We start from the raw sequence: 57671 nt of genomic DNA on the forward strand, positions 1-57671 counted from the left end.
GCTTATGAACCACGTGAACCATAATGCGCCTTTTCTGCTGTCAAGAATTATTGTTAATAATATTGCAGGATATACGTAATAAACCCGTAATACCAGCGTTTTGTGCATTTAAACTCGGATAAATATAGGCTAGAATCGGTCGATTACAAGTTATAGCTGTTGGAGTGAGAATTGTGGATTTAGAAACTGCATTTGCAGAGATTAGCCGTGGTGCAGAAGAAATTCTGCTACAAGATGAATTAAAGGAAAAGTTGAAGTCAGGTAAAAAACTGCGTATCAAAGCAGGTTTCGATCCAACGGCACCTGATTTGCACTTGGGTCACACAGTGCTAATTAATAAAATGAAAACCTTTCAAGACTTAGGTCATGAGGTTATTTTCTTGATTGGTGATTTTACGGGGATGATTGGCGACCCAACTGGCAAAAATGTCACTCGAAAACCACTAACACGCGAAGATGTATTGGCTAATGCAGAAACTTACAAAGAGCAGGTATTCAAGATCCTTGACCCTGCGAAAACCACAGTAGCATTCAACTCTGAATGGATGGAGAAGTTGGGTACCGCGGGTATGATCAAACTAGCTGCGCGTCAAACAGTTGCTCGTATGCTTGAACGTGATGACTTCAAAAAGCGTTATGCAAATGGTCAAGCAATCGCAATTCATGAGTTTTTGTATCCACTGGTACAAGGTTGGGATTCTGTTGCGCTAGAAGCAGATGTTGAGCTTGGCGGCACTGATCAGCGCTTCAATCTACTTATGGGTCGTGAGTTACAAAAAGATGAAGGTCAAAAGCCACAAACAGTACTCATGATGCCGTTATTGGAAGGGACTGATGGCGTTCAGAAAATGTCGAAGTCATTGGGTAATTACATCGGTATTACGGATGCGCCAAATGATATGTTTGGTAAGGTAATGTCGATTTCTGATGACTTGATGTGGCGTTACTACGAATTGCTAAGTGCGAAAACATTGGATGATATCGCTGCACTTAAAGAAGAAGTGATGGGCGGCCGTAACCCTCGTGACATTAAAATTGAATTTGCAAAAGAAATGATTGCTCGATTCCACAGTGAAGCTGACGCTGAAGCGGCACATCAAGATTTTATCAAGCGTTTCCAAAAAAATGCCTTACCTGATGAGATCCCTGAGGTCACAATTACCATTGAAGGTGAAAGCACGTTTATCACTAACTTACTGAAAGAGGCTGGGTTAGTCGCAAGCACGTCAGAGGCGATGCGTATGATTAAGCAAGGCGCGGTGAAGTTAAACGGTGAAGACAAAATAACGGATACGAAATTAGAAGTTGCTAAAGGTTCTTGCGAGATCTACCAAGTTGGTAAGCGTAAGTTTGCTAAAGTAACTGTGAACTAAAATAGTTTATCCATTTGCGAAGAGAAAAGGTCAGTATATTACTGGCCTTTTTTGTATTTGTTTTTAGCTCTACAGCATCAAGCTGGCAAAGTTAGTCATTACGTATAGCAGTGTCGTCGTCGCAATAAATAGCCAGCGCATTTGATTGAGCAGTCCGAGTAGGTGCTGAATATGATCAGCTGTCGGTTGCGATTTGGCACCTATGCGCATTACCTCAACGCGAGCACCAAAATAAAAGCGTGGCCCCGCAAGCTGAGTTTGTAAATTTGCCGCAAAAAAGCTCAGTGCCCAACCTGAATTTGTTTGATTAAAGTGGCGACCATAGTATTTAATATAGTGCCAAGTTTGTTTTGGCCTGAGCAACAACGAAAAGCAGACAACTAATAATCGGATAGGCACAAATTCAATCAGCCATATTGCGCGGCTAAGATTTGCCATAAAGCGGTTTGTCGGCTGCATGATTTGACGCCAAGCATGATCACATAGCAAAAGCAGCTTATAAAAAAGTGTGACGTATGGGCCTGCAATTAGATAAAGCAGTGCAACAACAAAAAAATGGCGCAGGGTATTTAATGCGGTGCTATCTATGGCGGCTTTACAAATACCAAGCTCTGTTAGTTTCTCGACATCTCTTGCTACCATTCCTTGCAACACCGCTCTTGCGGTTACTTTTTGCTTTGATTTTATCAGCGCGGAAATACGCTTAGCACGGCTTTCATGGCTAATATCTAAGCATAAAAACAACACCAGCCCACCGAGCCAATTAGGATAAAAAGCAAAGCTAATAATCGCATAAGTTAATACGGTGATGGTTAATATAGGGAGGAAGAATCCCAGTGTGCCTGATAATAGTTGATAACTAGAAGCCGCTTTGGGGCGATAAACTCTTTCGGCAATGGCTTTAAAAATAAGGCTGAGAATAAGGTTTGGATGATGAACGGTGGATAGCCTGATCCCGAGGCTGGCAAAAACAGCAACTAAAAAAATGATCAGGCCCTCATGGACCTGAAGCAAGTTCTCTAGCACTAAAGCGTAACCTTATCTAGCTTGGTAAGTAGTGCCATCACCATTTTTGAAGAGTTCACAGAAGCGACTTCTAAATATTCTTCGAATGACTGCGGTGATTCTTTGCCGGCTATATCCGATAACGAGCGGATCACTACAAATGGTGTATCTAAAGAATGACAAGCCTGTGCAATAGCTGCCCCTTCCATTTCTACAGCAAGCATCGTTGGGAAGTCTGCACGAGCTTTATCAATACGAACAGGATCGCACATAAATGAGTCACCAGTACAGATAAGGCCAACCATAGTTTGAATACCTTCAAGTTCACTAACGCTCTGCTTCGCAGCTTCAACTAGCTTAGCATGTGAAGTGAAAGCAGCAGGCATTTGTGGTACTTGGCCTATTTCGTAACCGAATGCCGTTACGTCAACGTCATGGTGGCGAACTTCGCTTGAAATGACGACATCCCCTACGTTGAGTGAGGGTTCAAAGCCCCCAGCAGATCCCGTATTAATTACGCAATCTGGTGTAAAGTTATCGATAAGCAGAGTTGTTGCAACCGTTGCTGCTACTTTACCAATACCTGACTGTACCAGCGTCACATCGTGTCCTGCCAGTTTACCGGTATAAAAAGTAAAGCCACCTTTGGTCAATGTTTGCGGGTTTTCCATAGTGTTACGCAAAATGGTAACTTCTTGCTCCATTGCGCCAATAATGCCTACTTTCATGAAAAGATTCCTAATTTGTAGTGGGGAAACCCCAATTTCAACGTTATTTTTATTATACGAAAGGGGGGAAGATAGGTAAAACAAAAAACGGGCTAGTGCCCGTTTTGCTAAATTTCAGCCAATTGTGTGGATTGTGCCTTTGCTTGTGAAGGAGATAATACCGCGGGTTTGTATGTGCGGTTCCTGGTTTTCTTCGGCATTTCCACTTTTTGTCCTAACTTGAACAAGATAGCAGCTCTGACTTCTGCGCTTTGGTAGCCGCTTTTGATCTTCATACGAATGTGCGGAATACCAGCTGACTCTAACGCGCCACTGACAAACCAATCCTTTTGCGCTTTATGGCCGTTTTTATTGGCGTTATTAACCAAGTCAACAGCGGCAACAATTTTCAGTGTTTCTTTATCTACAAGCACGTAATCAAGCTGCTTGTTTTTTGCTTTAGTCACCGCGGCACGGCGTGCTTTTTGTGAAATACCAGGTTTACATTCAATTACATCAATTAGCTTTATCCGACTTACAATTTTATACTTGTCGCCAACAGCACGTTCTAGTAAATGCAGAAACGACGCTTCGACAGTAGTAAAAACAGATTCTTTGCGGTTGAACGGATAAGGATTGCCACCCACATCGGTGTACTTAGAAGCGACAATGGAAGCAACGACCACTAGAGCCAAGATAGCAAGTAACGCAAATTCCATAAAAAACTCCAAATCAAAAAAATGACATCTGTGTTTTTATAAGCAATAGCTGTGCCAGAAAAGATCTGAAATTCGTAGGTGATAAATATTTGGGCGGTGAGCAAGTCACTGAGGATAAGCAGGTATGGTGTCTTTCTGCTGATTTATGTGGCATAACATACACTGTATTAGCGCTATGTCGCTCAAATACATGATAAATTACTGTAAAACCAACCCGACTTTTAAAAATTAACGTACCTTAATAAGGTATTTTTTATTAAGTTTCTGTATATCGCTAAGTCATGTAGGGTTGTCGTTTTTTCAGTTATGTTTTGAGAATATTATTTGGCGACAAAGTTACTTTTCAAGAAGTTCGATTCAACACACATACAATTATCAAAAAGTAAATAAAGTGTACGATAATAAGAAAGGATATTTATATGATAAAGCGTAAAGCAGTCGCTAAAATAGGGTTATTGATTTCCGCAATTTCTGTGCATTGGTCAGTACAAGCTGATGACAAGTTAGCTATGATTTTAAACAACCTAGAGCCAAGTTTATTTGCGCCAAACATCGTATCGACGAATCAATTTGAGTACGGCTCTAGTTTGTCTCCAGATGGTAAAAAGTTTGCGTTTGTTAGAGCGTTAGCCCAATTTTCACACAGTGCTCTAGTCATTTCTCATAAACAAGGGGATGCTTGGCAAACCCCAACATTACTTCCTTTTAGTGGCGAATTTCACGATACTAATCCGTACTTCTCCAAAGACAGTAACACATTTTATTTTACTTCCAGAAGGCCGGTAGATAATGTGGAAAATGGCACCTTTCAGATGTGGCAAGTCAGCTATGATGGTGATAAATTTGGCCAACCCGAGTTAGTGCCTGGCAAAATTAACGGAGATCATACTGTGATCTACCCAACTGTACACACTAATAAAGATATCTACTTCTCATCTATTATAAAAGGAACAACGGGCAGCGTAGACCTTTTCCTTTCTAAGTACCACCCCGATGGATATCAAGCGCCAGTTGAGATTTCAGAGCTCAATTCCACAGCAAGTGATGCTGACCCTGAGGTTTCAACGGACGGAAAACTACTATTTTTCACGTCAATGAGACCGGGGGGCTTTGGTCACTACGATTTACATGTATCGGTTAAACAAAAAGAGGGTAAGTGGGGAAAACCGATAAATCTAGGCGATAAAATCAACTCGCGCCGTATGGACTCAGATCCGATTCTATCAGCTGATGGTAATACTTTGTTTTTCTCAAGTGATAAAAACCCAGATGTGAAAGCTGTAAACAATTATGATGAATTGCTTCAGCGACAGGGAAGGATCCATAATGGCCTAATGAATATTTATAGCGTTGATATAACTGAGTTAAACCAATACCTTCGCGAGAAAGGCTAATTTGCTAGCGCAATTGCAGGAAAACGCTAAGCGCTAGTCTGCCAAAGGCTGCCTAGCGCCATTATACCAACTAGCCTCGATACTTGCTCAATTTGAAGGAGCAAATCTGACGCTAACAGCGTTAAAAATTTCTTATTTAGAACAACTAAATAAGAAATTTTTGACTTGCCTACGTGGATTTAGGGACTTCAGCGACAGCAGGACGCGGTAGCGGTATTAGCTCGCGTTATTTGTCTTCTTTAAGTACGTAGATCTCACCATCAAAACTGCCTTGAATGGTTAACCCTTGCCCCGCAAGCTCTTTTAAATATTCGATATGGTCTTGGGTGATATGTTGACCTGGTACTAAAAGTGGAATTCCGGGAGGGTAGGGCGTGACTAACCCAGCACAAATGCGATTATTGCTTTTGCTTATGGGCACCGACTCACGCTCACCGTAGAAGGCATCACTTGGAATGCAAGCTAAGTCTATAGCTGGTAAGTTTTCAGGTAAGCGGGCGCGTCGAGTTGATTTAGACAATTTTACCTTACCACCGTCTAGTTTCTTCAAAGCATTATAAAGTCGAATGATCTTCGAGCGTGTGCCTCCCAAGGTGAGTAACACTAAAATGGTACTGTGGGTGTATTTCTCAATCTCCAGCCCAATTTCATCTAACAAAAATTTATGAATATCTTTTAGAGAGTAAGGAAGCTCACTGATATCAATGAGAATTTTTAGTGGATCATGGCCCATATTATCACCACTAAAATGTGGGAATATATTCATAAAATCTGCTTTATCGAGTACTTTGATGTGCTTAAGAGAGGCCATCTGCTGCTTGAATTCTGCAACATGGTTTAATAGTGCATTGAGTAACTTGTAGCCTTCCATTTCTAATTGCTTTTGGCATACATCAAGCGATGCAATAAGCTGATATTTGGGTGAGGTACTTGCGTAAATACTGTAAATCTCGCGGAAAAAGTCAGCATCAAAATCAGGATCGTTAATATGAATATAAGACGCCTGAGAAAATGCAGACACCACTTTATGTGCTGAATGAGTGACATAGTCAGCCCCAGCATGAATGGCGGAATACTGACGCAAGCTCGGATGAAACAAAGAGTAAGCGAACCAAGCTTCATCAATAAATACTTTAATATCATGTTGATGCGCAAATTCTACGACTTGTTTTAAATCACTGAGCAAACCATCGTAGGTACAGCCAGTGAGCACCAATAGTTTTGCATCGGTATTGTGTTCAATTGCCTGTTTAATATCGGTCAGTGAGGGAGGGGCAAATATGCCGTATTTTGGGTTTAAAATACTTGATAAATAAATAGGGTAACTAGCAGATTGCAAAATGCCATAATGCACTGACTTATGGCAGTTGCGATCTATTATTACTTTATCGCCTTTGCGAAGCAGGGTTTGTAAGATAATTTTATTTGAAGTAGAAGAACCATTGGTCACAAAATACGTGCGTTTGACTTCGAACGTTGCAGCAGCCGACTCTTGAGCACGGCCAATGGTGTTGGTGCTATCAGATAATGAACCTAATGAATCTACCGATACTGATAAATCACCAACAAATACATTACGGCCATAAAATTGATAAAAATCTTTGATATATGGGGAGTTTCTAAAGCTGGAACCACCGCTATGTCCCGGGGTGTGCCATGAGTCGTTTGCTTCGCCGACATAACTTCGATACGCCGTCCAGAATGGGGTCTCAGCTCTGTCGTCAAAGTCGTTGATCATGTAGCCTAGAATGGCTTCTGGATCTGAGATAACCTCATCTTTGAAAAAGAAAGATTCTATATCTTCAGTTCCGTTTACTATCTCTAATCCTTTGGTGTCATCGCCAATAACGTATACCGGTAGCTCGAGTCTAATGCTTTTCAGTTGCTCGATAAAATGACTATAAACTTGTTTGCCATTTTTATTGTTGGCATCCCAACTGAGCACCACGGCCTGAATATCTCCATCTTCCGTCACGTGTTCTAAGGCTTTTGTAAGCTCGAGGCATTCAATAATATCAATATGTACATCCTCACGCTCAAAGTTAGGGATAATTTTTGATAGATTAGTTGAAAGCGCTTGCAATACAGCAGGCTCATGCTCTATCAATAAGATACGAAGGACAGGTAACATAGTGAGATCCACATTAAAGTTTAGAAGTTGCCATTAAGCATAAAGAAAGCGCAAAGATTTGTGAAATTAATACTTTGCAAATGTTTTAGAAATTGTAAAACGGATATAGGAGCGATTTTACATCATGATGTTACATCGCGATTTAGTAAAACCGCTGCGTAAAGCAGATCCCACTAGAGGGTATGTATCGCGCCTAGGAGATGCTTTACGCAGCGAGCTGTGTTTTCTGATCCCTTGGATAGTTTTACGAAACAACAAATTCATGGTAATCACCATAAATAAAAGTTGTGCTTATGCTAAAACGAAGATTAGCTATCAATCTTTTCTTTAAACTCACATAAGTCTTCAATAATACAGCTGCCACACTTGGGTTTGCGGGCGGTACATACGTATCGACCGTGAAGAATCAACCAGTGATGGACATCGACTTTAAATTCTTTTGGTACAACCTTCTCTAGCTTTTGCTCTACTGCAACGACATCTTTACCCATCGCGAATTTAGTGCGGTTGGAGACGCGGAAGATATGGGTGTCTACGGCAATAGTTGGCCAGCCAAAAGCGCAGTTTAATACTACGTTTGCGGTTTTTCGGCCCACCCCTGGCAATGCCTCTAAGGCTTCTCGATTTTCAGGGACTTCGGAACCGTGTTTGTCGACAAGAATTTGACACATCTTATAGACGTTATTGGCTTTTGAATTAAATAAACCAATGGTTTTGATATAGTCTCGTAAGCCCTCAAGGCCCAGTTCCAAGATTTGTTCAGGCGTGTTGGCAACAGGAAAAAGCTTGCGAGTGGCTTTATTTACCCCAACATCTGTAGCCTGCGCTGAGAGGGTAACGGCCACGAGTAGCTCAAATGGTGATGAGTACTCTAACTCAGTTTCAGGATGCGGGTTCTCGTCCCGTAGTCGCGTGAGTATTTCTATGCGTTTTTGTTTATTCATAAGATTTACTTGCTAAGCTCAATAACGGTTTTGCTAACAGCGACAGTGACGGTGTCGCTGCGAACCTAGGGCTAATTTAGGTTTGTAACTCGTGCTCTCGGCCCTTTAACTTGCTCAGGAGCTGGCACCGCGTTTTTGGTTTTGATTTGGTGGTCGATGACATTTTTAGCGGCGATAAGCAACCCCAGACCTAAGAAGGCGCCTGGTGGTAAAATTGCAACCAAAAACTGGTGATCAAAAGAGAATACTTCGATACGTAGCACACTTGCCCAGTCACCAAGCAAAAGCTCTGCACCGTCAAATAAGGTACCTTGGCCTAAAAGTTCACGCATGGCGCCGAGCACAAACAATACCAATGCAAAGCCTAAGCCCATCATTAAACCATCCCATACTGACAATAGCGGTGTATTTTTTGAAGCAAAAGCTTCCGCTCGGCCAATGATTGCACAGTTAGTAACAATTAAGGGAATAAATATCCCAAGGGACTGATACAGACCAAAGGTATAAGCATTCATCAGGAGTTGGATCACGGTGACAAACGCTGCGATTATCATAACAAAAACTGGGATCCGAATGTCTTTGGGTACCCAGTTTCTGACAACAGAAACCGTTAAGTTAGAACCGACTAGAACCAACAATGTGGCAATACCAAGCCCCAGTGCGTTAGTCACAGTTGAAGTGACGGCAAGCAGCGGACATAGCCCTAATAGCTGCACTAATGCAGGGTTATTTTTCCATGTACCTTCCAGGTACAGTGATTTGAATTGGCTCACTGTGATACCTCACAAGTATTTTTCGCATCAAATAGGGCGTCAAAGTGTGTTTTGGCGAACCAAGCCGCTTGATTTACTGACGTAACCACAGCTCGAGGGGTAATGGTTGCGCCAGTGAAGGCATCAAACTGACCACCATCTTTTTTCACATTCAAGTGTGGATCAGCTTCACTGGTAACGTTGACACCATTAAAAGTTGTTACCCAGGCAGATTTTGCCAGCTCAACCTTATCACCTAGACCCGGGGTTTCCTCATGACGTGTTATACGCACACCTGAGATCACACCTGCTCTGTTAACAGCGGTTAGAATATCGATATTACCACTATAGCCTCTTGGCGTGATATGTCGTACCAGCAACGCTGAAGGCGCACCATCAAGTCTAGCGCGATAAATTGTATGCGGCCCTTGCGGCCCTAATTCTGGAGCGTTGCTGGTGGTGCAATCAAGATAAAGCGTATTGTCATATTGATCTTTGTCAATCACTTGCGAAAGTAACTGCATAAGGTGTTGCTGTTCTTGATTTGCTATTTTATCTTTGGTGATGTCGTTGATCAGTGCTACTGCGCCTGTGGTTGCCAACGCAAATGCAGCTAAGATCAAACCGTTTTTCTGCATCGATTGAATTATCATGAATTTGCTCCGTGGCCATAGGTGCGTGGTTGAGTATAATGATCAATCAGTGGCACAGCCATATTCATTATCACGACGGCAAAAGCAACTGCGTCTGGATAACCACCAAATTGACGGATCACATAAACAGTTAAGCCAATCGCTGCGCCATAAATTAAGCGCCCAAGGTTAGTTGTTGAGGCTGAAACAGGATCGGTTGCAATAAAAAATGCGCCTAGCATAGTTGCACCGCTAAACAGGTGGAAGAGAGTACCGGGTTCTGATTGTGGTGCAATAATATAGCCAACCCCGCTGGCAAGGCCAAGGCTAACGATAAAAGATACTGGGATGTGCCAATTGATCACTTTGGCCTTTAAAAGATAAAGCCCACCAAGTAAAAAGGCGAAGTTAACATATTGCCAGCCCAACCCAGCGATTTCACCAAAGCCGATATAGCTCATTGCTTCTGTTACCGTATACCCTTGCGACACAGAAGTTTTGACCGAATCTAGCGGTGTGGCACTAGTCGCGCCATCAATGACGTTTGTGCTCCACTTATCTAAAGTCACACCTTGAGAGGTTGCTTCAGTGAATATCATCGCAAACTGATCAGTCAAGCTTAGTGTTTGGGTTGCTATCTCTTGGATCGGAGACCAAGAGGTCATTTGTACAGGAAAAGAAATTAGCAATAGTACATAGGCAGCCATGGCTGGGTTAAATAGGTTAAACCCGAGTCCACCGTATAATTGTTTTACGATGGCGATAGCAAAGAAAGCACCTATTACTGTTACCCACCAAGGTGCCAGAGGTGGCACGCTGATGGCAAGTAGTAGTGCTGTTAGCCAAGCGCTACCATCACTCAAACTTGGCCATATTGCACGGCCTCTTAGTTTCAGTACGGCAGCCTCGGTAAGACTCACAGTAATTAGGGCTAACGCTAGCTGGATTAATACGCCAAAACCAAAAAAGTAGGTTTGCACTAGGATCCCAGGAATACAGGCAGCCATAACTGTCATCATAATTTTGCTGACTGACTTGTGGCTATGGTTATGCGGGGATGAAGCCATGGTTAATTTCATGACGGTTCATTTCCTTCTTGTTCTTTGGCTTGCTTTTTCGCTTTTGCTTTTGCAATTGCGGCTTTAACTGCGGCTTTTTTAAGGGCCTCGGGAGTTTGGGTATCAAGCTGCGACTGCTCTGTGTCCGTGCTTTGTTGCTCCTCTAACGGTTCAACCGTGCTGTCGTTTGCTTCTTCAGCTTGTTTAGCTGCTTTTTTCGCTTTAGCACGGGCAATGGCAGCGGCCACAGCGGCTTTACGAGGGTCAGCTACGTCATCAGTACTTTGCACAGCCTCGCTCTGCTCAGTTGTGTCGTCGTTTGCTTCTTCAGCTTGTTTAGCTGCTTTTTTCGCTTTAGCACGGGCAATGGCGGCGGCCACAGCGGCTTTACGAGGGTCAGCTACGTCATCAGTACTTTGCACAGCCTCGCTCGGCTCAACTGTGTTGTCGTTTGCGTCTTCAGCTTGTTTAGCTGCTTTTTTCGCTTTAGCACGGGCAATGGCGGCGGCCACAGCGGCTTTACGAGGGTCAGCTACGTCATCAGTACTTTGCACAGCCTCGCTCGGTTCAAGCGTCTTATAGTTTGTGTCTTCTGCTTGTTTGGCAGCTTTTTTCGCTTTAGCACGGGCAATGGCGGCGGCCACAGCGGCTTTACGAGGGTCAGCTACGTCATCAGTACTTTGCACAGCCTCGCTCGGTTCAGCTGTGTTGTCGTTTGTGTCTTCTGCCTGTTTAGCAGCTTTTTTCGCTTTAGCACGGGCAATGGCGGCGGCCACAGCGGTCTTTTTGTCTTCAGGTGCTTGATCAGAAGAACCCTGTTCTTGAGCTGCAGCTTTTTTCGCTTTGGCACGAGCGATAGCGGCGGCTACAGCATCCTTTTGGTCAACACTACTTACTTGCTCGGTTTTCGCTTCTTTATATTTACGTGCCTGTGCTTTACGTTTCTCTCGCTCCTGCATGATAGCGCTGTTATCAGGCTCAAGTTCACCGTTTTCCCCACGTTTGGCTTTAGCACGTGCTATGGCAGCTTGTACTGCGGACTTGTCTGATTGTTTATCTTTTACACGAGCCAGTGCTTCTTGCACTTTCTCTTGCTCTGCTGCTTTTGCTGGTGAGCTGGGTGAGCGGCGTTTGTGTTTATTCTGTCGCTCTTCTTGTTCTCGCTCTAGTCGCGCTTTTCTAGCTTCAAAGCGCTCTTTAGCACGCTCAGCTTTAACCTGCTCAAGTTTTTGTTCGCGAATATCAGCTTTCGCTACTCGGTAATATTGCACCAAGGGGATTTCGCTTGGACAAACGTAAGAGCAAGCTCCGCATTCAATACAATCAAACAGGTTATACTCTTCTAACTTTTCATATTCTTTACCTTTGGCAAACCATTGTAGTTGCTGAGGTAGCAGGCTCTGTGGGCAGGCATCGGCACAAGCACTGCAACGAATACAAGCTTTTTCTTCCCCAGGAATGGCCAACTCTTTATTGTCTGGTGCAAGAATACAGTTTGTTGTTTTTACGACAGGGATCCTAACCGAGGGGAGGGTAAAGCCCATCATGGGACCACCCATAACTACACGTTGTGCGTCAACAGGAGAGAAGCCTTGTGAGTCTAGAAGATGTTTTATTTCTGTTCCGAGTAAAGCCCAGACATTATTTGGCTGGTTGATAGTATTGCCTGTGACAGTAACAACACGCTCAATTAAAGGTTTCCCTTCAAAAACGGCTTGCCAAATAGCAAATAGTGTCCCTACATTCTGCACCAGTACCCCTATATCAGCTGGGATCCCTGTACTTGGCACTTCTTTTGATGTGAGTAGTTTTACCAGCTGTTTTTCACCGCCAGATGGATACTTTGTTGGAATGCTACGAACTAAAATATCTTGATTGTGTTTCGCTGCGGCTGATACGGCTGCAATGGCTTCAGGTTTATTATCTTCAATACCAAATAATATTTTTTGAGGCTTTAGGATCTGTTGTAAAACCTCTATCCCTGACACAATTTGTTGCGCATGATCACGCATCAGGCGATCGTCAGCGGTAATATAAGGCTCACACTCAACACCATTAATAACCAAAAACTCGATTGGCTTGGGGCTATCGGCTTTTACATAGGTTGGAAAGCCAGCACCGCCCATTCCTGCAATACCGGCTTGGTGAATTATTTCAATAAGCTGGGCGTTATCGAGAGAGGAAATATCACGGATAGGTGTTAATTCTATCCATTTATCCGCACCGTCTGGACGTAAAATAATACTTAATTCAGGTATAGCTGAAGGGTGCGCAGATGGCATCGGCGTAATGGCTTCAACCACACCCGACGTCGGCGCATGAACCGGCAAAGACCAATTGGTGCCTGGAGCCGTTAGCGCTTGTCCTTTTAATACGTGATCACCGACATTTACCAGCAAGCTGCCATTTGCCCCTATATGTTGCTTTAATGGCAAAATGAGTTTTTCAGGCAGGGGCAAGCGCGAAATAGGGCGTTGGTTAGATTGCGCTTTTTGCTCTGGTGGATGAATGCCGCCTGGGAACTGCCACAGTTTTCCGCTTTCTATTTGTTCAAGTAATGTTTCCACTTAAACCTCTTAATCAATCTGTGTCACAGGAATGGCATCAAGTTGCCACTTCCACGTTTGTTTGGTCTGTGCAACCGGTACCATGTCGATACAATCTACTGGGCAGGGTTCAACACACAGATCACACCCCGTGCACTCGTCAATTAGTACAGTGTGCATTTGCCTTGTTGCACCAACGATTGCATCGACAGGGCAGGCCTGAATACACTTGGTGCAGCCAATACATTCATCTTCGCGAATATATGCTACTTTTTTAACTGGCTCAGCTTCTTCGCCACCGGCCAGTGGTTTAGCTTCTACACCCATTAAGTCTGCAAGTTTCTTGACGGTTGCCTCACCGCCTGGAGGGCATTTATTCACCTCATCGCCGTTCGCAATCGCCTCAGCATAGGGGCGACACCCTGGATAACCACATTGTCCACATTGTGTTTGCGGTAAAATCGCATCGATTTGTTCTACAATTGGGTTGCTTTCAACTCTATATTTTACCGCGGCGTAGCCCAGCACGATCCCAAATACCAATGCTAGCGCCCCTAGCGCAAGTAATGCATACATTAACGTCATATTTTAAAACTTAACTAATCCAGAGAATCCCATAAATGCAAGAGACATCAAACCTGCGGTGATCATCGCAATAGATGCGCCCTTAAATGGACTTGGTACGTCAGCCACCGCTAAACGTTCACGTAAAGCGGCAAATAATACTAACACCATAGAGAAACCAACCGCCGCACCAAAGCCATACACTGCTGATTCCAAAAAGGTATGATTTCGCTTGATGTTGAGTAAGGCAACACCAAGCACTGCACAGTTTGTGGTGATAAGGGGTAAGAAGATCCCGAGTAAACGGTACAAAGTTGGGCTAGTTTTTCTCACAACCATTTCAGTAAACTGCACCACTACGGCGATAACAAGAATAAAACTCATGGTTCTTAAAAAAGTTAAATCGAGCGGTAGCAAAATATATTGATTTACAAGGTAGCTGGTAACTGAGGCAAGTGTAAGCACAAAGGTTGTCGCCAAAGACATACCCACAGCAGTATCTAACTTACCAGAGACCCCCATAAATGGGCACAATCCCAAAAATTGAACTAAAACGAAGTTATTCACTAGCACGGTGCCAATGAGCAACAAAATGTACTCGGTCATTCTTGCCTCTATAACTTACTCACGATTCAAAGCTTTTTGCACTATGATATTGCCGTGATAGTTAATCATAAAAAGAACCAGCTTGATGTAATACCAATGAGTCTTAATACTTGCTCAATTTGAAGGAGTAAATCTGACGCTAATTACGTTAAAAGTTTCTTATCTAAAACAACTAAATAAGAAGTTTTCTCACCTCAAAATAGTCACTTAATCAAGCGAATTGGTATAAGTGCAGACTCTGTTAGTGTTTTAGGTATATTCCTTAGAACAATACCATCTCTACTCAATATCATTGCTGTGTTTATCGCTGCCAGTTCGCACTACAGCACCATATCTTAGTCTACGTCTATTGCCACCCTTGGGTTTAGCTGGTTTACCAAAACTGTGGTAAGACCTAGTTTTAAAAAGTGTAGCTAAAAGTCAAAAGCTATTAAAATCATGGTGTTATTTTCTGCACTTGCGGACAATCCAGTATTAAACACATTGCTTTATCTTCCATGTTTATCTTGTTGATTTAAAAACATGCGAGGATAAATTGAAATGATAATCCTTGCCAATAATAACACAGAATGTATCTGCTTTGGCAAATTGTCGCTCATTAGAGGGGAGGGCAAATGTTGCCCTCATAATTTGAAGACAGTAGAGTCTAAATTTCTTTTGGCTTTTCTATATAATAGCCTTGCACACCATCGAGACACAATGTTTCAACAATATGCTTTTCTTCTTGACTTTCAATACCTTCCGCGAACACATTAACACCAATTCGGTGGGCAAGATCGACCATCAGGCGCATAAAGTATTGGTTGTTTTTATCTTCTTCAAGTCCCCGAGTATAGCTAGCATCCATTTTTATATAATCAGGTTTCAAGTCTCTGAAGAATTTAAATGATGTCAAACCGACACCAAAGCGTTCGACTGTGATCCGAGCGCCTGCTCGATGTACCATATCAATGAAGCGCTTACTGGCTTTGATATTTTGTTGCAAACCAAATTCACTGACCTCAAATACCAACTTGGAAGCAAGATTTGTTTCTTTAAGGAGACGACGCTCTAACCAGATCACAAATTGATCGTTATGGGCGCTTGATGCAGTTACATTGATACCAAAGTATTTTTCATTGAAGTTTCGGGTCTTTATCGTTTCCAAGGAGGTATCAATGATCAACTGATCAATCTCGATAGCCATTTCTAGTTTTTCTGCCATGGCAAGAAAGGAGGCCGTCGGTAGCATTTGACCTTCCTCCGTTTTAAAGCGAGATTGTATTTCAGCATAAGCTTTTGAATTTTTGCCAATTGGCATAATGTTCTGCATCATCAAACTGACACGTTTGCTGGCTATTACATCACGGATCACGCGACGCCAGTTTTGGTTACCAAATCCAGCGCTAACATTATTCACCAGATCCGACTCTCGTTGTATATGCCACGCGTTGGCTTGCTTGCTTTGTGCCATACTCATGGCGTTATCAACAACAGACAGAAGTTCACCTAATGGTTTACCATTTTCGTATGGAACAATTCCTGTATTTGCAACCGAAGACAGTTCTTGATTTTGTTGGAATTGAGTGAATCGTGATTGTAACGTGTCGCCAAACTCTTCTGCTTCTTTACTTGGCACATTGGGTAAGATAACGGCAAAGTCAGAGCTATTTAGTCGAAAGACTTGGCTGCCAGCATAAGTACCTGTGACATGCTTGATAATATCCGAGACTGACTTAATGTATTCATCGCCTTTTTGATAGCCACGAGTTTGGTTTATGACTTGTAATTCGGAGCAGCGTATCATTGCTAACGATCCAAACGCTTTTTTGGATGAAGACTCTATATATTGCTCATAATACTCAACAAACATGTTACGGTTACCAAGCTCTGTAACCACATCTTTATAAGCTTCTTGCTTGATTGAATGTGCTGCATTTTTGATGTCTTCTTGTTTCGACTTTAAAAAGCTCGCCAGACGCTTAAAAGAAGGGGTTAGCTCTTGGCCAAGTTCTGCTACTTTGCCATCATTAAAATCAAACTCTATGTTGTCAGTGGCTTGATTTTGCGTGATATACGAGTCAACAGCACTCGCCACAGTCATACTGACATTACGGTTGAGCTTTTTGTACACACCTTGCATGAAAAAGACAGGAATAAAAGCAAGCAAAGCTGAAATAACGAGAAGCAGCAAAAGTGCTTGTTGCAATAACTGCGCCTGGCTCTGTGCATTTATTAAAAATTCAATCTTAATGTCTTTACTATCATTGACTGCAAATTGTGGACGGATCGCATTGATGTAGGTTTCTATAAAGTCAGCAACGAAAGGAAGGTTCGTCGGTGTATTAACTTGTAGAACGGTATTACCATCAAAATCTCGTACAATGAAGGTTGAAAATACCTCGCCGCTGTTTAGGGCTTGGCTAATGTGCTCTGGTGTTACTTCTGATAGCTTTTTGTCTTTTATGTATTCTGTCACCATAGCATGTGCACTTTGTTGTGCTTTACTAATTGCTGAGTCGAAACTAGTGGCGAAAAAAAAGCTACTAATCAAAGAGAGTAATAACCATGAGGTGACTTGGAGTATGATGAGTTTTCTAAAACCAGCCATAGTACGCTTCTTAAAGAGGATTATTCTGATAGTATCGGGTGTAGTGCCAAATTCTTTATCAAATTCATCAATTTAATTATATATTTTTGATGTGTTTAGAGAGTTATTGTTATATAAGATAAAGCACTGAAAATAATGATTGTAGGGTAGTGTAATTAGGCAGAAAAGTCTAATAATTTCTTGGAAGTGGCTCCCCCTCCCCGACTCGAACGGGGGACCTGCGGATTAACAGTCCGTCGCTCTAACCAACTGAGCTAAGGGGGAATCTTAAGTAGATAATTATTGTATGGCTCCCCCTCCCCGACTCGAACGGGGGACCTGCGGATTAACAGTCCGTCGCTCTAACCAACTGAGCTAAGGGGGAAATACAATACAGACTAACCAAGTTTAATTTGGCTCCCCCTCCCCGACTCGAACGGGGGACCTGCGGATTAACAGTCCGTCGCTCTAACCAACTGAGCTAAGGGGGAATAGTCAAAAGTGCGAGAAATTGGCTCCCCCTCCCCGACTCGAACGGGGGACCTGCGGATTAACAGTCCGTCGCTCTAACCAACTGAGCTAAGGGGGAAGCGTGTCTCTCAACGGGGCGAAATATTAATGACGACATTGCAAGGTGTCAACTACTAAAATCACAGAAACGTAAAAAACTCTATTAAGCGATGAATTTATGCACTATTTGAGGTCTTTTTGTGACTTTATGACATTGCAGCGTACAAATTTGCGCTATGAGTTTAACGCTATTAGCAGTGAAACTGTTAAATTATCACGCGCCAGTATTTAGCTATTCATATCTCTTAGGTCATTTCTTGTTCTGTGGCTTCAATTTTACGATAGAATTTATGAGTGAAGAAAATTAACATATCTCAATGATATTGTATGTATATACAGTGCTGAGTGGGGTTTTATGTATTTTTTGAGCGTTTTGCTTGAATAATACGCTTAACAGCTTATTTTATGATGTTTACTTACGATCTGTGGTTTGTAGTCAGGAAGCCAAAGTTGTGATCATAATAATCTATGTGAGGCGCGGTATTGGCCAAGGTAATGAATGCAACCATATGTAGTTTGTTATCCCCACCTTGTGCGATTAAAAATCAAAGGGTTACATTTTGTTCTATAAAAAACAATGGTTTACGTGGGGTGCTTTTCGGGTTTTTGCTGAATATTCAATAATGTTGAGGCAAGGTTAGTATAGAGATCCAATTTGATCCAGTTACGATTCTAAATGCGATCATTTGGGAGAGTGGTAGGATCGCATTTTGGATAGGCTGGACGCCTTTATTCTATTGGCTTGGCGAGACTTATCCACGGAATCTGTGGATAACATTGTTTATTATTATTTGAGAAGTATTGCAAGACTATGAAATTAGGGCGCTCTAGAGGTTGCAAGTAAATTTTGAAAAATATTTAATATTATAAATATCAATGAGTTATATTTATTTGGAAGTTTTTGTTTATTTGTTGTTCAGTATGAAGCTTTTATGAACTTTCAAGCCATAGGGCTGTGCAAAAAACATGCTGCTTTAGCGCTAGTATTGTAACTTTTTTGTCAAAACTAGTGGATTCGTAATTCTTAGCAAGAAACATCACTCCCTTAATATTTATTTAGGTTTTAATGGCAAATATTCGCTATTTTTATTTTGCAGAACCATGTTGACGTATCCTGCATAGCGTCAACGTGTTGAATAGCATACAATGAGCCGCTTAACATATCAGAAATAGGTTGTTATGACTCAAGCTAAGTCTAATTTCAATGGTAATGATATCCTTCATGGTGATATTGGGGCAACGTTAAAGCGCATGACGATCCCAATGATATTCGGCATGATCACCTTAATGACCTTCAATCTTGTTGATACCTTTTTCATTAGTATGCTCGGCACCGAGCCGCTAGCAGCTATTAGTTTTACGTTTCCGGTCACTTTTACCGTAATTAGTTTGGCCATCGGATTAGGAATAGGTACTTCCGCTGTTATTGCTAAAGCGCTGGGTAGCAACTTGCTCGAGGAGGCTAAGTTTGACGCTGCCGTTGCAATCATCATTTCGGCGTGTTTTGTTTCGATGCTTTCACTGTTGGGTTTCACCTTTGTTGACGAAATATTTATCTTGCTAGGTGCAAGTCCGATCGTCATGCCTTTTATTCATGATTACATGTCGGTGTGGTTTATCGGCTCTATTTTGCTAATTACGCCAATGATTGGTAATTCGGTTTTACGTGCCAGTGGCGATACCAAGACACCGAGCCTCATCATGGCTCTTGGCGGCTTAGTAAATGCAGTGCTGGACCCGATATTAATCTTTGGCCTTGGGCCTATTGAGCCGATGGGGGTTAAGGGGGCAGCGGTTGCAAGTGTGTTGTCGTGGAGCTTGGGCGTTAGTATTATTCTATACTTACTGATTGTTAAAAAGCGCTTGATTTCTTTATCTGCAAAATACGCGAGCTTTTTTGCTGTGGCGCAAAAAATTCTAAAAATAGGATTACCAGCAGCGGGGGCGAACATGTTAACGCCATTAGCGATGGCGGTGATGACGGCGGTGATAGCCAGTTATGGGCCTGAAGCGGTTGCAGCTTTTGGTGTGGGCAGTCGTATCGAGTCGATAGCAAGCCTTGTAGTGTTAGCGTTATCAATGACGTTACCCCCATTTATCAGCCAGAACTTTGGCGCTAAGCACTATCAACGTGTTCGCGATGCGTATACACACACGCTTAAATTCGTACTCGGTTTTCAATTTTTTGTGTATATCTTATTGGTATTGAGCGCCTACTATATTAGCCATACTTTTGGCAATGAGCCCGCTGTCGTTGAAACTATCCAGTTATTCATCTACATCATGCCATTAGGATATGGCTTACAAGGGGTGATCATTTTAACCAACTCATCGTTTAATGCTTTGCACAAACCAATGAATGCACTCATGCTTAGTATTATTCGATTGTTTGTGTTTTATGTACCTATTGCCTATCTAGGCTCCCAGCTCGCAGGCTTACCTGGGCTCTTTGCAGGGGCTGCTTTAGGTAATCTGTTTACGGCGGTGATTGCTTATAACTGGTTTAAAAAAGCAATTGATGAGATTGTGCAAAGTGAGCTTCAAAAGGAGGCGTAATGGAAGATAAATTTCAGCTGGTTTCTGAGTTTAAGCCAAACGGCGACCAACCAACGGCGATAGCCCAGCTTTGCGATGGTCTAGAGAGTGGGCTTGCGCATCAAACTCTGCTAGGTGCCACAGGTACTGGTAAAACATTTACCATGGCTAATGTGATTAATAATCTCAATCGCCCGACGATTATAATGGCGCATAACAAAACTTTGGCTGCACAGTTATATGGCGAAATGAAAGAGTTTTTTCCTCATAATGCCGTTGAATACTTTGTCTCTTATTATGACTACTACCAGCCAGAAGCCTATGTGGTTGCAAGTGATACGTTTATTGAGAAAGATGCTTCGATTAATGAACATATTGAGCAAATGCGACTTTCGGCAACGAAGGCACTACTTGAGCGCAGAGATACTATTATAGTGGCATCTGTTTCAGCTATTTACGGCCTTGGCGACCCCGACTCATATATGAAGATGATGTTGTTACTCAAAGTCGGGGAGACGATTGATCAGCGTGATATGCTCAGAAGGCTTGCTGAACTACAGTACACACGAAATGATATGGATTTTAGTCGAGGCACATATCGTGTTCGTGGAGAGGTCATTGATATTTTCCCTGCTGAATCAGAAACCATTGCCGTTAGAGTGGAAATGTTTGATGATGAAATTGAGCGGATCAGTCTATTTGACCCGTTAACAGGTGCTGTTGAAAAGCATTTGATCCGAGCAACCATTTACCCGAAGACACACTATGTGACACCGAGAGAAAAGATCCTTGATGCCATTGAACGGATCAAGCTTGAGTTAAAAGAACGTCGAGCGCAACTACTGGATAAAAATCGCTTAGTAGAAGAGCAGAGAGTTGCTCAGCGTACTCAGTACGATATTGAAATGATGACCGAGCTTGGCTATTGTTCTGGTATTGAAAACTACAGTCGTTATTTATCGGGACGAGCTCCGGGTGAACCACCACCGACACTTCTAGATTATTTGCCGGACGATGCGTTGATGATAATTGATGAATCTCATGTTACCGTCTCGCAAGTAGGGGCTATGTATAAAGGCGACAGAAGTAGAAAGGAAAACTTAGTCGAATATGGCTTTCGATTACCTTCAGCACTAGATAATAGACCATTAAAGTTTGAAGAATTCGAGGCGATTTCACCACAAACGATATATGTGTCAGCAACGCCTGGAGATTATGAACTGGACAAATCCAGAGGGGATGTTGCGGAACAAGTGATCCGTCCTACTGGTTTGCTGGACCCTGAAGTGGAAGTGCGACCAGTTGCAACCCAAGTCGATGATCTTTTGTCAGAAATCTATCAGCGTGTAGGTGTTAATGAGCGAGTACTGGTCACAACATTGACCAAAAGAATGGCCGAAGATCTCACCGATTATTTGAACGATCATGATGTTAAGGTACGTTATTTACATTCAGATATCGATACGGTGGAGCGAATGGAGATCATTCGAGATCTGCGCAAAGGCGTGTTTGACGTGTTGGTAGGTATAAACTTGCTACGGGAAGGCTTGGATATGCCTGAGGTTTCCTTAGTCGCAATTTTGGATGCGGATAAAGAAGGGTTTTTGCGTTCAACACGTTCATTGATCCAAACCATAGGCCGCGCAGCACGTCATCTTCATGGCAAAGCCATCTTATATGGAGACAGAATCACCAATTCAATGCGTCAGGCCATTGATGAAACTCAAAGGCGCAGAGAGAAGCAACAAGCCTATAATGAAGCGAATGGCATCATACCGACGGCGTTGAACAAAAAGATCACTGATGTGATGGATTTAGGCGAAGAGGTTGCAGACGATCAGGTTGTAGATATTGACGTTAAGTTCAAGCCTGGCATGCCAGCCATGGATGCAAAAGAAATAGCAAAAGAAATCGATAGGCTAGAAGCCCAGATGATGAAGTTTGCCAAAGAGCTTGAATTCGAAAAAGCGGCTCAAGCACGAGATCAGGTGCAAATTCTACAAAAACGTTTGATTAAAGCGTAGTGAGGGGTTGCTGCTACAGAGCATAAAAAAGCATGTGGAGTCACATGCTTTTTTATTGGTTGGGGAGTTACTTTAGAATCGATAGCTTATACCTAGCGCTAAGTTAGAGGTATCTAAATCACCCATATCAAGGTATTTGTAGCCAAGGTTAACTGCCATGCCATTGTCCCAGTCATATTGCCAGCCCGCTTCTGCAACAAATCCTATCCCATCATCGCTGACCAATTTGGTATTACCTTGAGTGATCTCGTAGTCATAATAGTTGGCACCTAATTTACCGTAGAAGTAGCTATTGTCCGAGACTTGATAATAGCCTTTCGCGGCAACGACAAAGTTGTCAAAGTCGAGGTTGTTTGCACCTAAACCGAACAAGGTTTTATTGTTTTGGGTGCAGATGAATTTGCGGTCGTTTTCATCCTTACATTTCCAGTCATCAAGATCTTCTCCACTGTTGTATCCTACCTCTAAAGCGAAAATTGGGGTGAAGTGATAGTTATAATATAAATAGGCTTGACCAACACCGTCACCGTCTTGATTGGAACTTTTATAAGAAGCTGAGCCACCAGAAATATCCAAACCAATGCGATGAGTTTCATTACTTTGTTCAGCAAACGAAGATAAGCTTGTTGCTAGCAATGCAACAGATAAGAGCGCGTTAAATTTCATAATCAATGTCCGTTGTAGTTAACTTGAGGACAGTATAAGCAGGGCGGTTGTCAAGGTCTGTTGTAGGGCTGTCATAAAATGTAAGAAGACGTCTGTTTTTATGGCCTTTATTTTACAAATAGCGACAGTCTTAGTTGGCTAAATGGCATTTTGTTGGGCTTTTAACTGAAGATAATTCACTATCGTCATAACTGTTAATGTTGCTGCTATAAATGCACTCCACACGTGATGGATCACGATATGGCTGGCTATAAATAAAGGAAGGTCGTGCCAACCGTCAATAAGTAGTAATTTGGAGAGCAAGATAAGGTACCCGAGTAGCTGGGTGATGAGCGCGATTTGATAGAGTTGACAAAACTTGGTCTTAACCGCTGAGCGCAGCTCAATAATATTGCGCTTAATAAGTAACAAAAAGCAAGCTGCAAGCGCTATCGTTAAGCCACTTAGCCCCAGTAATGAAGTCTTAATTAACACGATAGAAAAAGCGAAAGCAACCAGCATAACTAAGCTCACAAGTTATTGAGTGGTAAGCTTATATGCAGTTAGGTTTATAGTCTATTCGATTTATTCTAAGGATTTGGTAGTGATTTTCTGAATGATCACTCTATACTAACCCTCGATTTTATCAATAGTTTGTAAACCGATGTAACATTGCTATATATTTTAGTTGTCTGTTTAGCTATAAATGCAATGCTATGTTGTAGCACACACAAATAAAACAATAATTATTACAGTTATTAAGACCAAGTTGGGACTAGGGAAATGAAATTCGCTTTTAAGGATTTTTTGTTTGATAGCAAAGAACTAAAGCTTTATAAAGATGATCGAAAGCTAAACCTAAAACAAAAACCCGCTCAGATTTTAGAGCTATTTTTATCTGCTCCACAAACCATTCACAGCAAAGAAGACATACTAGAAAAAGTATGGCCAGATAGAAAGGTGACTGATCAGGTTGTTTTTCAAAACATAGGCCATTTAAGAGCGCTGTTTGGTGATGATGCGATCAAGACTTTTTCGCGTAAAGGGTATCAGTGGCAAATCCCGTGTAGCGCTTTTGATGGAACCGTTGAGCCAGAATCACAACCAAAAACAACGGAAACAAGTGAGCCAGCTTCGGATGTTTCTGAATCTGCTGGCACACCAAAAAATCAACATGATAGTCAAGTAGACACGATAACAGCAGCGAAGCCTAGCAATAAGTTACCATTGTATGTTGCAGCGACGGTTGCAATCGTTGCGCTGGTTGCATACTTTGCTTTAATCTAATTTGTGATAACTCGTGTTTAGGTTGAGTCGATTTTTACAGATGGTAAACCAATGAAAACGTTATATATCACCGGAGCAGGGGTCAGCGCGCAAAGCGGTATTCCAACATTTCGAGGTGAAGATGGCTTTTGGACAATAGGTTCTGCTAACTATACACCTCAAGAAATGGCTACTCGCGCGATGTATAAATCCAATCCCGGAGAATTTCTAAAGTGGTATTACCATCGTTTTGTTAGCTATCGCAACCATGGACCAAACGCTGTACATCAGTGGCTGAGTGATAAAAATGTTATCACGCAAAACATTGATGGTCTTGATGGTAAGGCAGGAAACAAACAGTATATCGCTGTGCATGGTCGAGTAGATCAAGTAACGTTGTTTCATACTCAAGGTGAGTCGGTTGAGCGTTATTCTGCACCTTGGGATGACGTTGATGAAAGTCAGTTAGCTGAGTCATTGTTAGCGGTGTTTAAGATCCCTAAGAATGGCCCGCAAAAAGGTCACTCACTAAAGCCTTATGTGTTGTTATTTGACGAATATTACACTGACCTTTATCAGATCAGCGATGCACAACGCAGAATGTATAGCGCAGAACGGATAATATTTATGGGTACTTCGTTTAGTGTGAACATTACGCAAATGGCATTAGATATTGCTAGACAAAACAACATTCCAATTGAAGTGGTTGACCCTAACCCCGTTCATCTATTTCACAACAACGTTACTTATCACCGTATGACAGCAACGGAGTATATCTCAGGCTAATCTGTTAATGGTTTGATTTATAGTATGTCGCCAAGAGAAACTGTTTATAGTCACTTAATCGATTTTGCTGTCGTAAATGTGACTCAATGACCTTGGCATTACTAGCTTGAATGTCGGTTTGTCTGCGTTCCACTTCAATTAACCCTAGCAGCGCACTTAACTCTTGGATTGCGAGTGCATCAATATTGGCATTAAAGGCTAAATAACACTCTAGCGGGGTCAACTGCTTGTCATTTCTATGACTAATGGCGTTTTGTAAGATTTCTCGACTTTCGAACAGTAGCAGTGTTTTTAGATAGTTAAGGCCATTTTCCGATGCCGCAACGGTTGATAAGAATATATGCAAAATGGTATTTCCCTGTTGGTTGCTGCACATAATTTGCGACGATAGGATAAGAGGAGACGAGAAAAAAGAGAACTTTTCCAACGAATTGATTGCACCTAGTAGCGGCGTTGGAAATTCGCCACCTTGGAGACAAAGCGTTGCGATATCTTGGTAATGGCCGTACAAGGCATCATTATTTTGTGCGCTTTGAAATAGAAATTTGAGTACTTCTACTTTTCCCTCAGTAGTGGACTGACAATACATCGCTTGTATTTTGGTGATATCTGCGCTTTTCAAAGCCAGTAAAAACGGCGTTAGGCTGTTTTTCGACATCAATTGTAACCTTGTATCATTATTTTCGTCATATCATAGTTTAGCAGCTGTCTAGTTTGCGCCAAAGCCTAGTGATTTGTACAGAGATACTGCAAATATTTCTTGATGAACTAAACTTTGGAATATCTAAGCTGAGGTAGCCCAATGATCGATATAGACGACAAAGTGCTAAATGATTTACGTGGTGGATTTAACCTACCTGCTAAACCTGAAATCCTGCAAGCACTTCAAAATGAATTATCAAAATCTGAACCTGAATTATTTGCTGTTGCAAACATAATTGCTGCAGATGTCGGTGCGTCTGCTGCGGTATTAAAAGTGATAAATTCACCTGCCTATGGCCTTGCTCGTACTATTACAGATATACGACAAGCGGTGATGTTTTTGGGAGTAACTTGTATTACGCAGTTGGTAACAGGGTATTTGCTCAAAAACGCATTTGAGCAATCAAAGTGCTGCATTTCGCTGCAGCAATTTTGGGACAATGCAGCTGATATATCAAAGGCTGCACTTGTCGTCGGTCACTACTTAAAGTCTTCATTACCATTAGAGAATTTACAATTACTGGGGTTATTTCATGATGCTGGGATCCCTGCAATGGCGGTAAAATATCCTGACTACGCTGAGGTGATAAAGCTATCAATAGAAAGGCCAGAACGAACACTCATTGATTATGAGCAGCAGAAATATCCAGTGCCACATACAGTGGTTGGGTATTTTTTAGCAACCTCATGGCACTTACCCAGAGAAATATGCCAAATGATTTTGCGTCATCATGATGTCAGTTACCTTGAAGAATCAGAAAAAAATCCACAGCATGCACAAACATTTGCTGCTTTAAAGCTCGCCGAAAACCTATGTTTTGAGGCAAAGCACTTTAGAAGTTCAGCAGATTGGCACTTGTTTAAAGACAAAGTCATGATTGAACTAAATATTCATGAAGACGAATATCAAAACTTAAAAGATGATGTTGATGAGGTATTTATCGGGTGAGTATATTTTGTCTGGGCAACAAAAAAGGCGCACATAGCGCCTTTTCTCTGAGTCGCAGGGCTTATAGACCTGCTGCTGCACGTAGTGCGTCAGCCTTATCTGTTGCTTCCCATGGGAATTCTTCACGACCAAAGTGGCCGTAAGCAGCAGTAGGTTGATAAATTGGACGTTCTAGGTCAAGCATTGTGATCAGACCATAAGGACGTAGGTCGAAGTGTTCACGGATAAGCTCGATTAGACGAGATTCCTCAAGCTTAGCTGTACCGAATGTTTCAACGCTGATAGATGTAGGCTCTGCCACACCGATTGCGTAAGACACTTGGATCTCACACTTGTCTGCAAGGCCGGCAGCAACAATGTTCTTCGCAACATAACGTGCTGCGTACGCTGCAGAGCGGTCAACTTTTGATGGATCTTTACCAGAGAATGCACCACCACCGTGACGAGCCATGCCACCGTAAGTATCTACGATGATTTTACGACCAGTTAGACCACAGTCACCCATAGGGCCACCGATAACGAAACGGCCAGTTGGGTTGATGAAGAACTTAGTCGCTTCAGTGATAAGCTCAGCTGGTAAAGTCGGCTTGATAATAGTTTCCATCACCGCTTCTACTAGGTCGTCTTGCGATACTGAATCACAATGTTGAGTAGATAAAACCACAGCGTCAATACCAACCGCTTTACCATTTTCGTACGCAAATGTTACCTGAGACTTAGCGTCAGGACGTAGCCAAGGTAATGTACCGTCTTTACGAACTTGTGCTTGGCGTTGCACTAAACGGTGTGAGTACGTAATTGGCGCAGGCATAAGTACGTCAGTCTCGTTACACGCGTAACCAAACATTAGACCTTGGTCACCAGCACCTTGCTCTTCAGGGCGAGTACGATCAACACCTTGGTTGATGTCTGGTGATTGCTTACCAATGGTATTTAGGATTGCGCATGAATCCGCGTCAAAACCCATGTCAGAGTGAGTATAACCGATTTCACGCACAGTTTTACGAGTTAATTCCTCGATATCAACCCAAGCGCTAGTCGTGATTTCACCACCAACCATAACCATACCGGTTTTAACGTAAGTTTCACACGCAACACGTGCTTTTGGATCTTGCTCAAGGATGGCATCTAGAACCGCATCAGAGATCTGATCGGCGATTTTATCCGGATGACCCTCAGAAACAGATTCAGAAGTAAATAAATGTTTAGCCATTGTATTTATGCTCACAAATATTGCGCTTCACAAACATCAGGAACAGCGCGAAAAATTAAGGGGCGTATTCTAACCAAAAAACCTACCCATTGACTAGTTATTTTACGCCTAGACGTCCAAAATTGTTCAATCTTTTTTAATGGTCAGAAAAAGTCAGTCTGTACCTGTTTTTTTATAGTCTTTGCCGTTGCAGTAGGCCATATAAATAAGTAAGAATGGGCTCAACCCCCGCGAAACACATTTAAAGGTAGGAGAATTCATGCCATCTCGCAAAGAACTTGCTAATGCAATTCGCGTTCTTTCCATGGACGCTGTACAAAAGGCCAAGTCTGGCCACCCAGGAGCCCCTATGGGCATGGCGGACATCGCAGAAGTACTTTGGCGCGACTTTCTAAAACACAACCCAAGTAACCCTGAATGGGCAGATAGAGATCGTTTTGTATTATCAAACGGTCACGGTTCAATGCTTATTTACTCATTGCTACATTTATCGGGTTATGATTTATCAATCGATGACATTAAAAACTTTCGTCAGTTACATTCCAAAACGCCAGGTCACCCAGAGTATGGCTATGCACCAGGAATAGAGACGACCACCGGCCCACTTGGTCAGGGTATCACTAATGCGGTAGGTATGGCGATTGCTGAAAAAGCCTTAGCTGCGCAGTTTAACCGCGAAGATTATGACATCGTAAACCATTATACCTACACCTTCTTAGGTGATGGTTGTTTGATGGAAGGGATCTCACACGAAGCATGTTCGTTGGCAGGTACACTTGGACTTGGCAAACTCATTGCATTTTGGGATGACAACGGCATTTCAATTGATGGTGAAGTTGAAGGTTGGTTTAGCGACGACACACCGAAGCGTTTTGAATCGTACGGCTGGCATGTTATTGCTGACGTTGATGGTCATGATAGCGACGCGATTAAAGCTGCAATTGAAGCGGCTCAAGCTGAATCTGACAAACCAACGCTTATTTGTTGTAAAACCGTTATTGGCTATGGCTCACCAAATAAATCTGGCAGCCACGATTGCCACGGTGCACCGCTTGGTGACGATGAAATCAAAGCTGCTCGTGAGTTCCTTGGTTGGGAGCACGGTGCATTCGACATTCCTGAAGATATCTACGCGAAATGGGATGCAACAGCGCGTGGTCAGAACCAACAAAGCGAATGGCTAATCAAGTTTACTGAGTATCAAATGCACTACCCAGAGCTTGCCGCTGAATTTGAACGCCGTATGAAAGGTGATTTGCCAGCAGATTGGTCAGAAAAAACAGAAGCGTATATCGCTGAACTTCAAGCGAATCCGGCGAATCCTGCAACGCGTAAAGCATCACAAAATGCCTTAAACGCTTATGGCCCAATTCTTCCTGAGTTTATGGGCGGCTCTGCTGACTTAGCGGGTTCTAACTTAACGCTTTGGGATCAGTCAAAAGGTTTAACAGCCGAAGACGCAGCGGGTAACTATATCTTCTATGGTGTACGTGAATTTGGTATGTCTGCCATTATGAATGGTATTGCGCTACATAAAGGCTTTATCCCTTATGGTGCAACATTCTTAATGTTTATGGAATACGCACGTAACGCGGTACGTATGGCTGCATTAATGAAGCAAAGAAGTATTTTTGTCTACACTCATGACTCAATTGGTCTTGGTGAAGATGGTCCAACGCACCAGCCTGTTGAGCAAATGGCAAACTTACGTACCACCCCAAATCTTGCAAGCTGGCGTCCATGTGACCAAGTTGAGTCTGCAGTAGCTTGGCAGCAAGCAATAGAGCGTGCCGATGGTCCATCTGCCCTAGTGTTTACCCGTCAAGGGCTAGAGCAGCAACCTCGTACTGCTGAGCAAGTAGCAGCTATTAAGCAGGGTGGTTATGTACTGTCTTGTGATGGTGAGCCGGAAATCATCCTGATTGCAACGGGTTCAGAAGTACAACTTGCGGTTGAATCTGCTGATAAACTACGTGCAGATGGCAAAAAAGTACGCGTTGTGTCTATGCCTTCAACGGATATTTTCGATGCACAATCTGCAGAGTATAAAGAAAGCGTTCTACCAAGCTCAGTAACACGCCGTGTTGCAATTGAAGCAGGTATTGAAGACTTCTGGTACAAGTATGTAGGGTTAAATGGGGCAATCGTTGGTATGACTACCTTTGGTGAGTCAGCACCAGCAGGTGAACTGTTTAAACTGTTTGGCTTTACTGTCGAAAACATCGTTGAGAAAGCAAACGCATTATTTGCATAAGCGATTAAAAAGAAATAAAAAAACCCATGCATTGCATGGGTTTTTTTATTGTTATAGCAATTCTATTCAGTAAGTCGTGTGCTCAATTATACCAATTTTCTTAATTAAGTGGTCTATTTTGAGGCGAGAAAATCTTGTCGATAACTAGGCAAAAATTTTGCTATTTAGTTGTTCTAAATAAGAAATTTTTAACGCTGTTAGCGTCAGATTTACTCCTTCAAATTGAGCAAGTATTAACTCAAATTGGTATTACACTTTAAATTGATCGACTGACAAGCGCAGCTCTTCTGCGAGTTTCGCCACTTCAGAGCTTGAAATTGATGTCTGGCTTGCACCTTCTGCCGTTTGCTCAGCAATCGTAACAATAGACTCTAAACGTTCACTAATTTCTTGCGCTACTTGCTGCTGCTCGTTTGCCGCATTAGCGATTTCTTCACTTACATCATGCGCTTGTGAAACGGCTGCGGTAATAGAGTTCAATGCTTCGTTGGCAAGGTCGCTTTGGTTCACACAAGACTCAGCCTGCTGTTTACCTTTCGACATTGCACTTACGGCTTCTTCCGCGCCTGCTTGTAAAGACTCGATCATTGCCTGAATTTCTTGTGTAGACTCTTGAGTTTTACTTGCTAAAGAGCGTACTTCGTCAGCAACTACCGCAAACCCTCGGCCTTGTTCTCCAGCTCGAGCTGCTTCAATTGCGGCATTAAGCGCAAGTAAGTTAGTTTGCTCGGCGATGCCTCGTATAACATCCAAAATACTTCCGATAGAAGCACTATCTTGATGTAGTTTATTGATAACACGTGATGCCTCGTCGACTTCTTTGGCGAGTTGCTCAATGGTGTGTTTATTTTCGTGTGAGATACCTTTAACGCGCTCAGCTTCTTTGTCAGCGTTTTTGATTTCTTGCAGCGCTTGGTGTGCGCTGTTGCTCACACCATGAGAAGTGCTACTCATCTCGGTTGTTGCTGTAGCTGCTTGCTCAACTTGTGCTTGCTGATTTTTAATCGCTTGACTCGATTCAGTGGTAATCGTCGATGTTTCTTCAGAGGCCGCTGCCAGTTGTGTTGAACGAGAAATAATACCGGTGATCAGTTCACGTAAACTCGAGATTAACGTATTACAGCTTTTCGAAAGCTCTCCAAACTCGTCTTTGGCGGTATCATCTAAGCGCTGCGTCATATCGCCACTGGCTACGATATTCAATACTCGATTTACTTCAGAAAGAGGCTTGGTAATGCGACTCACTGTGATGTATGCAACACCGACAGCCATAATAGTCGCCACCATCATACCTATCCAAGTCCATAAATTAGCTTTACCGACGTCACTGCGCACACCTTGTTGCAAATTGAACGCGACTTGGCTTGCTTCTGACAACAAATCGTCAAGCTGTGAAAGCGCCGCTTGTGTTGTTTTTTCAGCGTCTGCAAGTTCTTTTTGGGTTTCAGCAAGGGCGAGTATCAGGCGCTTTTGGTTTTCTGCAATACTGTTACTACCAGTTACTGTATCTTTTAGAGCCGTATAATATCCCTCAAGATCTGCGAATAGTCCGCTATCAAGTGCAGTAACTGGACCACGGATCAAGTCGATATTTCGTCCTAGCTCTTCAACTAAATACTTTTGCTCGTTTCTAACGATTTCTAGCGTGTTGGTGTCTTCAACAGTGACTAAATCGTTTGCACTAGTAACCACAGAAGAAAAGTTGTTCTCAAGACTATTTGCTGCTTGAAAAGCGCGTTTGTCGCTATCCTCTAGTCCATCTAAATCGATGATGTCTACCGTTACCATAGTGGCATCCTCGGCAGCCATATCAAGATCAGATAACTGTTCTTTGAGCTTATCGCGCAAAGAAAGCTCTGACGACTTCTCAGTGACTAGGCTATTCATGGCTTTTACAAATGCGTCGTAACTTTTGCCAACATCGCTGCTGCTTGAAGCAAGTTTGTTGTTAGAAGCGACCACCTGTTGGAGTTCAGAGTATGTTTTATCAAAAATCTTTTGACGCTCAGAAAACATTTGTCTCAGCGTCGCAAGCTCTGTTTCTGAGCGCGCATAAAAACTACCTTGCGCCATCTTGCTCATTAATGTGAACTCAACTTTGAGTTCAGAGCTTTTTGATAGTGCAGGTAAGGAGAGGCTGTTTACCTGCTGAGTTGAGTTGTCAATGTTTGCAATCCTAATTAAAGAATTACCCCCGATAAGAAGAAGCAACAAGGTGATGGTAATAAACCCACCCCAAATACGTTGGCTAACAGTCAAATTCATAGCTGTCCTACAAAATTTACAATGCAATACGGATACTTATCGGATTTATTGCGGATAAGTTAAGTATTTTATAGCAGATGTGACGAAAAAATTCAGCAAAAAAGGTCGGATTACAAAAAATAGCGACTATTTTGCCACAAGGGAGGTATCTTTATCGAATATAGTTTAGTCAATAGAATAAAGATAGAGGCGTTTATGTTTGTAACTTGATGGCCTTTGGTGTTCAGGCTGGTACTGTAAACACAAATTTGTATCTTGGAGAAGCTGAAAAGGGGCCGCTCAAGTCGGTGTTTTCACCATGCTTGAGCAGATTAAGAGTAAAGCATTACATGGGTTATGCGTATGAGCCGCTTTGTTCTGCTAGTAACATCTGGTTTGTCGAGTTCTCTGGGCTTTGAGTTGACACCTTTACCGGGCAATATCTCGATTTAATTGCATTGCATGTGTTTTGGTCGGCTACGCTTGTTGGTACTTTTCACCGGTATCGATGTTAATCATGGTCATTGCCCCTCCCCAAACGCATCCTGTGTCGAGTGCAATCACATTTTTTTGGTGTGTTTCACCCTCTAATGCCGCCCAGTGGCCAAAAAGTAATGTCGTATTTGGTGGTATTTGTCCATATTCAAACCAAGGGATAAGACCATCGTTATCTTTTAACCCAGATTTATTTTTTAGGTCTAGTTCACCATTTTGCTTAAGAAAGCGCATTCGAGTGAAGACGTTAACAATGGCTTTGAACTTATCTTGTTCACTGAGCTTATCAAGCTCAAGTCCGGGGTGAGCGCCGTACATATTGGCGTAAAACTCAGGGGCTTTTGTAGATTGATAATTGGCTTCGGCAAAGTGTGCATAGTTTAGCGCTTGTTCTATGTTCCAGCTTGGATGAATACCTGCATGAGAAATCAAAGTTTGCTGCTGTTCTAGCCAGATAGCCAGTGGCTGTGCACGCAATAAGTCAGCATACTTTTGGCATTTAGGGCTGTTAAACACCGCGTCTAATTTGTCTTTTGGATTGGGTGGCATTCCTAATGCTAGACAGGCTAAAAAGTGGAGGTCGTGATTGCCAAGTGTAACGCTAATGGAGTCTGCATGTTGATATAGAAACTCTAGGCAAGCAAGCGGATCAGGGCCTCGGGCGATGATGTCGCCGACAAAGTACAAATGGTCTTGGCTTGGATTAAAGTCGACTTGATCAAGTAGCCCGATGAGTGGGGTGAAGCAGCCTTGTAAATCTCCAATTGCGTATTTTGCCATGCTTTACCTATAGCCTATTTTATAACTCAATGTGTTTATTCTAATGCTGAGCCTCAATGAGGCAAGCAGGCTAGCCAGCTTGCACTGAATAACAACGGCCTTATCCTAATTTACTTAACTCAGCTGCCTATTTTGAGGGGGTTGTATTACCCTAATGTGACCTTATCATCAAGGTAACTATACCCGTGTCGGCGAGGCAAAAATGTTGCTACTTCACCTGTGGTCTATTGCCGAGCTCTGGTTACCTAGTTGCTTTAGATAAACCGTTGACAAGGTCAGCGTCATACTTGCCCACTTATATTGAGCAAGTATTAAAACACATTAGCATTAATGCAAAATATTTGGGCAGGAGAGTCTAAATACATTAATTGGTGCTTTAAACTCGGTGCCAAACTCATTACGCATAACGTAGTAGCCTTCCATTGTACCTAAAGGGGTATCGAGAACTGCACCACTGGTATACTGATAGCTTTCACCGGGGCGGATGGTAGGTTGTTCACCTACGACTCCATCACCTTCCACTTCCGTTTCTTTGCCGTTAGCGTCGGTAATTAGCCAATAGCGGCTCTCTAGCTTGGCATTACACAAGCTATGGTTTTTGATAGTTATGGTATAGGCAAACACATATTTTTCCTTTTCAGGCTGTGATTGCGCTTCAACATAAAAGGTTTCTACCGACACTTTTATCGGTGAGCCAATTTTAGTTTGAGTTGTCATATAGCCAATTTGCAATTTCGATAAACTGGTTCAGCGACAGATTTTCAGCACGAAGTGTAGGATCTATACCCAACGCTTGTAACTGCGCTTCACTTAACAGGTTAGATAAACTATTTCTCAGCGTCTTACGACGTTGGTTGAATGCTTCAAGACATACAGTATTCAGTAGCTTAGTACTTTTGGCTGTACGTTGAGAAGCCTCTTTGGGGATCAATCTGACGACTGCTGAGTCAACTTTTGGTGCAGGCTTAAAGCAATGCGGTGGCACTTCAATGACGGGAATGGCATGGCAGTAATACTGCGTCATTACACTTAAACGACCAAAAGCCTTACTCCCAGGGCCTGCAACCATGCGATTAACCACTTCTTTTTGAAGCATAAAGTGCATGTGTTCAACCTGATCTGCAAATTCAAACAGGTGAAATAACAAAGGGGTTGAAACGTTATAAGGTAAGTTACCAAAAATCTTCAACTTCTCTCCTTCTTTGATTAAAGAAGAAAAGTCAAACTTCATTGCATCGCCTTGATTAACCGTTAATTTAGGCCCTAAAAACGGATGATGGATCAAGCGCTCAGCAAGATCTTTATCAAGCTCTACAACGGTTAAATGGCCACTTAAATCACACACAGGCTCAGTGATAGCACCTAAACCAGGACCAATCTCAACCAGGTTATCCTCTGGTTTCGGGTCGATGGCTGTTACTATCTTGTCGATAATACTGTTGTCATTTAAGAAGTTTTGACCAAAGCGCTTACGGGCTCTGTGTCCAAGATGTACTTTATCTGTCATGCATTCTGTGCTTTTTTGGTTGCGAGCTTAATTGCCTCGCGGATCGCTAATTCAAAACTACCTACTTCAACATCGCCCGAGCCTGCTAAATCAAGAGCAGTGCCGTGGTCAACCGATGTACGAACAAAAGGTAATCCCAAGGTGATGTTTACTGAATTTCCAAAACCTTTATATTTTAACACAGGTAAACCCTGATCGTGATACATTGCAAGCACTGCATCAGCATTATCTAAATATTTTGCTTGAAAAAGCGTATCAGCAGGCAGTGGGCCGACTAAGTTCATGCCTTGCTGATTGAGTATTTCTAGAGTTGGCTCAATCGTGTCTATTTCTTCTCGGCCAAGGTGACCACCTTCGCCGGCATGTGGGTTGAGCCCACATACCAGTACTCGTGGTTGTTCAATACCAAACTTTGTCTGCAAGTCGTGGTTGAGTATATGTATCACTTTGCTCAAACGCTCAGGGGTTATCGCTTTTGATACATAAGCCAACGGAATATGAGTGGTTACTAAAGCAACGCGAAGCCCTTCCGTTGCAAGTAGCATAACCACATCGGCAGTATCAGACTGCTGCGCAAAATATTCAGTGTGGCCACTAAATGAAATACCCGCTTGGTTGATAATGCCTTTATGCACAGGGCCGGTAACAACTGCAGCAAAAGTACCATCCATATTTTTTTCTGAGGCAATACGAAGCGTCTCGAGCACATAGTGGCCATTGGCTTCATCTAGTTGACCGGCAACCACCTCAGCACCTTTATCTACTTGTAAATAGTAGATAGCGCCTGCGGGGGCAGGCTGTGGTGCTTGAGTGCTGTCAAATGGCAATAGGACGATTTGCTCGTTGAGCTCTTTAGCGCGCTTTTCTAGGATACTTTTATCAACTACCGCAACTAACTGAGCAGGCCAAGCATGCTGAGCCAATTTGATAACAAGATCTGGACCTATGCCAGCAGGCTCACCCGGTGTAATTGCGATTCTGAGGGTCATGGTCGTTATTCCGTTTCCATTATTTCAATATGTGCTTGATCACGCATTTCTTTAATCCATTTAAAGCTTTCTTCTTTAAATTTACGATTAAATAGTAGGCGATGAGCGCGGTTTAATTTAGCCTGCTCTGTTTTGTCTGCAACGCGCTTATCAAGCAGTTGCACTATGTGCCAGCCAAAAGTACTTCTAAACGGCTCACTGATTTGATCTTTTTCTAGAGATAACAAAGTATCTCTAAATGCTGGTACGTAAGTTGTTGGATCTGTCCAGTCGTACTCACCGCCTTTAAGGGCAGAGCCTGGATCTTCAGAGTGTTCTTTCGCTAGTGCTGCAAAGTCTGCGGTGCCAGCTCGTAGGTCCTTAACAAAGCCAGCAAGCATTGAGCGTGCTTTTTCTTCACTTAAAATGATGGAAGGCTTGATTAAGATATGACGAGAGCGTACTTCGACTGTCTCCACCACTTCACGGCCGCGAATATCTTGTACTTTCAGAATGTGGAAACCCGCACCAGAGCGCAGCGGACCGACGATGTCGTCTTTTTTCGCTCCCTTTATTGCTTCTGCAAACAAGGTTGGCATTTCGTTGATACCCATCCAGCCTAATTGGCCGCCATCTAGCGCTTTTGAGCCGCTTGAAGAGGCAATAGCAATACGCTTAAATTCTTTGCCTTCGTTCAAGAATTTGATTACGTTATCAGCACGTTGACGGGCATCCTCAATTTCTTCGGGCGTCGCTTTTGTTGGTATCTTGATCAAAATGTGGCCAATGTCATATTCCTCGGAGTTGCCAGTTTGCTCGCTGAGAATTTTTTGTAAATTCGTCACTTCTTGAGGGCTGATATAAATACGGCGGTCGACACTGGCTCGGCGTACCTGGCTTGTGGTGATTTCTTTGCGGATCTCTTCACGGTATGCTTGGAAACTTTCTCCGCTCGCTTCTACCGAGCGACGTAGATCAGCAATAGTGCCACCTTGGTCTTGCGCGATATTGGCAATGGTTTGGTCAAGTTGTGCATCAGATATTTGCATACCCATGCGCTCACCTAGTTGTAGCATCAGCGATTGCTCAATGAGCTTATCAATCGCTTGTAAGCGAAGTGTCCTGTCACTTGGAAGCTCGGTCCCTTGCTGGTCGGCTTGTTCCTTTACACGGTTAATTATTTGGTCAACTTCACTTTGTAAAATAACGCCGTCGTTGACGGTGGCAACAACAGTATCAAGTTTTACACGCTCAGCATGTGCTTGAGTAAATAGGCCTGCACTCAATGAGGCCACTAATAACAACTTTTTTAAATTCATACGGCTTTCTAAATTCTATTTATTCAAAAAATACGGTCTACGGTAACCAAAAATACCCTGTTGAAGGAGCTTACTTGCATCACCACTGCGTTGACTTCCAAGTCCTGAAAGAACAAATTTCAGGCTAAAGCCAGAGTCAAACACTGCCTCATCATGAGTGAGTGTTTGGTTTAAGTTTGTTTCAATTTGTCGGTTTGCTGTCACTTGAATCGCCCAACAACAAGACTGGTATTGAACGCCGACAAAGGATTCAACGCTTCTGTTTGCTGTCATATCACGGTGATAGCTTGCTACAAACTGCCAGTTATCGTCAATTGGTAAACTCGTGAATAAACCGACTTGGTCTATTTCATAGTCTGAGACATCATTTACATAGCGATGGTTCAATTGCACAAGCTGCTTGTCGTCACCTTTGTAGTCTAAAGTAAAGTGAGACTGTACCAAATCTTTGCTATCGACATCATATTGAATACCACCAGATAGATACCAGCGTTTATGCCAATGTAGCATGGATTCAGCTGCAAACAGCGAATTATAATTTGTATCGTCGCTGAAGCGTTGTGCAGATGGCTTTACAGAGGACTCTAGATAGATGATTTGACCGGCACTAAAGTTAAAGCGCTCGACATTGCTACTATCAAAAATTCGTGTGGTTGCACCAATAGTGAATTGGTTTGCTTCTGCGATACGGTCGTAACCTGAATATCTGCGGGCGCGAAAGAGACCAATGAAGTCATCTTGTAACTTAGCAGTATCATACCAACCGATTTGACTTTGTTCTCTATGTGGAGTGTATAAGTACTGTAGCTGTGGTTCTAATGTCTGTACCCCTTGCTCGAAGAAAAACTCTGTACTGCGTTCAAAGTTAAGCTGGCCGTGCATACGGACACTTGGTAACGTCCGGCTGACAGACTCTGCATAGTCCGAATTGAGTTCTTTGATGTTCTGATCATAGCGAGTATGAAGTAAGCGAGCCTCTGAGGTAAAAGACCAAGCATAATCACTGCGAGAGAATGAGACTCTGGGCTCTAAATGTAGTCTTGACGCTTCAGTGATCGCTAATGAATCATTTTGAAAATAAGCAAATTCACCTTCAAAATCCCAATCAACGTTGGCAAATTCATAGCTTTCACGGGTACGAAAGCTAATTTGCGGTAACGTGGTATAGGACTCTCTGTGGTCGCCAAGGACTTCAAAGTCTTGCAGTTTAATGTCGACCAACCAGTCCTCGCCCAAGTAGCTAACACTACCAGTGCGATACAGTTGAGTGTCTGTTTCATTGGCGTATTCTGAGGTTAAGTCAGTCAGGTAGTTATCATCGCTGACATTGGTAATATCAACGAACGCACGCCAGTTATCGCTCAAGTAACTTTTTTGCTGCCAATGCACTAAGTATCGGTCATCTAGCTGTGGCTCTGAGTCATCTTTACTTAAATATTCAACAGCAACTTTACCTTGGTGTTGCTCAGTCAAATATCTGAACTCAGTGTTAAGCTGGAAGCCTTTATTGGCCATATATCGTGGCGTTAAGGTAGCATCGTAATTTGGTGCTAAGTTCAAGTAATAAGGAGTGATTAACTCCAAACCAAACTTATTTGAGCTAGAGATGGTTGGTGTGAGCAGCCCTGACTTGCGCCTACTGTCGATTGGAAAGGTAAAATAGGGGAGGTAAATCACCGGCGTGTCCAAAATTTTGAACACCGTATTATATGTTTCTCCCCAGCCATCCTCGCGAGAAAGCACGATACTACTTGCTTCTATTTTCCAAAAGGGATCATCGCTTGGACAGGTAGTGAAGCTAGAGTTATCGAGTGATATTTGATTTCCAGACGCGTGTAACTTTTCAGCACCACCACGACCTAGCTGCTCAGTAAGCTCATATTCAGCACCAAGCAAGCTGACCGTGTTAGCATTTAAATCAGCGAAGAGACCATTACTATGTACTTTGGTAAATTGGTCGCGATAAAGGAGCGGGCCTGAAGCACTTAGTAGCCCTTCTTTTTTATCAATCAGTGCACGTCTGGCTGCTAAGCTCATGGTTTCGGTATTAATAATGACATTGCCTGAAAACTCTGCGCTGTCAGCACCTTGTAGTTCCAAGTCATCAGCAACAATATCAATGGCGTTTTTGGGCAGCGAGGCTATTGGCTTCCAGCTTTCTGGCTGCATATAGTCTTTACATTGTGCCGCGACAATGTTCGTATTAGCAAAAGCAGTAGAGTGAATAGCAGACAATACAGCTAAGCCCAAAATTTTGCGCATTTAATAACCTATTAGCTGAGCATTTAATAATAAGCTCATCATGATAAATGAAAACTGTCGGAAATACAGTAGCATTTAAATATTTACAAGTAGAAGGTGTAATAGTTAATCCATGAGTAGTCAAAATCAGCGTGTAGAATTTATACAGCGAGCATTGCAAACCCATCAATTCAGCTGTGAACCCATTACCTCAGATGCTAGCTTTCGCCGCTATTACCGTGTAGCAAAAGGTACAGAAGCGTCATGGGTGCTGATGGAAAGTCCGGTGGATAAAGTGGATAACACCCCATTTGTAGCATTAAACAGTGTATTCACACAGCAAGGGCTAAATCTGCCAAGTATTATTGCACAGGATGAGCAGTGCGGTTTGGTATTGCTACAGGACTTGGGCTCTACTCACCTTGCTGACAGGCTAGATACACACACCCGATTGCATGACTATCAAGCGTTGCTAGATTTGCTACCAAATATTGCTCAGACGCCGACCAGTGAGTGGATGAAACCCTATGATGCTGACTTTATTGCCATGGAGCTGGAAATATTTCATGAGTGGCTGGTGACAAAGTGGCTAAAAAGTTCGCTGACAGAGCAGCAAGAAATACAATGGCAAAACGTCAAGTCAAGGTTGGTTGAGGTTATGCTCGAACAGCCACAAGTGACGATGCACCGAGACTTCCACAGTCGTAATGTTATTTTTCATCAGTCACAGTGGTATTTGATTGATTATCAAGATGCCGTGCAAGGGCCTGTTACATATGACAGTGTGTCTTTACTAAGAGACTGTTACACGCGATTGCCTACAGATGAGTTTGCAATGTTGCAGCGATATAGTTTTGATAAATTACATGCCGCAGGTCTGTTAGCCGATATGGATTTTAGTCGATATCAATATTACTTTGATCTTACTGGATTGCAGCGACACCTCAAGGCTGCGGGAATATTTACGCGGCTATTGCAACGAGATGGGAAAGGCGGGTATCTAGATAATATTTTGCCAACGCTCGATTATATTCTTGAAGCTGCTCAGAAGTATGATGAATTTCAGTGGCTTGCAAGCTGGATTAGGCATGACATAATGCCTAAAGCAAAAGTCAAACTTAGCGCCAAATAAAGCGAATATGAAAGCAATTATTTTATCAGCAGGTCGTGGTAAGCGGATGATGCCACTTACAGCGACACAGCCCAAACCGATGTTGAAAGTAGCGGGTAAGCCACTCATCGAACATCACATTGAACGACTAAAGTTAGCTGGTATCACCGAGGTTGTAATCAACCTTGCATGGCACGGTGAGGTGATTAAACACTACTTTGGTGATGGTAGCCACTTTGGGGTAAATATTACCTACAGTGATGAACCAGAAGGAGGGCTTGAGACCGCAGGAGGAATTATTCAAGCACTACCGTTACTGTGCCAGGATAGCGACCGCTTTGTGGTTATAAATGGCGATGTTTTTACCGATTATGATGTGCGCAGTCTTATACAGCTGCAACTTGGAAAAGCAGCCGCTGGACATTGTGAAGCACATATTGTGTTAGTGGAAAATCCAGCACATAACCCCAATGGTGACTTTTGTCTCGCTCACCAGCCTTTGAACCAAGAGCAATATACATTTTCTGGGATAGGTATCTACCATCAATGTTTTTTTGCTGGGCTAGAGCGTGGCTTTGTCAAGTTAGGGCCACTACTTCGCAGTGCACTTGCAGAGCATAGAGTGTCAACAGAACTGTATCTTGGTCAATGGGACGATATTGGTACTCCTGAGCGACTAAGCACAATAAATAAAAAGTTAGGATATAGCGATGTGGGGTAAATTATTAGGAACCATGTTTGGTTTTTTGTTTGGTCGGTGGTTGGGCGCGATTCTAGGCTTTTACCTCGGGCATTTGTTTGACAAAAGCTTACGTCAAGATTTTGATAAGGTCGGTGGTTTTCAGGGCTTTATTAAAGGAGATGAGCTGCACGAACGACAAGCTCTGTTCTTTTCAAGCTGTTTTGCTGTTATGGGGCATATTGCTAAGTCTAATGGCCGTGTCAGTGAAATTCATATTCAAGCCGCATCAGCATTTATGACCGAAATGGGGTTGCAAGGAGAAGACCGAAAAGAAGCGCAGCATGCTTTTACCGCAGGAAAGAGCAGTGACTTTTCAATCAAAGAAGCAGTAACAGATTTTAAAGAAGCGTTTGCTCGGCGCTATGATCTAAGGCAATTATTCTTAGAAATTCAAATCCAAATGGCATTTTGTGATGGTCATGTATCAGACGCTGAAAAAGCGTTACTAAAGCAAGTCAGCAAATATTTAGGTTTCGCTGAAACGCATTTTTTGTTTTTGCTAAAGCGTTACCAGGCTGAGTTTGAGTTTCGTCGTGCCCAACAAGCTGGAAAGTCACAGCAACAGCATCAGCATCATGGACACCAAGGAGCACCGCAACCGAGCGGGCTTACACGCTCAAAAGCCTTGGCTGTGCTTGGCTTAGGTGAAAGCGCAAGCGCGAGTGAAATTAAAAAGGCGTATCGCAAACTGATGTCACAACATCATCCGGATAAGTTGGTATCGCAGGGGCTGCCGACTCATATGATGGAAGTAGCTAAGCGGAAAAGCCAAGATATTCAGTCTGCCTACGAGTACCTTAAAAAAAGCTAAAGTATCCGTAAAAAACCGAGTAGTTCCTTGCGTAAGCGCTGGTGCTGGAGCGGATCGGTTTTTTCCCCAAATAGCTCTCTTTGGCGGTAATCTAGCTTACTATTTTTTCTTGCCCACCTTACTCTGTCAGCGGTGCTATCGACTACCATTGGGTTATCAAAGCTGTAGTAAATATCCAAAAGAGCGGGGCTTATCAAAGACAGGTTTGATGCTAGGTGCTTTTGTCGCATAGCATTAGGCAGCTGGGGGCTAACGACGGTGTAAGCATCAATACGAAGGTTGGGTAAGGTTGCTAAATGTTCTGCGAACACACCAGCACTATTGCCAAATGCAACAACGACAAGCTTCTCTGTTTGTGTCATTGATAACGTATTATAGAGCACTTCAAAACGACTGACTAACGCGGCTTTATAGTTGTCTAGGTTCATCTCTGAGACTGGCTCAACGGATTGCGGCTTTGGCTCAGCTTCTGGTGTTTCAATATCTTGATCTAAGAGACTTGCAGCATGGGACAAATCTGGTGGCGTGATAGTATACGTATCATATCCATCATCACTCAAGCGCTTAGCAAGGAAACTGATCCCGCTGTTATTAAGTGGCGGCATTTGCATATCAGGCAGGAAAATGACAATACCTGCCCGCATCGAAGCCATGTGCTCTTGATGAAAAACGTAAAACACTTCCTCTTCACTGTTTAGCTCCAGTAACCCCGCTGGTTCATAAAAACGCTGTGCATCTTGTTGAAAAAGCGCTGTTAGCGGTGCTGGGGCTATATGTTCGGCTGCGAAGCAACTTACTGATATTGAAATTAATAATGTAAAAAGTGCTCTGCTTAGCATAATACGTGTACATGATTTTCCATGGTTTAGTATCGGCCTACTTGGCAAAAGCTTTAGCAGTCGCCTTTATTTATGGTTTTAAGGTAAACTGCCGCACAGAGAAAATAAATGGAGAGTATGCGTGCAATACAAAGATAGCAAACGAGACTATCTCTTTATGTTTTTAAAAGGGGCAGGGATGGGGGCTGCTGATGTTGTACCCGGAGTATCAGGTGGCACTATTGCCTTTATCACTGGTATCTATGCGCGTTTTTTAAATGCAATAAAAAGTGTTAATTTGCAAGCATTAGGGTTGTTGCGCCGTGAAGGTATAAAAGCTACATGGCAATATATCGATGGTAGCTTTTTAGTCGCGGTGTTTTCAGGGCTACTTATCAGTGCAGCATCTTTGGCTAAAGTTATTACTTACTTGCTTGCGCACCACCAAATACTGGTATGGTCATTTTTCTTTGGCCTTATTGTCGCTTCTTTTATTTACGTAGCCAAACAGGTCTCGAGCTGGAACGGTAAAAATATTGCGGCCTGTGTAATTGGCGCTGTGGTTGCTTTTGTCATTACGTCATTGTCGCCAGCGGAAGCGCAAGCATCTCACTGGATGTTTTTTATTTCCGGTGCCATCGCCATTTGTGCAATGATTTTACCTGGAATTTCGGGTAGTTTTATCTTGTTATTGCTGGGCATGTATGGACATGTACTGAGTGCTGTAAATCAACTTGAAATAACACTCGTTGGCCTTTTTTTACTGGGATGTGTTGTTGGGTTGATGTCATTTTCGAGGCTGTTGAGTTGGTTATTAAGCCATTATCAACAAGTCACATTTTCGGTATTGGCAGGATTTTTACTCGGATCACTGAATTTACTATGGCCTTGGAAGCAAGTGCTGACCACGTATGTTAATTCTAGCGGTATTGAAAAGCCCTTGACGCAAGCAAATATTTTGCCGCAGCAATACAGTACGCTGTACGGGCAAGATCCAAATACTCTGGCCTGTGTGTTACTTGCCATTGCCGGACTTGCCCTGATTTTAGCAATTGAAAAACTGAGTGAAAAATATTAGCTCAGGCTATCGTTCTAAACCACCCAGTGACAGAAAGGCGCGGAGACTTTGCAAATGGCGCAACGTAAGTTACTGAGTGAATTTTGTTGACATCAAACACCACCAAAGAATTAAACTTGGGGGCGTAACTATGAGTTGGTGTGCCATCTGCTTCAAAAAACTGCAGTAGTCCACCCCAGTCGGGGTGCCAATTTTTGCTTAAGCTGAGGACGTAGGCATATACTCGTCCTTCGGCCTCTACAACGTCATTGTGGCGTGTTAAGTACTGACCTGCGATAAATCGAGTCGCTTGAGCTGAGGTACGCACGATTTGTTGTTCTGAGATATGTGAAAAGCAGGATTGCACCACCTCGCTATTTAAATCTTTATACAGACTTTGCAGCAACTCAGGGCTATGTGCATCGACTGAGTGACGGCCATACATAAAACCTACGCCACGCGACGCATAGTGATGAATGTCTTCAAGTAGCGCCTGTTGTTCTTGTGGCGTCAAGGCTAAAATATCGCTGTCTTTAACTGATTTGGCTGCACCATTGTGGAAAAGTGCCAGTTGATAGTCCAGCTCAGATAAGCATTGGTGTAATTGCTGTGCTGCTGTTTGTTCGAGAATGTTTTCAATTCGGGCAAATCCCTTCTCGCGCAAATCCTGCTGTAATCTTTGTTGTTGTTGCGTTGAAAGTTGGAGCATAAATTCCTGCCGCTGATGTATAGCCATTTAGTGTGTTCATGGCATGCCTTAGACTTCTGTCCAATGCTGATTATTTTTTACCTATGCTAAAGTGAGTTTGGTTGAAATGCCATCCCTCTGCATTCATCAATAGGCAAAAAAATGAAAATCAATGGATTACTTTTACTCTGTTGCGCATGGGTCATGTTGTTGATCCCGTATCCATCCTTGGCTGCTCAAGGCTCCTTAGATCTCACAAACTCTACTTTGGGTTTCGTCTGCATTGTGATTTTTGTCATGGCTTACACTTTGGTCATGCTGGAAGAAAAAATCCATATGCGAAAGTCTAAACCTGTGTTGGTTGCGGCGGGGGTTATCTGGCTGTTAATTGGTGCTTATTATGTAAACCAAGGCCAGACAGACGTGACTGAGCATGCGTTTCGACATAATCTACTTGAGTTTGCTGAGCTAATGCTCTTTTTGCTCGTTGCTATGACTTATATTAATGCGTTGGAGGAGCGGCGCCTTTTTGATGCGTTACGCGCGTGGATGATCCAAAAGGGTTTTAGTTATAAAAACCTATTTTGGATCACTGGGTTTTTATCATTTTTTATCTCGCCCATTGCTGACAACCTAACGACGGCACTGTTGATGTGTGCTGTTGTCATGAAAGTAGCGGAAGGAGATAAAGAATTTATCAACTTAAGTTGTATCAACATTGTAGTTGCAGCCAATGCTGGTGGCGCATTTAGCCCTTTTGGAGATATAACCACGCTCATGGTATGGCAAGCAGGCATGGTGCACTTTAGTGAATTTTTGGTACTGTTTGTTCCTTCACTCGTAAATTACGTCGTTCCTGCTTTAGTGATGAGTTATTTTGTGGCAGATAAAAAGCCGAGTGCTGTCTATGAGCGGGTTGAACTAAAGCGTGGTGCATTAAGGATCTTAACCTTATTTTTATTAACCGTTGCAACCGCCGTACTGGCTCATAGCTTATTACACCTACCCCCTGTGCTTGGTATGATGATGGGATTAGGTTACCTGCAATTTTTTGGCTACTTTTTAAGGATGACGCTACCAGGTTCATTGGCAAGAAAACGCGCGATGGCGCAGCGAGAAGGAGACAAAGAGCGTCTCGAAAAACTCGGTAGTGTTGTTCCGTTTGATGTTTTTAGCAAGGTTTCTCGGGCTGAGTGGGATACCTTACTGTTTTTCTATGGCATCGTTATGTGTGTGGGGGGGTTAGGTTTTCTGGGCTACCTTAGTTTGATGTCAGAAATGCTGTATGGTGAATGGTCAGCAACGTATGCCAATGTTCTACTTGGGGTGATCTCTGCGGTTATCGATAATATTCCAGTTATGTTTGCAGTCTTGTCCATGCAGCCTGAGATGTCACATGGCCACTGGCTACTTATCACGCTTACAGCTGGTGTCGGCGGAAGCTTGCTGTCTATCGGCTCGGCTGCCGGTGTCGCTTTGATGGGGCAGGCTAGGGGTTATTATACCTTCATGGGGCATTTAAAGTGGGCGCCTGTTATTTTAATTGGATACATCGCAAGTATTTTATGTCATCTGTGGCTCAATAAGTCAGCATTTGATGTTTTTGGCTAGTGAGTAATAATACTAATTTGACTTAATACTTACTCAATTTGAAGTAGTGGATCTGACGCTAACCGCGTTAAAAATTTCTTATTTAGAACAACTAAATAGCAAAATCTTGGCCTTGCCTATATGGATGTAGGTACCTTAGCGATAGCAGGACGCGGTAGCGGAGTTATCGACAAGATTTTCTCGCCTCAAATAGACCACTTAATTAAGAAAATTGGTATAAGGGGAGCTAGTCTCCCCTTACGACTCTGCTTCGGCTAAAAAATCTCGATAGCGTTTTACCCAAGAGTCAGGAACCGGTTTCTGTCGTGTTAACACTGTCGAAATTGGGGTAGATGTTAATACGCCATTGATTTTACCTAGCATGAACGTGGCTGCTCGAAAGGTGTCATGCTGTATTGCTTGGTACACAGTTTCAACAGCTGCTACGCCTAACTCTGTAGCTAACATTCTATCCTCTGCTGAAGGGGCGCCACCGCGCTGAATGTGTCCTAATACGCATAACGCACAATTAATATTACTTTGCTCATTAAGTGCGTCTCTTAGCGCATGGGCTCCACCTGGCCATAAATTCTCAGCAAGTATAATCAAAAAGCTACCATGTTTGTGCTGCTGCTCAGTAATGGCACGCTGCAATTGTTGTACTAATTTAGCGGTGTCGCTTTTGGTGTAGTTTTCAAATGAAAGTATGGCTTCAGCACCGGTGGCGATACCTACGTTATAAGCGATATGACCGCTATGGCGACCCATTACTTCAGTAATAAAAACACGTTCAAACGCATTAGCGGTATCACGAATTTTATCAATTGCGACAGTTGCTGTATTCACTGCGCTAGAAAAACCGATGGTGTGATCGCACCCCGCTAAATCATTGTCTATGGTGCCAGGAAGCCCAATAAGTTGGCCGTGCCAGTGTGCCGATAACGCATGAATGCCGCGAAAAGAGCCATCACCACCTATCACGATAAGGGCGTCTATATGGAGTTTGCGAAGCGCATTTGCTGCTTGCTGAACACCTGTATCTTCTAACATGGCATCGCAGCGTGCACTTTTAAGCAAAGTGCCCCCACGCTGTGTAATATCAATCACACAATCTGATGTGAGTTCAATATATTCTTGATTGATAAGGCCATTATAGCCATGCAAAAAACCAATACATTGCAGTCCTAGCTTAGCGGAAGTTAAGGTTATTGCTCTGATTGCAGAGTTCATTCCGGGTGCGTCACCGCCACTTGTGAGAATTGCTATCCTTTTGGTCATAAGATCACTTGAACGATAGTTTGGTTACTGAATGTATACTATCAGTGTGGGTTGCTAGCAAGTTGATCGATATTAAAAAAAGCGAGATCAGGAAGGAAAAACGGCATTTAGTGTAACCAAATGCCGTTCTTTTTATTGTTGTGAGATCTTGCTAGCAAGTTCTTCACGTTGTGCTGTAGGTAGGTTATCGACAACAATTTGATACGAATCATCGATCATTTTCTTTATTTCGTCTTCTGGAATAGTGCCGTCTAAAATAACCGTATTCCAGAGGCGCTTATTCATATGATAACCAGGTACAACAGACGAGTACTTGTCTCGAAGCAATAACGCTTCGTCAGGGTCGCATTTTACATTCAACCACCAAACAGGCTCACCATTTTCGTCTACTTGCCCTTCTTTCCCTTCGGTAAGAGTGGCAAACATCTTATGCTGAACTTTATACACATCGACATCTTGCGCAAAAGGTTTGGTGATAAAGGTTGCAGGCTTGGCCTGCAAATATTCATGTACGCTTTTCTGATCCATAGCCCGTGTCCTTGAAGTAACAGTTAATACAACATGAAGGTAAGTTTAGCAGCTCTTGTGATAATACTGTAATCGTCTATCAGTAAAAACTATCAGAAAGTCTATACCATGGCGTTATAACGCAGACAATTATTGAATAACTGAGAGTTTTATATCGGTTTCACTCACAGTTGACGATTAAAATAAGTACAGTGTTTAAAAGCACTACAATTTCAGTCATCTACAATATTAGAAAAGCTAACTTTCAAAATCCAATTGAGGATCAAGCTGGCTTTACAAGTTGTGCTAAGTATTCCTCCATAACCTAGGTGGACTAAGCTAGGAAATCATTGCTATTTGAGCGTTAAAAATTTCCCACTTGTCACTGTTTCCTATTGCTAGGAAAAGTTATGACACAGCGACATTAAATAACGCCATGCCTGTAAAGAGTCCGCTATTAAATTAAATAATACAAAAATATGCAACAATAATTTCCATGTTGATCAAATAATGGACGTTGTGTAGACTCCATGACCGCTTTAGTAAATGGTATAACAATGCCATGTTTCTTCAACATCATGTGCCCGGCTATTTTTTTGGTAGGATAAAAACTTTAGGAGTATCAGTGGCTTTTGTAGTTATTTCAATCTTGTGTATGTTTGCTGTGTATCTTCAAGCCCTCTCTACGGGCATGCCAATTAAGCGCTGGTTGGGCTTGGCATTATTTACAGGACCCGCTGCCTTGGTACTATTTCGAGTGCACTACCGTCGAGCTTGGATGCGTCGCTGTGCCAATCTAGTGATGTGGAAGGCGTAATACCAATTAGACTTAATACTTGCTCAATTTGACGGAGTAAATCTGACGCCTAACTGCGTTAAAAATTTCTTATTTAGAACAACTAAATGGCAAAATTTTTGCCTAGCTTACATGGGGGTAGGTACTTTAGCGATAGCAGGGCGCGTTAGCGAAGTTACCAACAAGATTTTCTTGCCTCTAAATAGCAAGCTTGAGTAAGCGCAGTGGTATAACTGCAAGCGATACTACTGAACAAGCTGTAGGTTGGGCTTGTCGCTGGGAATATGTTGCTTCAAAAACTGCTCAAACTCGCTACTAGATAACGGCTTTGAGTAATAATAACCTTGTACTGTTTGGCAGTTTAGCTCTTCTAAAATACTCAGTTGCACTTCATTTTCTACGCCTTCGGCTACAACATGTAAATCGAGGTTGTGGGCTATGGTGACAATAGAATCAACCATATTTTTTCCGCGTTCGTTGCCCATGTCGTCAATAAACGCCTTATCCACTTTGAGTGTATTGAGTGGAAATTGTTTGAGATATGCCAGTGAAGAATAGCCTGTGCCAAAGTCATCCATCGCCAAATGTATGCCTCTTGCACTTAATGAACGCATTATTGAAATTGCTTCTTTTGGATCATCCATCACCGTACCTTCTGTGATTTCTAATTCTAAGAAATAAGAAGGAAGTTGATTTTTTTGCAAGATAATATCGATGCGAGTAGTGAGATCTGGCAAGCTAAACTGTTTTGCTGACAAGTTAACCGCGACTCTGCCGTTGAAAAGCCCCTTATCAATCCAGCGTTTCACATCTTGGCACGCTTTGTCTAAAACGACTTCACCAATCTCAATTATTTGTCCTGTTTCTTCCGCGATAGGGATAAATACACCTGGGCTGATAACCCCTTTCTTTGGGGTAATAAAGCGCACTAGTGCTTCCATTCCAACTAGCTCACCTGTTTTGATATTCATTTTCGGCTGATAGTAGACGACAAAGTGATCTTCTTTTAGGCCGTAGCGCATTAGGTTTTCTATTTGTAAGCGTTTTACCGCTTGTTCGTTCATAGAATCGTTGAAAAACAAATAATGATTACCTTTTTGCTTGGCGTGATACATCGCGGTATCTGCGTTTTTCAACAAGCTTTCTGGCGACTTTCCATCCTCGGGGCACAGTACAATACCCACAGAAGAGGTGATAACTAACTCGTGGTTAGCAATTTTAAACGGGGTCGCAATCGCTGCTAAAAACTGCTTAGCAGTACGTGTAATAGTATGAATATCGTTGGTACCAGATATGACCAAAGCAAATTCATCACCGCCAAGGCGATAAAATGTATCTTGTTGACGCGCTAGTTTGTTTAAGCGCATAGCGAGTTTTGCAAGCAGGGTATCACCAAGCTGGTGTCCAAGAGAATCGTTGATTTTTTTGAAGTTGTCTAAATCAAAAACCAAAAGGGCGTGGTGCGTGCCTTGCTGTGAAAGTTTTTGTAGGTTAGTAAAAAATAGATTCCGGTTGGGTAAACCTGTGGTGCGATCGCGGTTAGATAAATTATGAAGCTGTGATTCAGCTTTTTTGCGCTCTGTTAAATCTGAATATACCACCACATAGTTACTAATTTGACCATGGTTATTTTTAATTTCATCTATGGTAATTTCAATGGGAAGTAGCACATCAGCCGCGTTTCGAAGCTTTAATTCTTCTTGCCAGTGTTCCGTTTGACTGAGCTGCGATTTTACTTGCGTAACAAATTTGTTGTCGTAGCCAGGTAAGTTAAAAGGCTTATTGATATAGTGCTCACGTTGTCCCCCAAATAATTTTAGATAGCTGGGGTTGAGATCAACTAAGTTATAGTCTTTGTCATATATTGCAATGGCATCCGTAAGGGATTCAACGCACTTAGCGAATAAATTAAGCCTTTCTTCCGTGCTCTTGAAGTGGCCAATATCTCGAACCGTACCTGTCATTCTAAGTGGATTTAGGTTCGTGTCTTTTTCAATGATTTTACCTCTATCTAAAACCCAATGATATTGTCCTAACTCATCCCTAATACGATAGCTGGCTTCAAAAAATGGGGTTTTTTCCGCGAAATGTTGCTTCATTAACTTTTCAACAATTAACAGATCCTGAGGATGGATCCGATGCTGATTGGGAATGATGTTACCTGGTTTTGCTGAGTTCATCCCATATTTGTCATTTATCCGAACAATCTCACCAGATTGGATATTCCAATCCCATAGCGTATCACCGCTACCTTCTATGGTACTTTTAAATCGTTGTTCGGTATGTTTTAGTTCAATGGTGGACTTCTTTAGTTGATGATTAGACCAGACTAAATAAGGGATACTGAGCAGTGCAAGAATAAAAGGGATGAGCCAAGCAAGTTGAGCATACGTCAATACACTAATGTCACTGGCGACCGCAGTAAACGGTGTAAGAGTGAATAGTATTGTACTGATTATTATTGTTTTTATTTGTTTGCTCATAAAATGCGTAACTCATCATTGCGATCTCTAATCTAAATCAAGCCCGCGTAGTAGTCAAAAAGAAAACGTTGATTAAGGTAAAATTCAGGTTGATTCTGCTTTTTAACATTAGATAAACAAAACTTTGGATGAAATTCATTACGATAGAGGATTAATGCGCACACTTTATTGCATAAAATGTACGCTTCGAGGTGCCGAATAAATGAGAAAAGTCACAGTAAGTAAGTCAACAAAGCCCTAGTTACATTGTAAAACTAACCTTGGAGAGTCTGGTTTGAGCATATTATCAACATAAGCAACCACATCTGAGCGCTCCAAGTTGTCTAAAGCTGCAATTAACCGGCATTGCATATCAAATTGGTGGAAGTCATTAGTGATCGAGATCCACAATCGCTGTGCCCTTAATCGTAGATTTTTATCTTTTTCAGAGATTTGTAATAGTAAGCTCTCTTTTGAACGTTGCCAGCTAGCTTCGTCACACTCTCGCAGCTGTTTAGCAAACGTTTTTAAAAACGAGCTATGTCTAGTAAGTAGGTGCTCACTATTGAAGTTTGGTGATTGAATATAAAACGCCACACCTGCACGGGTATTAAAGGGGGCATAGCCTGCACCAACTAAGTAACCAAGTTGTTCTTTTGTTCTTAATTGCTCAAAGTAATCTTGATTTAGTAAGTTGTTGATCGCCATCAAGGTTACTTTTTCTTCTACGGAATTAGTTTGTGATTGAAAATATTCAATGAAGGCATGATCGTTCCCTTCACGTTGAATTTGTATACCCTCAACACGGTTAATCTCATTAAGTGGACGTTTTAAGTCATCCAGAATTTCACTATTGGAAAATAGCCCATGAACAGAAGTTTTTAGTTTTTCTGCATGGCGACGTTGCCAGTTGCCATGCATAAACGCTTTTACGTGAATGGCAGAGAAAAACTGCTTTCGAAACAATTGAAACTCATTGAAGCTTGCACTTTTTAAAGCGATGGCTAGGTCTTCAGGGCTTGGGTTCCATGGCATTAAATGTGCTCCAAGGCGGCTGAAGAGTTCACTCACAGGTTTGTTTTTATTATGATTTTTCCAGTGCCGAATAAGCTGCTTTTTGTACTCGGCAAAGCGGGCTGCATGGATAGGTTGATGAAGCAAAGCTTCAACTAACTCAAGCACTAACGTGATCTGATTACCTGTTAGCCCCGCAGTGTGTAATGTTAACCCACCTTGATGAGAGTTGATGTGATAACTGAGCCCAGCGAGTTCAGCACTGTAAAATCGTTCAGCGACGGCATCCATAAAAAGGTCTGCAAATAGTCTCGAAAGCGCCATATGCTTGTGGCAGGTCACTGACGGTGCAGAGTCTATTTCGAGATAGAAATGTCCTTTTGTAACCCTAAAGGTGGTATCTTGTTTAAACCAAAACTCAAACCCTGGTTGGTCGGCTAATCGAACGGGTTTGTCTTGCTCGTATTCCACAGCATGAAGTGGGTTTTTAGCACTGAGGTATGGATTAATCGAAGGCAGTGACATTTGAGGCAATGGCATATGCACATTATATAGTGATTCAATCCATTCTTTCGCAATCGTGGTGACGCTGTAGGGGGTGTTGTACCACTTTGCCTTGTGACTGACTTCAACATCAGGGTGGATCAGCACTAACCGCATGTTTGTTGGACACAAATACGAGAGTAGCTTTTCATGATGCGCTTGACTGAAGCCGTCCATACGATAATCACCGTATAAGAAGTCCGCTTCAGAGTAATGATGCATGTTAACGCTAATTGAGTTAACCCAATCTAGCATGCGTCCTACTTCTTGGTTATCGAATGCAATATCTAATAATGTACTTTTATCCTGGTAAAGGCGTGGTAGTGCAGCGGTGTTTTGTTTGATTAATGCCAAATATTCGAACAGCATTTCAACGATGTCTTCATAGTACTCTATTCCCTCATCGGTGAGTGCAAAGCTGATGTTGAAATCACGAAAATTACTACCTGTGATCCCACCGCCTGCAGACAAGGCGTTGATCCACCCTTGGGATTTTAAAATGGAATATAACGATCCCTTTCCCTCGTAACCCAATAAGTGTGCCAGAAAGCTAACGCTTTTGTGTTTGTATAGATCTTCAGGGTTCGGCATTGCAAAACTCACAATAAGCTTCTGCATGTGCTTGCGCGGCTTTATTTGTAACTCGAGTTGTAAGTCACTCTGACGGTACATTGGTACTTGTATGGCTTGTTTTTGCTCATGTGAGCCAACAATATTACCAAAAGGAAGGCTATATTGTTTTAAGGTTGCTAATGGTTGAGGGGCAGCAATAACAAGCGTCATCCATTGTGCTTGATAGTGCGCATTAAAAAATGCCCTGAGTTCGGACGCGATATTATCCCCTCGGTCAGCTAGCGTATCTCGGGTACCAACTGAAAACTTAGCGAAAGGGTGGGCTGGATTGATGGTTTCTTTATGTACCTGATAAATACGGCGGCCATCGTCTTTGATTTTCATTTTGAATTCAGCGTCAATGGCTTCACGTTCCTTTTCTGTATCACCTTCACTTAATAAAGGAGACACAAAAAACTGACTAAAGCGCTCTAAGGCTTCTTCTAATCGCTCCGCATCGCAGTCGAAATAATAGCTAGAGTGCTCGGTTCCTGTCCAGGCATTGCTCTGACCGCCATATTGGCTAATAAACTGAGAAAAGCCACCCGAGTCAGGGTGCTCAATAGTTCCGAGAAATAGCATATGCTCTAAAAAGTGAGCCATACCTTGACGGTCTTCAGGGTCATCAAAATGGCCAACATTAACTGTTAACGATACGGCACTCTTGGCTGTTGACTCATCATTAATCAACAAAACTCTAAGACCATTGTCCAGTGTTAAGAATTGGTACTGCCGACTATCATTATTACTCAGTTTCAATATGCTGCTGCCGATAAATTAGTTAAAAGAAAGGTGAAGGTGATGCAAATTTCATTTCATGTTAATCCTTCATTTGTTTTAATATAGCGAACAAACTGGCTAGATAGCTACTGGTTTCAAGAAAATAATGTTAGCCATCCTAACGTTGGCATTGTTTAGACCAAGGTTTAAGTAGTGGTCTAGAGAAATATATTTTACAGAGTCATCAGGCCTAGCTGTATTAACTAACACAAAAGCGAAAGAAGAGCATGCTTTGTGTTAAAAGACGCCGAAACTGAAACGGGTATGGTGCAAGTGTTAATACGTATAAATGTAGAGTAGTGCAGAAAAGGTGCTAAATAGTATGAAGACTATCTTGATTATGCGTCATGGTGAAGCGCAAGCTATGCAGGCTGATGATGCCAGTAGGGCGCTGACACAGCTAGGTTTAAAACAAGCAAAAGACATGGGGCAATGGCTGGAACAGCACTTTAAGATTGATGCGGCCTTGGTTAGTCCATATACACGAGCCCAGCAAACGGCCGAGCAGGTATTTTCCTTCCAGTCGCCGCAATTTGTTGAAACCTGTGCAGACATTGTTCCCAGTGGTTCTGCAAACACAGCTACAGACTATCTCGAAACACTCATATCCATGCACCCAGAACATCAGACTTGGCTATTGGTCGCACATATGCCGATAGTCAGCTACCTTGTTGACTGTTTGTGTCCTGACACTATGCCTATCTTTTCTACCGCAGCGGTCGCTGTGCTGGAGTATAATGAAGAAACAGGTCGAGCAGAATTCATTTCCATGCAGTTGCCATAGCAAGGCGATTTGTCACTGACACCGAAAAGTTAGCAATAATCGGTCTAATGTCCTCTTTTTAATTTATATTGAACTTTATCATAACGGCAGTGTCGTAGTATTGGCACTGCATAGTACCCGTTTGGTCAATATATTTTGTTTGGGCGCAAACTATATTGTACAAGTAACCTGCATAGTCTCGACCGCTATGTTATGGTTCTGTTATGGGTAAAGTTATTTTTTAGAACTAGCATTGCTTTAATTTAAAAGGACAAATGTCCTTATTTTTTGGTTTTTTGTTGCTAAATGTTGTAAACTGTCAGCTAACATCGCTAAAAGTTGCAAAAAAATTGATTTTTTAGTCCGGTTTAACAAGCAAAGTAGAATTTACCTGCTATAATTACCGCCGTCTCGTTCAGCCTTGCAAAGTTGTATCGCACTCTCGACTGCAAGGTCCGCGTTATCTTATTTGAATCGCGAAAAATTGAACGTTCACGCCAAAGTGAAACGGCGCCCAAATTTAAACCGTTGAACAAAGAGTGCACTAAAAGGTCGAAAACCAACATGAAAGCAATGAAAAGATCCACGTTAGCTACGCTTATTAATGCTACGTTGTTCTCTGCTGTGGCAGGTACTTCATTCTCTGCACTTGCTGAAGAAGAGCAAGCCAAGTCTAATCAATTAGAAGTTATCCAAATTACTGCTCGTAAACGTGTAGAAAATGCACAGGAAGTTCCTGTGTCAGTGTCTGCGCTGCAAGGAGATAATTTGAATGCTTACAGCTCCGCGGGTATGGACATTCGCTTTATGAACGCCAAGATCCCGAGCTTATCGGTAGAATCTTCATTTGGCCGTACTTTCCCACGATTTTATGTCCGTGGTTTAGGAAATACAGATTTCGATCTGAATGCTTCACAACCTGTGTCTTTGGTTGTCGATGAAGTTGTTCAAGAAAACCCAATCTTAAAAGGTTTCCCTGTATTTGATATTGCTCGTATCGAAGTATTACGTGGCCCACAAGGTACCTTGTTTGGTCGTAACACACCTGCGGGTCTAGTGAAGTTTGATACAGTAAAACCAAGCCAAGAATTTGATGGCTATGCAGCGCTTTCGTATGGCAGCCGTGGTGCTGTTGACTTTGAAGGTGCTGTTGGTGGCTCGGTAACTGACCGCTTATCTACTCGTATTTCTGCATTATGGCAGGAGCAAGAAGATTATATCGATGTTAAAGCACCTGGCTTTGAACAAAATGACGTCCTAGGTGGATATAGTGAGCAAGCGGTACGTTTACAGTTTTTATATGAAGGTGATGATTTCACCGGCCTCCTAAACTACCACTACCGAGACCTTGATGGTCGTCCAATTGCATTTCGTGCTAACTTAATCGAAGCAGGCTCAAATAATATTAACCCGCTTTACGACAATGACGTTGTTTATCATGATGCTGCATCTCGTTCGACACAACAAGTTGAAACACAAGGTCTAAGTTTAAAACTTGAGTGGGATCTCCCGGAACACACAGTGACTTCGATCACGGCATGGGAAAGTGCAGAAATCTACTCTCGTGCAGATGTTGATGGTGGCTATGGTGCCAATCTTGATTTCGTTGGATACCAAGGGCCAGGCTTAATACCGTTTGCTTCTGAAACTGCTGATGTTATTCCAGATCATAATCAGTATACACAAGAGCTTCGCTTATCAAGTAACTTCTCTGGTGACTATAACTATCAAGTTGGTCTTTTCTTATATGAAGAAGATCTCACTATTGAAAGTTACAGCTTTGATACATTCGCGTATGATCAAGGCTTAGGCCAGTATGGCGCGCAAAATGGCTACGCCTATCAAGATCAAGACACGTCAGCGTGGGCGATATTTGGTTCATTCGACTACACGGTTTCGGATGACTTAAAAGTAACAGCTGGCCTACGTTACTCTGATGATGAAAAAGAGTTTTACGCTAAGCGTACTAAAAACCCAACGCCTTGGAATGGTTCACCAGACGTACTTGACGATACTGCCAACCCAAGTGATAGTCATGTGAGTTGGGATTTAAGTGCGACATACAAACTGACTGACGATGTTAACTTATTTGGTCGCATTGCAAATGGCTTCCGTGCACCAAGTGTTCAGGGTCGTATCTTATTTGGTGATGAAGTAACAGTTGCTGAATCAGAAACAACTAATTCAATCGAAGCGGGTATTAAATCTGACGTGTTAGATGGCCAAGGCCGTGTAAACGCTACGGTTTTCTACTATCAAATGGATGACCAGCAGCTTACCGCTGTGGGTGGTGGCGCTAACTTTAACCGCCTTATCAACACTGACAAAACCACAGGATACGGCTTTGAGTTGGATACTGAGTGGGTACTAACTGACGAACTAAATGCTACCTTTAACTTGAGCTACAACAATACCGAGCTAGAGGATGATAGTTTAGCTGTTGCGGTTTGTGCACAGTGTACGGTAACTGATCCAACTTATATGGTAAATGGAGCGAATGGCCCTGAAGCTCGTGCTATTTTGGATGGTAACAGCTTACCTCATGCACCAGAGTGGATTGCTAACGCGACCCTTCGCTACACGAAAGAGTTAGAAGGTGGT

General features: G+C 42.5%; 45 protein-coding genes and 4 tRNA genes (1 of these 49 running past the window's edge). 16 read left to right on the forward strand and 33 right to left on the reverse strand.

Translation table 11 applies throughout. The annotated features are described in order from the left end of the window. Positions 1-173 precede the first annotated feature (173 nt). Positions 174-1373, forward strand: a complete 1200-nt coding sequence (tyrS, locus tag EAG18_RS06425) for a tyrosine--tRNA ligase (RefSeq protein ID WP_125251560.1) — start codon at positions 174-176, stop codon at positions 1371-1373. A 69-nt stretch (positions 1374-1442) separates the two neighbouring features. Here the strand turns inward: tyrS and EAG18_RS06430 are convergent, their stop codons facing one another. From EAG18_RS06430 to EAG18_RS06440, 3 genes are all read right to left on the reverse strand, one after another. Further along, on the reverse strand, positions 1443-2399 hold the full coding sequence (locus EAG18_RS06430) for a cobalamin biosynthesis protein (protein ID WP_125251561.1): 957 nt from the start codon (positions 2397-2399) through the stop codon (positions 1443-1445). After that, positions 2399-3106 carry a 5'-methylthioadenosine/S-adenosylhomocysteine nucleosidase gene (gene mtnN / locus EAG18_RS06435; RefSeq protein WP_125251562.1) on the reverse strand — a complete coding sequence of 236 codons (708 nt, stop codon included), beginning with the start codon at positions 3104-3106 and terminating at the stop codon, positions 2399-2401. The genes EAG18_RS06430 and mtnN overlap by 1 nt, the downstream gene beginning before the upstream one ends. A gap of 107 nt (positions 3107-3213) precedes the next feature. After that, positions 3214-3804, reverse strand: a complete 591-nt coding sequence (locus EAG18_RS06440; protein ID WP_125251563.1) for a DUF2726 domain-containing protein — start codon at positions 3802-3804, stop codon at positions 3214-3216. A 419-nt stretch (positions 3805-4223) separates the two neighbouring features. Here EAG18_RS06440 and EAG18_RS06445 point away from each other — a divergent pair, with 419 nt between their 5' ends. After that, a complete protein-coding gene (locus tag EAG18_RS06445; protein WP_125251564.1) occupies positions 4224-5198 on the forward strand; it encodes a PD40 domain-containing protein in 975 nt (324 codons plus the stop codon). Positions 5199-5424: 226 nt separating this feature from the next. Here the strand turns inward: EAG18_RS06445 and EAG18_RS06450 are convergent, their stop codons facing one another. The 13 genes from EAG18_RS06450 to EAG18_RS06510 form a co-directional block, all read right to left on the reverse strand. Beyond that, the gene (locus EAG18_RS06450) at positions 5425-7329 is read right to left on the reverse strand and encodes an aminotransferase class V-fold PLP-dependent enzyme (RefSeq protein WP_125251565.1); all 1905 of its coding nucleotides are present in this window, start codon (positions 7327-7329) and stop codon (positions 5425-5427) included. Positions 7330-7637: 308 nt separating this feature from the next. Further along, on the reverse strand, positions 7638-8273 hold the full coding sequence (gene nth, locus EAG18_RS06455) for an endonuclease III (RefSeq protein WP_125251566.1): 636 nt from the start codon (positions 8271-8273) through the stop codon (positions 7638-7640). Between the two features lie 71 nt (positions 8274-8344). Then, on the reverse strand, positions 8345-9046 hold the full coding sequence (locus tag EAG18_RS06460; protein ID WP_125251567.1) for an electron transport complex subunit E: 702 nt from the start codon (positions 9044-9046) through the stop codon (positions 8345-8347). Further along, complete coding sequence (gene rsxG / locus EAG18_RS06465; protein ID WP_125251568.1) at positions 9043-9678, reverse strand: electron transport complex subunit RsxG; 636 nt, start codon at positions 9676-9678, stop codon at positions 9043-9045. Before rsxG ends, EAG18_RS06460 begins: the two co-directional genes overlap by 4 nt. Further along, positions 9675-10736, reverse strand: a complete 1062-nt coding sequence (gene rsxD, locus EAG18_RS06470; RefSeq protein ID WP_125251569.1) for an electron transport complex subunit RsxD — start codon at positions 10734-10736, stop codon at positions 9675-9677. Before rsxD ends, rsxG begins: the two co-directional genes overlap by 4 nt. After that, positions 10733-13282 (reverse strand): electron transport complex subunit RsxC, encoded by a 2550-nt coding sequence (gene rsxC / locus EAG18_RS06475; RefSeq protein WP_125251570.1) that lies wholly within the window; start codon positions 13280-13282, stop codon positions 10733-10735. The genes rsxD and rsxC overlap by 4 nt, the downstream gene beginning before the upstream one ends. Before the next feature lie 9 nt (positions 13283-13291). Beyond that, positions 13292-13846 carry an electron transport complex subunit RsxB gene (rsxB, locus tag EAG18_RS06480; RefSeq protein WP_125251571.1) on the reverse strand — a complete coding sequence of 185 codons (555 nt, stop codon included), beginning with the start codon at positions 13844-13846 and terminating at the stop codon, positions 13292-13294. A gap of 3 nt (positions 13847-13849) precedes the next feature. After that, on the reverse strand, positions 13850-14431 hold the full coding sequence (gene rsxA / locus EAG18_RS06485) for an electron transport complex subunit RsxA (RefSeq protein ID WP_125251572.1): 582 nt from the start codon (positions 14429-14431) through the stop codon (positions 13850-13852). Positions 14432-15077: 646 nt separating this feature from the next. Further along, complete coding sequence (locus tag EAG18_RS06490) at positions 15078-17021, reverse strand: GGDEF domain-containing protein (protein WP_125251573.1); 1944 nt, start codon at positions 17019-17021, stop codon at positions 15078-15080. A 187-nt stretch (positions 17022-17208) separates the two neighbouring features. Further along, a tRNA-Asn gene (locus EAG18_RS06495) sits at positions 17209-17285 on the reverse strand. A 23-nt stretch (positions 17286-17308) separates the two neighbouring features. After that, positions 17309-17385, reverse strand: a tRNA-Asn gene (locus tag EAG18_RS06500). A gap of 29 nt (positions 17386-17414) precedes the next feature. Next, positions 17415-17491 (reverse strand) — tRNA-Asn (locus tag EAG18_RS06505). Positions 17492-17512: 21 nt separating this feature from the next. After that, a tRNA-Asn gene (locus EAG18_RS06510) sits at positions 17513-17589 on the reverse strand. 1160 nt (positions 17590-18749) lie between these two features. Here EAG18_RS06510 and EAG18_RS06515 point away from each other — a divergent pair. Further along, positions 18750-20126 carry an MATE family efflux transporter gene (locus tag EAG18_RS06515; RefSeq protein ID WP_125251574.1) on the forward strand — a complete coding sequence of 459 codons (1377 nt, stop codon included), beginning with the start codon at positions 18750-18752 and terminating at the stop codon, positions 20124-20126. Continuing rightward, complete coding sequence (gene uvrB / locus EAG18_RS06520; RefSeq protein ID WP_125251575.1) at positions 20126-22129, forward strand: excinuclease ABC subunit UvrB; 2004 nt, start codon at positions 20126-20128, stop codon at positions 22127-22129. Before EAG18_RS06515 ends, uvrB begins: the two co-directional genes overlap by 1 nt. Before the next feature lie 72 nt (positions 22130-22201). Here uvrB and EAG18_RS06525 read toward each other — a convergent pair whose 3' ends face one another. Together EAG18_RS06525 and EAG18_RS06530 are read right to left on the reverse strand one after the other, a co-directional pair. Next, the gene (locus EAG18_RS06525; protein WP_125251576.1) at positions 22202-22795 is read right to left on the reverse strand and encodes a porin family protein; all 594 of its coding nucleotides are present in this window, start codon (positions 22793-22795) and stop codon (positions 22202-22204) included. Positions 22796-22933: 138 nt separating this feature from the next. Then, complete coding sequence (locus EAG18_RS06530; protein ID WP_125251577.1) at positions 22934-23296, reverse strand: hypothetical protein; 363 nt, start codon at positions 23294-23296, stop codon at positions 22934-22936. Positions 23297-23557: 261 nt separating this feature from the next. On the opposite strand from EAG18_RS06530, the gene EAG18_RS06535 reads away from it, so the two are divergent. After that, positions 23558-24061 (forward strand): winged helix-turn-helix domain-containing protein, encoded by a 504-nt coding sequence (locus tag EAG18_RS06535; protein WP_125251578.1) that lies wholly within the window; start codon positions 23558-23560, stop codon positions 24059-24061. A 51-nt stretch (positions 24062-24112) separates the two neighbouring features. Beyond that, a complete protein-coding gene (locus EAG18_RS06540; protein ID WP_125251579.1) occupies positions 24113-24826 on the forward strand; it encodes a Sir2 family NAD-dependent protein deacetylase in 714 nt (237 codons plus the stop codon). A gap of 4 nt (positions 24827-24830) precedes the next feature. Here the strand turns inward: EAG18_RS06540 and EAG18_RS06545 are convergent, their stop codons facing one another. Further along, positions 24831-25484 carry a hypothetical protein gene (locus tag EAG18_RS06545; RefSeq protein WP_125251580.1) on the reverse strand — a complete coding sequence of 218 codons (654 nt, stop codon included), beginning with the start codon at positions 25482-25484 and terminating at the stop codon, positions 24831-24833. A 144-nt stretch (positions 25485-25628) separates the two neighbouring features. Between EAG18_RS06545 and EAG18_RS06550 the strand changes: the two genes are divergently transcribed. Then, complete coding sequence (locus EAG18_RS06550) at positions 25629-26477, forward strand: HDOD domain-containing protein (RefSeq protein WP_125251581.1); 849 nt, start codon at positions 25629-25631, stop codon at positions 26475-26477. A 61-nt stretch (positions 26478-26538) separates the two neighbouring features. Here EAG18_RS06550 and metK read toward each other — a convergent pair whose 3' ends face one another. Next, a complete protein-coding gene (gene metK, locus EAG18_RS06555) occupies positions 26539-27690 on the reverse strand; it encodes a methionine adenosyltransferase (RefSeq protein ID WP_125251582.1) in 1152 nt (383 codons plus the stop codon). A gap of 259 nt (positions 27691-27949) precedes the next feature. Here metK and tkt point away from each other — a divergent pair, with 259 nt between their 5' ends. Beyond that, complete coding sequence (gene tkt / locus EAG18_RS06560) at positions 27950-29944, forward strand: transketolase (protein ID WP_125251583.1); 1995 nt, start codon at positions 27950-27952, stop codon at positions 29942-29944. A 249-nt stretch (positions 29945-30193) separates the two neighbouring features. Here the strand turns inward: tkt and EAG18_RS06565 are convergent, their stop codons facing one another. From EAG18_RS06565 to lptD, 7 genes are all read right to left on the reverse strand, one after another. Further along, on the reverse strand, positions 30194-32209 hold the full coding sequence (locus EAG18_RS06565) for a methyl-accepting chemotaxis protein (protein ID WP_125251584.1): 2016 nt from the start codon (positions 32207-32209) through the stop codon (positions 30194-30196). A gap of 456 nt (positions 32210-32665) precedes the next feature. Next, complete coding sequence (locus tag EAG18_RS06570; RefSeq protein WP_125251585.1) at positions 32666-33463, reverse strand: symmetrical bis(5'-nucleosyl)-tetraphosphatase; 798 nt, start codon at positions 33461-33463, stop codon at positions 32666-32668. 327 nt (positions 33464-33790) lie between these two features. Then, positions 33791-34180: a Co2+/Mg2+ efflux protein ApaG gene (apaG, locus tag EAG18_RS06575; RefSeq protein WP_125251586.1), complete on the reverse strand. Its 390-nt coding sequence runs from the start codon at positions 34178-34180 to the stop codon at positions 33791-33793. Further along, entirely contained in the window at positions 34164-34970 is an 807-nt protein-coding gene (rsmA, locus tag EAG18_RS06580; RefSeq protein ID WP_125251587.1) for a 16S rRNA (adenine(1518)-N(6)/adenine(1519)-N(6))-dimethyltransferase RsmA, read from the reverse strand. The genes apaG and rsmA overlap by 17 nt, the downstream gene beginning before the upstream one ends. Beyond that, the gene (pdxA, locus tag EAG18_RS06585; RefSeq protein ID WP_125251588.1) at positions 34967-35959 is read right to left on the reverse strand and encodes a 4-hydroxythreonine-4-phosphate dehydrogenase PdxA; all 993 of its coding nucleotides are present in this window, start codon (positions 35957-35959) and stop codon (positions 34967-34969) included. Before pdxA ends, rsmA begins: the two co-directional genes overlap by 4 nt. Positions 35960-35964: 5 nt before the next feature. Then, positions 35965-37257, reverse strand: a complete 1293-nt coding sequence (surA, locus tag EAG18_RS06590; RefSeq protein ID WP_125251589.1) for a peptidylprolyl isomerase SurA — start codon at positions 37255-37257, stop codon at positions 35965-35967. Positions 37258-37272: 15 nt separating this feature from the next. After that, positions 37273-39519 (reverse strand): LPS assembly protein LptD, encoded by a 2247-nt coding sequence (lptD, locus tag EAG18_RS06595; protein ID WP_125251590.1) that lies wholly within the window; start codon positions 39517-39519, stop codon positions 37273-37275. Between the two features lie 112 nt (positions 39520-39631). On the opposite strand from lptD, the gene EAG18_RS06600 reads away from it, so the two are divergent. Genes EAG18_RS06600 through djlA form a run of 3 tightly spaced genes read left to right on the forward strand, consistent with a single transcriptional unit; the run spans position 39632 to position 42162 of the window. Continuing rightward, positions 39632-40630 carry a phosphotransferase gene (locus tag EAG18_RS06600; RefSeq protein WP_125251591.1) on the forward strand — a complete coding sequence of 333 codons (999 nt, stop codon included), beginning with the start codon at positions 39632-39634 and terminating at the stop codon, positions 40628-40630. A 7-nt stretch (positions 40631-40637) separates the two neighbouring features. Further along, positions 40638-41330 (forward strand): N-acetylmuramate alpha-1-phosphate uridylyltransferase MurU, encoded by a 693-nt coding sequence (gene murU, locus EAG18_RS06605; RefSeq protein ID WP_125251592.1) that lies wholly within the window; start codon positions 40638-40640, stop codon positions 41328-41330. Further along, positions 41320-42162 (forward strand): co-chaperone DjlA, encoded by an 843-nt coding sequence (djlA, locus tag EAG18_RS06610; RefSeq protein ID WP_125251593.1) that lies wholly within the window; start codon positions 41320-41322, stop codon positions 42160-42162. The genes murU and djlA overlap by 11 nt, the downstream gene beginning before the upstream one ends. On the opposite strand, the gene EAG18_RS06615 is transcribed toward djlA, so the two are convergent. Next, complete coding sequence (locus EAG18_RS06615) at positions 42159-43001, reverse strand: DUF3530 family protein (protein ID WP_125251594.1); 843 nt, start codon at positions 42999-43001, stop codon at positions 42159-42161. The genes djlA and EAG18_RS06615 overlap by 4 nt on opposite strands. Positions 43002-43122: 121 nt before the next feature. On the opposite strand from EAG18_RS06615, the gene EAG18_RS06620 reads away from it, so the two are divergent. Further along, positions 43123-44058: a DUF368 domain-containing protein gene (locus EAG18_RS06620; protein ID WP_125251595.1), complete on the forward strand. Its 936-nt coding sequence runs from the start codon at positions 43123-43125 to the stop codon at positions 44056-44058. Between the two features lies 1 nt (position 44059). On the opposite strand, the gene EAG18_RS06625 is transcribed toward EAG18_RS06620, so the two are convergent. After that, the gene (locus tag EAG18_RS06625) at positions 44060-44746 is read right to left on the reverse strand and encodes a 2OG-Fe(II) oxygenase family protein (protein WP_125251596.1); all 687 of its coding nucleotides are present in this window, start codon (positions 44744-44746) and stop codon (positions 44060-44062) included. Between the two features lie 141 nt (positions 44747-44887). Between EAG18_RS06625 and nhaD the strand changes: the two genes are divergently transcribed. Further along, positions 44888-46336 carry a sodium:proton antiporter NhaD gene (gene nhaD, locus EAG18_RS06630; RefSeq protein ID WP_125251597.1) on the forward strand — a complete coding sequence of 483 codons (1449 nt, stop codon included), beginning with the start codon at positions 44888-44890 and terminating at the stop codon, positions 46334-46336. Between the two features lie 237 nt (positions 46337-46573). Here the strand turns inward: nhaD and EAG18_RS06635 are convergent, their stop codons facing one another. Beyond that, entirely contained in the window at positions 46574-47593 is a 1020-nt protein-coding gene (locus EAG18_RS06635; RefSeq protein WP_125251598.1) for a 6-phosphofructokinase, read from the reverse strand. A 132-nt stretch (positions 47594-47725) separates the two neighbouring features. Beyond that, positions 47726-48121: an MmcQ/YjbR family DNA-binding protein gene (locus tag EAG18_RS06640; RefSeq protein WP_125251599.1), complete on the reverse strand. Its 396-nt coding sequence runs from the start codon at positions 48119-48121 to the stop codon at positions 47726-47728. A gap of 604 nt (positions 48122-48725) precedes the next feature. Between EAG18_RS06640 and EAG18_RS06645 the strand changes: the two genes are divergently transcribed. Continuing rightward, positions 48726-48917, forward strand: a complete 192-nt coding sequence (locus tag EAG18_RS06645; protein WP_125251600.1) for a hypothetical protein — start codon at positions 48726-48728, stop codon at positions 48915-48917. 224 nt (positions 48918-49141) lie between these two features. Here EAG18_RS06645 and EAG18_RS06650 read toward each other — a convergent pair whose 3' ends face one another. Both EAG18_RS06650 and EAG18_RS06655 read right to left on the reverse strand, forming a co-directional pair. Further along, positions 49142-51379 carry a bifunctional diguanylate cyclase/phosphodiesterase gene (locus EAG18_RS06650; RefSeq protein ID WP_125251601.1) on the reverse strand — a complete coding sequence of 746 codons (2238 nt, stop codon included), beginning with the start codon at positions 51377-51379 and terminating at the stop codon, positions 49142-49144. Between the two features lie 237 nt (positions 51380-51616). After that, complete coding sequence (locus tag EAG18_RS06655) at positions 51617-54286, reverse strand: insulinase family protein (protein ID WP_125251602.1); 2670 nt, start codon at positions 54284-54286, stop codon at positions 51617-51619. A gap of 343 nt (positions 54287-54629) precedes the next feature. Between EAG18_RS06655 and sixA the strand changes: the two genes are divergently transcribed. Both sixA and EAG18_RS06665 read left to right on the forward strand, forming a co-directional pair. After that, a complete protein-coding gene (gene sixA / locus EAG18_RS06660) occupies positions 54630-55091 on the forward strand; it encodes a phosphohistidine phosphatase SixA (RefSeq protein ID WP_125251603.1) in 462 nt (153 codons plus the stop codon). Between the two features lie 543 nt (positions 55092-55634). Then, a protein-coding gene (locus EAG18_RS06665; protein WP_125251604.1) for a TonB-dependent receptor crosses the window boundary here: on the forward strand, positions 55635-57671 show its 5' portion. Its footprint extends 273 nt past the window's final position; only the first 2037 of its 2310 coding nucleotides appear in the window; it begins with the start codon at positions 55635-55637; its stop codon lies beyond the right edge, outside the window.

The sequence above is a fragment of the Pseudoalteromonas sp. J010 genome, assembly GCF_003934235.1.
Lineage (GTDB): Bacteria > Pseudomonadota > Gammaproteobacteria > Enterobacterales > Alteromonadaceae > Pseudoalteromonas > Pseudoalteromonas peptidolytica.

Coding starts and splice junctions, on each gene's coding strand:
- rsmA (WP_125251587.1), bottom strand. CDS start 34,970: ATGACAGATAAAGTACATCTTGGACACAGAGCCCGTAAGCGCTTTGGT.
- tkt (WP_125251583.1), top strand. CDS start 27,950: ATGCCATCTCGCAAAGAACTTGCTAATGCAATTCGCGTTCTTTCCATG.
- EAG18_RS06515 (WP_125251574.1), top strand. CDS start 18,750: ATGACTCAAGCTAAGTCTAATTTCAATGGTAATGATATCCTTCATGGT.
- EAG18_RS06530 (WP_125251577.1), bottom strand. CDS start 23,296: ATGCTGGTTGCTTTCGCTTTTTCTATCGTGTTAATTAAGACTTCATTA.
- pdxA (WP_125251588.1), bottom strand. CDS start 35,959: ATGACCCTCAGAATCGCAATTACACCGGGTGAGCCTGCTGGCATAGGT.
- EAG18_RS06615 (WP_125251594.1), bottom strand. CDS start 43,001: ATGCTAAGCAGAGCACTTTTTACATTATTAATTTCAATATCAGTAAGT.
- EAG18_RS06525 (WP_125251576.1), bottom strand. CDS start 22,795: ATGAAATTTAACGCGCTCTTATCTGTTGCATTGCTAGCAACAAGCTTA.
- EAG18_RS06550 (WP_125251581.1), top strand. CDS start 25,629: ATGATCGATATAGACGACAAAGTGCTAAATGATTTACGTGGTGGATTT.
- surA (WP_125251589.1), bottom strand. CDS start 37,257: ATGAATTTAAAAAAGTTGTTATTAGTGGCCTCATTGAGTGCAGGCCTA.
- EAG18_RS06625 (WP_125251596.1), bottom strand. CDS start 44,746: ATGCTCCAACTTTCAACGCAACAACAACAAAGATTACAGCAGGATTTG.
- EAG18_RS06600 (WP_125251591.1), top strand. CDS start 39,632: ATGAGTAGTCAAAATCAGCGTGTAGAATTTATACAGCGAGCATTGCAA.
- EAG18_RS06445 (WP_125251564.1), top strand. CDS start 4,224: ATGATAAAGCGTAAAGCAGTCGCTAAAATAGGGTTATTGATTTCCGCA.
- rsxA (WP_125251572.1), bottom strand. CDS start 14,431: ATGACCGAGTACATTTTGTTGCTCATTGGCACCGTGCTAGTGAATAAC.
- nth (WP_125251566.1), bottom strand. CDS start 8,273: ATGAATAAACAAAAACGCATAGAAATACTCACGCGACTACGGGACGAG.
- rsxB (WP_125251571.1), bottom strand. CDS start 13,846: ATGACGTTAATGTATGCATTACTTGCGCTAGGGGCGCTAGCATTGGTA.
- nhaD (WP_125251597.1), top strand. CDS start 44,888: ATGAAAATCAATGGATTACTTTTACTCTGTTGCGCATGGGTCATGTTG.
- uvrB (WP_125251575.1), top strand. CDS start 20,126: ATGGAAGATAAATTTCAGCTGGTTTCTGAGTTTAAGCCAAACGGCGAC.
- djlA (WP_125251593.1), top strand. CDS start 41,320: ATGTGGGGTAAATTATTAGGAACCATGTTTGGTTTTTTGTTTGGTCGG.
- metK (WP_125251582.1), bottom strand. CDS start 27,690: ATGGCTAAACATTTATTTACTTCTGAATCTGTTTCTGAGGGTCATCCG.
- EAG18_RS06650 (WP_125251601.1), bottom strand. CDS start 51,379: ATGAGCAAACAAATAAAAACAATAATAATCAGTACAATACTATTCACT.
- EAG18_RS06440 (WP_125251563.1), bottom strand. CDS start 3,804: ATGGAATTTGCGTTACTTGCTATCTTGGCTCTAGTGGTCGTTGCTTCC.
- lptD (WP_125251590.1), bottom strand. CDS start 39,519: ATGCGCAAAATTTTGGGCTTAGCTGTATTGTCTGCTATTCACTCTACT.
- EAG18_RS06535 (WP_125251578.1), top strand. CDS start 23,558: ATGAAATTCGCTTTTAAGGATTTTTTGTTTGATAGCAAAGAACTAAAG.
- EAG18_RS06570 (WP_125251585.1), bottom strand. CDS start 33,463: ATGGCAAAATACGCAATTGGAGATTTACAAGGCTGCTTCACCCCACTC.
- mtnN (WP_125251562.1), bottom strand. CDS start 3,106: ATGAAAGTAGGCATTATTGGCGCAATGGAGCAAGAAGTTACCATTTTG.
- sixA (WP_125251603.1), top strand. CDS start 54,630: ATGAAGACTATCTTGATTATGCGTCATGGTGAAGCGCAAGCTATGCAG.
- EAG18_RS06565 (WP_125251584.1), bottom strand. CDS start 32,209: ATGAATTTGACTGTTAGCCAACGTATTTGGGGTGGGTTTATTACCATC.
- EAG18_RS06540 (WP_125251579.1), top strand. CDS start 24,113: ATGAAAACGTTATATATCACCGGAGCAGGGGTCAGCGCGCAAAGCGGT.
- EAG18_RS06640 (WP_125251599.1), bottom strand. CDS start 48,121: ATGGATCAGAAAAGCGTACATGAATATTTGCAGGCCAAGCCTGCAACC.
- EAG18_RS06635 (WP_125251598.1), bottom strand. CDS start 47,593: ATGACCAAAAGGATAGCAATTCTCACAAGTGGCGGTGACGCACCCGGA.
- EAG18_RS06450 (WP_125251565.1), bottom strand. CDS start 7,329: ATGTTACCTGTCCTTCGTATCTTATTGATAGAGCATGAGCCTGCTGTA.
- EAG18_RS06545 (WP_125251580.1), bottom strand. CDS start 25,484: ATGTCGAAAAACAGCCTAACGCCGTTTTTACTGGCTTTGAAAAGCGCA.
- murU (WP_125251592.1), top strand. CDS start 40,638: ATGAAAGCAATTATTTTATCAGCAGGTCGTGGTAAGCGGATGATGCCA.
- rsxD (WP_125251569.1), bottom strand. CDS start 10,736: ATGAAATTAACCATGGCTTCATCCCCGCATAACCATAGCCACAAGTCA.
- EAG18_RS06490 (WP_125251573.1), bottom strand. CDS start 17,021: ATGGCTGGTTTTAGAAAACTCATCATACTCCAAGTCACCTCATGGTTA.
- rsxG (WP_125251568.1), bottom strand. CDS start 9,678: ATGATAATTCAATCGATGCAGAAAAACGGTTTGATCTTAGCTGCATTT.
- apaG (WP_125251586.1), bottom strand. CDS start 34,180: ATGACAACTCAAACTAAAATTGGCTCACCGATAAAAGTGTCGGTAGAA.